The sequence below is a fragment of the Micromonospora sp. NPDC047738 genome (genome assembly GCF_040642675.1).
GTDB lineage: Bacteria > Actinomycetota > Actinomycetes > Mycobacteriales > Micromonosporaceae > Micromonospora.
This window is the reverse complement of record NZ_JBEYSO010000004.1, coordinates 399,072-449,575: the sequence shown is the minus strand read 5'-3', so window position 1 is coordinate 449,575 and position 50,504 is coordinate 399,072. Positions and strand designations below refer to the sequence as shown.

Genomic DNA, 50,504 nt, shown 5'->3' with positions numbered 1-50,504 from the left:
GGTCGCGCTGGTCGTCGGGGGCTGGTCAGGCTGCGGCGGCGAGGGCGGGACGGGAGGCGTCATCGGCGCCAGCGGCGATGGTGGCATCCCACGCCCGCCGGTGAGTGACAATGGCGTATAGCCAGCGCAGCAGGGCTGCGGCGCAGGCCACCCGGGCTTGGGCCGGCGTCAGCCGGCCGCGCTCGCGGGTGGTCAGGTGGGTGAACTTGTCGGCCAGGACCGGGTTGTGGGGCAGTGCGCCCCACATGGCGCGCCATGCTGCGGCCCGCAGCCCGGGACGGCCCCGCCGGGACACGCGGGTCAGGCCGCGGAAGGTGGCCGAGGTGTTCTCGGACGGGTTGAGCCCGGCGTGTTTGACCACGCTGCGGGCGCTGGCGAACCGGGCCGGGTCGCCGGTCTCGGCCAGGATCACCGCCGCCCCGACTGCCGACACCCCAGGAATCGATGCGGCCAGGTCGGTCAGGCCCAGGGTATCCAGGACGTCCACCATGCGCTGCTCGACATCATCCAGGCGGGCCAGGGCGGCACGCCAGTCGTCGAGCAGGAAACGCACCCGTTCCAGCCCACCACGGCGCTGGGCGCCCACCCCGCCACGATCGGCCAGGGCGTCGAAGAACCGTCCGGCCACCCGGTGACACAGCCGCTCCGCGCCGAAGCGGGGCAGCTGCCCGCGTGCGGCGGCGAAGAACCCGTCACGGCCGAGCCGCCGTAGCCGGGCCGGGTCGCCAGCGCAGCGGTCGACGGTCGCTGCCAGGCACGCCAGCCAGGTCGTGGAGTCCAAGGGCTTGGCCGCACACGCCAGCGCCGCCGGCCAACAGCACGACAGCAGATCAGCGATCTGCCGCCCACACGCGACGGTCTCGACGACCAGCCGGAACCGGCGGGCACCCAGGTGCCGCAGCCGAGCCCAGTCGGCGTCGGCGCGTTCGGGCAGGTAGCAGTCCAGCCGAGCGATCAACCTGCCGATGAGCACCGCGTCTTTATGGTCGGTCTTGTCACGGGTGTAGTCGTCAGCCTCGCGTGCCAGGTGCACCGCGAGGGACTGCACGCACACAAATCCCATCTCGGCGGCGTCGGCCAGGCCCATCACCGACCGCCAGCGGTGCCCGGTCGGCTCGCAACCGACCACGATCCCGGCATACCCGTGCCGAGCCGCCTGCCCGGCGGCCCAAGCCAACAGCCCGCCCAACGCATGAGCCTTGACCAGCATCGTCCTGCGCCCCAGCACCCGACCATCGTGGTCCATCAACGCCGCGACCTGCTTGTCCTCGCCCAGGTCGATCGCCAGGATCGCCCGGTCTTCTCGCACCAGCGCCCGCAACACGGCGATTCGGTTGTTCCGCCGCCGATCTCCTCGAGTCAACCCGCTACGCTTGGCCACGAACGTCCTCCTCGGTAGGTCTGGGACATCAAGCCCGTCTATCCCACCAGGGAGGACGTTCCTGACCTCAGCTCCCAAACGCTTCGAGGTCTTTCTACTGCCCGCAGTGCCTGGCCCCGCTGCAACATCGCAAGGCCCCCGACAAGCCGACCGCCGCGGGATGGAAATGGGCCATCTGCCCCAACACCCGGTGCGGTTGGCAGGGCGACCGCGACCACGGCGCCTGGCGCCGGATCGCCGCCCGCGGCCTCACCCACCAAGCCAAAACCGTCACCGACAAGACCAGCGGACACATGGTGATCCGCTCGGTCGTCGACGCGTTCGAAGCCGGCGCCGTCGTCACCCCCAGCACCTCCACGGCCTGCCGCCGGGACCGGTCGAAGACCGGCCCCACCCGGCACAAGCCAACATGCCCCGTGCCCAGGCGACGCGGGGCACCCTCCTCCACCCGGCCTCACGGTCGGGCGGGCAAGCGTCCGGAGGGACACGCACCAACGGACCGGCCGAGGCTGCCTCGCGCAGCCCACCGGCACCAGGGCGTGAACACGATCAGCACACCCACCGCCGGCCACCGGCCACGGGGAGCCGCACTGGGCGCAGGATTCCATCACCACGTCCATGCATCTCCACCACGGTGGGAAACGATCCCGGAAACTCAATCCGACTCAGGATCGCTAAGCTGATCAGGGACGCTTCGGCCGCGACCGGGCTGCGGCGCCGCCCCTCCGGCGTGAACCAGAACTACTCCTGAACCGCTGCCCGCCATCCCCGGACACGAGCAGCAGCGGCTCGTCGCCGGGACCGGGGGCGTGGGGTGGTCACGTCCGAGCCGCGCGCAGCGTGGCGCGCGCCTCCATCAGGGCGAAGCCGAGCAGGTTCTGGCCTCGCCACCGGGCCGGATCATCGGCGCGCGGGTCGTCGGCGGCCAGACCGATGCCCCAGATCCGGTCCACGGGGCTCGCCTCGACGAGCACCCGCTCCCCGGTGCCGAGCAGGAAGCGCCCCAGCTCGTCGTGCTGGCCGAACTTGGCCACGCTGCCGGCCACCACGATGTCGTAGCGGCGCGCCGTCCAGGTCGCCTCGTCGAAGCCGCGGACCTGCCGGCCGAGCGTCTTGGCCCGCCGCGGGTGCCCGCTGGCGAGAATGCGCTCGGCGATCTCCGCGTCGCCGAACAGCGTGGCCTTGTGCCACATCATCCAGTGCTCCGCAGTGGGGTAGGTCCGGCCGTCCACGGTGAACGGTGCCGGCCACCACTGGCTCAGGCAGCCGGTGCCGACGCTGCCGTCGCGCTGCGGGCGGTGGCCCCAGAAGTGCAGGTACTTGACACGCCGCCCGGACCGGGCGGCGGTGACGAGGTCGGCGATGGATCGGGGCGACATGATCGACAGTCTGCCCGAGGGCAATGGCCTTCCGCCGCCACGTTTGGGCGCAGCCGGAATCGGTTGGCGGGGCCGCCGCCGGTAGCCTGCGCCGACCGAGCGGAGGAGGATGCTCTGGTGGTCGCGGGGCGCCCCGGTGAGGCGCCCCGCGACGGGCGGGTCGGGCCGTCAGCCGCCGAGCAGGGCGGCCACCGCGCTGCGCAGCTCGGGCAGCCGGTCGTGCAGCAGTCCCGGGCACTGCGTGTTGTTGAAGTCCTTGTGCCCGTAGATCTCGCTGGACGGGATGCCGTACTGCTGGCAGGTGAAAGCGCAGAACCACACCAGGCTGTCCCAGAGTGCCTTCGGTGGCTGCACGTCGAGGTAGATGCCGTCGTTCTCGATGCCGATGGCCTGGCTGTTCTGCCCGACGCAGTGGGCGCCCTGGACCATGGTCTGCCCGTGCAGCAGCGCGTACAGGCTGCCGTGCCGGCCCTCGGTCAGGTAGCCGCCGCGGCTGTTGGTGAAGTGCTGCCCGGAGTCGAGCCAGCCGTTGGTGTCCATGTGCAGGTTCTGAATGTCGCGCGAGTTCCGGTAGGCCTGCGCCAGGCTGTAGTCGGTGGTGTTCGGGAACGCCGTGTGATGGATGATGATCTTGTTCGGGCGGCTCTGCACGACGCTGACGTTGGTCGCGGGCGGGCGGGCGCCCCAGGTCGCGCAGTTGGCGATATCCGGCTGGTCGACCCGGGTGGCGACGGCCCGCGCGTCGCGGTCGTCGCCGAACTGGGTGAACGCCGTGGCGCCGGCCGCAGCGCCGAGCAGGACCGCGCCGCGCAGCACGGCCCGGCGGGGGACGGGGACGGACATCGGGGCCTCCTCAGGGGTACGGACGCCGGTGGCGGGCGGCTGCTCCCGGGCCCCGGCGTGGCGTCAGACACGCCGCGCCGGAGTGGCCGAAAGGGCGCCCGCCACCGGAGCGGGTCAGCAGGGTCCGTTGCAGGCCAGCACCTTGAGCCGGTCCAGGGTGCCGTTCCAGACGTTCTGGTCGCCCGGGAAGGTGCCGGAGGAGGCCCACTGCCAGAACGAGTACGTCCCCCAGCCGGCCGGCAGGGTGCCGACGCTGCTGGAGTAGCGCGCGATCCAGAGCGGGTTGTTCGCGGCGAACTGCGAGGTGTTGCCGGTGCAGGTGGTCCACCAGTCGGTGGTGGTGTAGATGGTGGCCCACCGGCCCGTGCGGGCGTAGTACTGGTTGACGAACGAGGCGATCCAGCTGCGCATCGAGGCCTGGCTCAGTCCGTAGCAGGTCGCACCGTACGGGTTGTACTCGATGTCCAGGGCGCCCGGCAGGGTCTTGCCGTCCTTGGACCAGCCGCCGCCGTGGTCGACGAAGTAGTTGGCCTGGGTGGCGCCGCTGGAGACGTCCGGCCGGGCGAAGTGGTACGAGCCCCGGATCATGCCGACGTTGTACGAGCCGTTGTACTGCTGGGCGAAGTACGGGTTGGTGTAGCCGGTGCCCTCGGTGGCCTTCACGTACGCGAAGCGGGCGCCGTTGTTCCAGGCGGCGGACCAGTTGACGTTGCCCTGCCAGCTGGAGACGTCCATGCCGGGCAGGCCGGCCGGCGCGGCGCTGGCGGGCGTCGCGCCGAGCAGGGCCGAGGCGGCCAGGGTGACGGTGGCGAGCACGGCCGTGGCGGCCGTACGTAGCGCCGATCGCAGGGGACGGTTCATCTTTCCCTCCCGGGGGGTCTGCCGCTCGCGGCGGCGGGAGTGGGTGAAAGGAACTGTCAGTATTACGTCACAGGATGGAGACAAATTTCAATAGATACATGGAAGATCATCTTCGTGATTTTCGGACAACCCCGCACACGCCAGGTGCGTAGAACCCTTCGGTCGGCGTGTCGATCCCGGCGCCGCCCGTTCGTATGGAGGGTGAAGGGGCCGGCGGCGGGCCGGCCCGGACGGGCGAGGAGAAGCGCATGAAGCAGTACCTGATCAGCATGTACCAGCCGGCCGGCGAGGGGCTGCCGGACCCCGAGTTCCTGGCCGACGTGATGCGCAAGATCGACGCCATCCACGACGAACTGGTCGAGGCCGGGTCCTGGGTCTTCGGCAACGGCCTGCACGCCCCGGAGACCGCCACCGTGCTACGCCCGCAGGGTGACGAGGTGCTGATCACCGACGGGCCGTACGCGGAGGGCAAGGAGTACCTGGGCGGCTTCACCATCATCACCGCACCCGACCTCGACGCCGCACTGGAGTGGGGCCGCCGGTACGCCCTGGCGACCACGCTGCCGATCGAGGTGCGCCCGTTCCAGGGCGAGGTCTGAGGGGTGCCCGACCCGACCGACGTCGAACGGATCTTCCGCGCGGAGTACGGGCGCGCGGTCGCCGTGCTGGTCCGCCTCCTCGGCGACATCGACCTCGCCGAGGAGGCGGTCCAGGACGCCTTCGCCACGGCGGTCGACCGGTGGGCCGCCGCGGGGCCGCCGCCCAGCCCGGCCGGCTGGATCATCACCACCGCCCGGAACCGGGCCATCGACCGGCTGCGCCGCGAGGCGTCCCGCGCCGACCGGCAGGCGCAGGCCGCCCTGTTGTACGCCCCCGACGCACCGGCCGAGGAGGGACCCGTGCGGGACGACCGGCTCCGCCTGATCTTCACCTGCTGCCATCCGGCGCTGGGCGCCCCCGCCCGGGTCGCGCTGACCCTTCGGCTGCTCGGCGGGCTGAGCACCGCCGAGATCGCCCGGGCCTTCCTGGTGCCGGAGCCGGCCATGGCGCAACGCCTGGTCCGGGCCAAGGCCAAGATCCGGGATGCGCGGATCCCGTACCGGGTGCCGCGTGACGCGGACCTGCCGGACCGGCTGCGAGCCGTGCTGGCCGTCGTCTACCTGATCTTCAACGAGGGGCACACCGCCAGCTCGGGGGACCAGCTGGTCCGCGACGAGCTCTGCGCCGAGGCGATCCGGCTGGGCCGGCTGCTCGGCGAGCTGATGCCCGACGAGCCGGAGGTGCTCGGACTGCTGGCGTTGCTGCTGCTCACCGAGGCGCGGCGGGCCGCGCGTACCGGGCCGGGCGGGGTCCTGGTGCCGCTGGGCGAGCAGGACCGTGGGCGCTGGGACCGCGCACTGATCGCCGAGGGGCAGGGCCTGGTCCGGCGCTGCCTGCGGCGGGACCGGCCGGGCCCGTACCAGATCCAGGCGGCGATCAACGCCGTGCACAGCGACGCCCCGACGACGGCCGACACCGACTGGGCCCAGATCCTCGCCCTGTACGACCAGCTCATGCGGCACGCTCCCGGGCCGGTGGTGGCGCTGAACCGGGCGGTCGCGCTGGCCGAGGTGGCCGGGCCGGCCGCCGCGCTGGCCCAGGTGGACGGCCTGGACCTGGCCGGCTACCACGTCTTCCACGCGGTCCGCGCCGACCTGCTGCGCCGGCTCGGCCGCGCGGGGGAGGCGGCCGCGGCGTACGACGCGGCGATCGCGCGGACCGACAACCACGCCGAGCAGGCCCACCTGCGACGGGTCCGCGACCTGCTGCTTCCGTGAGCGCCCCCGGCGCCCCTCAGCCGGTCCGCCGTCCGGACAGGAGGGTGGGGCTGCGGGGAAATCCTCGGCCCCGCAGAATCGTCCGGTGCGGCGCGGCGTGTGGAAATGGAGCTTCGTCACCGTCGTGACCCTGCTGGGCGCCGGCGGCACCGCCTGGGTCTGGCTCCGGTACGACTTCGAGAAGGTCAACTGGCTCTGGGGTGTGGTCGCCGGGGTCATCGCGGTCTACGTGGTGGTGGACCAGCTCTTCGCCGGGCGGGAGGCCGCCCCGCCGACGGCCTGGGTGCACCGGCGGGCCGCCGCCGACGAGCTCGCCGAGCTGATCCGGCGGGAGCCCACCGAGCAGACGCTGCTGCGCGCGGTCGACGAGCCGTACCCGCTGCCGGTGGCCTGGCGCAACGCCCCGGAGCGGCTGATGCCGTCCTGGCGCTCGATCGGCCGGTCCGCCGACGCCGGACCCGTCGACCTCACCGGACGGGACGGCACGCTGTGGGAGTGCTACCGCTCGGTGCCCTCGGGGCGCCTGCTGGTGCTGGGACCACCCGGATCCGGCAAATCGATCATCGCGCTGCGGCTGGTCCGGGAGTTCGCCACCCGGCGCGACCCGGAGGCGCCGATCCCGGTGCTGCTGCCGGTGGACTCCTGGGACCCGGGCGCCGAGGGGTTCCACGACTGGCTGGCCGACCGGATCACCCGGCGGTACCCGTACCTCGCCACCGGCCACCCGCGCCGCGAGGCGGTGGTGCGTGACCTGCTGCTGGCCGACCTGGTGGTGCCGGTGCTGGACGGCCTGGACGAGCTGCCCGAGGACCGGCTCAGCGCCTGCCTGGCGGAACTCAACGAGCTGCCGACCCAACGGTTCGTGCTGACCTGCCGCTCCGCCGTCTACGAGACGTACCTGATTCAGGGCGAGCGGCTGCGGGCGACCGCCGTGGTGACCCTCGCGCCGCTGACCGCCGCGCAGGTCGGCCGGTACCTGCGGGACGCCGCGCCGCTGCACCAGGTGGGCAACTGGTCCACCGTGGCCGACCGGCTCGACGCCGACCCCGAGCTGGCTGCGGCGCTGTCCACCCCGCTGCTGGTGGCCCTGGCCCGGACCGCGTTCGACCAGCCCGGCACGGACCCGCGCGAACTGCTCCCGCTGGCCGCCGAGCGCGGCCGGCGCTCGGTGGAGGACGAGGTGCTGTCCCGCGCGGTCGACGTGGCCCTGCGGTCGCGGCGGGGCGGGCAGGGCCTGCGCCGCTGGGAACCGGACCGGTCCCGCCGCTACCTCGCCCAACTGGCCAGCCACCTGGAGTCCCTGGACAGTCGCGAGTTCCGCTGGTGGCAGCTCCCCGTCGCGCTCCCGCGTCCGTTGTGGGTCGCCTTCGACGGTCTGCGGGCCGCTGTCGCGGCGTGGCTCGCCCTGTCGCCGGTCGGGGAGGCGCTCGGCGCCCTCGCTGCCGTGACCGGTCACGCCCAGGTCCGGGAGCTGCTGCACGGCGTCACCGCCCGGCCGTCCCTGCTGGTGGCCCTGGCGGCCCTGGCGGCGGCCGTCCGGTCGGCACTCCGCGACGACCCGCACCACGGCGTGCCGCCGGTACGGCCGGTCTTCACCGGCGGGTTTCGGGCCCTCCTCGAGGGACTGGTGGGCGGACTGGTCGGCGGTGCCTTCTGGGGCGCCCTGACCTGGCCGCTGTTCGTGGCGATCGGGCCGCCGCCACGGCTCGGCACGCTGCTCGGCGCCGTGCCCGCCGTGGCGCACTGGTCGGTGCCGACCCAGTGCGCCCTGGCCGTCGGGGTGGGCTGGTGCGGATTCACCGTCGTCCGCTCCGCGCTGCGCGTCGACCTGTCCGCCCCGGCTGCGGAGTTGAGCGCGCTCAGTCCCGCGGGGACGCTGCGGGCGGACCGCGCGGCGACGATCGCCGCGCTGCCGCTGACCGCCGTCCGCGCCGTGGCGCTGTGGTTCCTCGGCCTCGCCGCCCTCTGGCTGGCCGGCCTGTCCGACTTCCCGCCGCCGGTGGCACAGGGGTACGCCGGGCTCGGCCTGGGCCTGGGCTGGTGGCTGTACCGGCGGGGCGGCAGCGCCTGGTTCCGCTTCGGCGTGGCCCGGTTCGTGCTCGCCGCGCGCAACCGGCTCCCGTACCACCTGCTGGCCTTCCTCGACCACGCCGACGCGGTCGGTCTGCTCCGGCACGGCGCGGGTGCCTACCGGTTCCGGCACGGCCGGCTGCAGGCCCGACTGGCCGCCGGGTCGGTGGCCGGCCGGCGCGGCAGCCGGCTGCGCGAGGACTTCGCCGTCGAACTCGCCGGGGCCGGCTACTGGCCGGAAGCGTTCCAGACGCTGGCCGCCGTCGCCGACACCCGGGCGGCCAACATCGGGCTCGACGACGATCGCACCGGGGTGGCCCTGCGCCGGGCGGTCCTGGTCGGGGCGGCAGCCGGGCACTGGAGCGGCCTGGCCGACCTGCTCGCCCAGCTCCCGGCGCCGCCGGCCACCGGGGCGGCCCGTACCCCGGTTGAGGAGCAGCGGCGGGTGATCGCCGAGCTGGTCGGCCGGGACGCCCCGGTGCGGGAACTGCTCGCCGCCGCCGACGAACTGGCCGCGCGGGAGGAGCGGAGCGGGCGGCCCGAGCCGGCCACCGCGGAACTCCAGGCGGTGCTCCGGTACGCCGCCGGCGACGTGGCGGCGCGGGATGCGTGCGAACGGTTGGTCGACGCAGTGCGGTCCGCCGGACTCGACGCCGAGTGGTCCGCGCCCCTGGCCGCCGGGCTGCTGGCCCGGCTGACCCTCGCCGAGGGGCAGCCGACCGAGGCGGTGGCGATCTGCCGGTACGACCTGTACTTCGCCGACCTGCTGCCCGCCGGGTCGGACCTGCTCCCGCTCGTCGAGACCTGGCGGTGGTCGGCGGCGGTGCTACGCCGGGTCACCGACGAGCGGGCCGAGACCTTGCGGCGGATCCGCGTCGCGGTCAGCGCCGAGCGTGAGCGCGGCAACCGCCCGGTGCTGACCCGCCGGGAGGCCGCCGAGATCGGCCTGCACGCCTGCCATCGGCTGATCGGGCATCCGATGTTCGGGCCGCTGGCGCTCGGCGTGGCGTACCGGCTCGCCAGGGTGCTCCGGGCCCCGGACATCGTGGCACTCACCCTGCGCCGCGCGGTCCCGATGTGGCACGACGGCTGACGGTCACGCGGCGGGTGCTTCGGCGGAAACCCGATGTCAAAGACGTGATTTAGACTTCCATTACGAGTACATTGGCGCGGTGCCCAACGGAGTGCAGGCCCAGGTGCCGGTGCTGTACGTCGCGGACGCCGACGCCGCGCGACGGTTCTACGAGGTCTTCGGCTATACCGAGCTGCGCACCGGGGGCGACGGTGAGTCCCGCTGGTCCTATCTGCAGTGCGGGGAGCTGACCCTGCTGCTGGCGGCGATCACACCGCGCCTGGTCACCGTCGAGCTGCCCCTGCTCATCTACCTCTACGTCGACGACCTCACCGCCACGATCGACCGGCTGACCGCTGCCGGGTACGCCGTCGAGCGGTCCGGGTATCCGGAGCACGCCCCCGGCGGTGAGTGCCGCACCACCGACCCGGACGGCAACGTGGTCCTGTTCGGGCAGCGGCGGGCGGTCCCCGAGCAGGCCCGCGGCCCCGAGGCCGACAAGGAGGTCCGGTTCTCGCTGATCCGCGAGGCCGCCGAGCGGGTCAGGCAGCACGGCACCGCGCCGGCCCGCTGCCAGATCGGCGGCCCCCGCGGCGAGGCGTGCCCGGAGCCGGCCGAGGTGAAGCTCGCCGACTCGTGGGGCGACACGGTGTGGGGCTGCCTGGCGCACGCCGACGAGACCCTGCTCAACGCCCGCGGCGCGTTCCTGGCTACCGAGGACGGGCAGGGACTGGGCGCGTTCCTGCGCAACCGGCAGGCGAGCCCGAAAGCGCGGACCGGAGCGGCTCGGCGTCAGCGCCGCCCGTCCTGACCTGGCTCCGACGCGCGCTCCGTCGAGACCGCCTTGGGGGCGGCAGACTCAGTTGACGTCGCGTTCGGGGCGGCCTCGGTTGACGCCGGCTTCGGGGCGGTGGCGTCCGTCGCTGTCGTCTTCGCGGTGGCCTCGCTGGACGTCGCCTTCGATGCCTCGCCCGAGTAGTCGCGGGCGGAGCCGGCTGTCTGGTGCGGGACGATGGGGATGGCGGTGAACGGCTCGAAGATCCGGTCGAAGTTCCGCCGGTCCCGCATGAGCCCCGCGGTCCACTCGGCGGCGGCCCGCTGCTCTGCGGCCATGTGCCGCCGCGCCCGGGACAGCTCCTCGTTGATCGCCTCCGTCTCCTCGCGTCCCGGGGGATCGTCGACCATTTCGTCGAGGATCGTCATCCACCGCCGGTTCAGCTCCTCGGCGTACCGGGCCCGAGCCAGGTACAGCTCGTACTCGCACTCCAGCTCGATCATGCGGTCCAAGTGCGGCCGCAATGTCTCCCGGACCCGCTCGTCGTGGCGAACCCACCACACCTCCGGCCGGCACTGGATCGTCACGCCACCGTGCGTGTAGCGCCATCGCTTCGGATCCTGCTCGGTCAGGGCCTTCTGCAGGGCCACCTCGAGGTCGCCCGCCCGGTGCGGGGCGAAGTCGCGCGCGCAGTCTGCGGCCGTACGTCGCAACTGCTGAATCACCTTGGGCGTGAAGTGGCGCACGTACCAGATCGGCACCTCGGGCCGCTCGCCCGTGATCGACCAGGTGAGCACGGCCCGGACGGTGAACGTGAACACGTGCCCCTTGGCCGCGACGGCGATCGGGTGGGACAGCTCTCGGTGCTCGTGCGTCTCATCGGAAGGGGGAGACGGCACGTCCCCGTCCGCCGCCGCCCACAGCCTCTGCAGCACCGGAAGCAGCCGCGCCCACGTGGTACGCACGCCCGCCTTCAGCCGGGGGCCGGCCCACCCGGCCCAGTCTCGACCCCGGTCGATCCACGGTGGCCGCCGGTCCGGCGAGGGCGCCTTCCCGCCCGACGCGTCGGTCATCACCCCTCCTGAGCACCTGTGCCACCGTCCGGCGGCTGGCGGAGGGGTGTCGCGCCAGCGGCGCGACCAGCCGGGACGTGTCGAGCGCTGGTCCGCCGACCCACGCTAACAAGGCGAACACGCCGACTGCGGCAGCCGCGCGGACGCATGGCCCACGCCCACCTCTATCGTCCGGGCGCTCGTCGACCGCCGTATCTCCAACAGACGAGTTGCTGCGGCGGTCGGCCGCACGCTGGCACGGAGGCTCCCTGTCGCCAAATGATCATGGCTCTATGACCCGGGCGCACCACACCGTCCGCCGGGACGCCTGCGTGGTTGTCCGCGGACGGTGTGTCTGGGTTGCCGTCGCATCGGTGGAATACGGCAGACTGTGCGGCGTGAGTCCAGTGAGCCGCAACCGGCGCCGCAACGGGAAGCGATCGGTTCGCAGCGGCGCGCCGCTCGCCGTGGTCGGCGCGCCAGAGGAGTGCGACTGCCCGTAATGTGCCGGTGAGCATTCCACGCCGGAGCAGCTCGGCGACCTGATCCCGCAGGCGGTCGACCTCGACGCAGTGCAGGATCCGTTGGAGGTGGAGGTCACCGCCTCGATGTTCCTGGCCGTCGGGGCCGCCGTGGGCGACGGCTTCGACCGGGCGGTACGGGACCTGTTCGTGCCGACGTTCGAGACGCAGGCCACCCCGGAGGCGCGGGCGATGCTGGCGGGAATCGCCGCGGTCTCCGACGGCGAGGTCAGCCGTGCGGCGACGGAGGCGGCGCGCCGGCTCGCCGGTGCCGGCGTCGGCGCGCCGCCCTGGCTCGCCGAACTGGACGTCCCGGTCACGATGTCGGAGTGCCGCCGCTTTGTCGACGCAGCGGGTGGGACGTTCCTACTGGCCGGCCGGTTTCAGCGGGCAGACCGGTCGCATGTTGTCGTCGTGCTCGTGGACGAACTCGACTGCGGTGCCGCCCGCGACATCCTCTTGATCGACGGGGACGAGTGGGGAGGCGCCCGCGAGGCCCTCCTGTCCGACCTGCGCGCCGGTGGCGTCGACGTCACGGAGGGTGAAGCTCCGGCCGGCGGGCTTCCGCGCAGCCGTGGAGGAGGCGCTGGACGTCCGCGCCGACCACGACCCGGACACCGAGGGGCTGGACGAACTCGTTGAGGACGACGGGCCGGCTACGCCGCGCTGGCCCTGCTGCTCCGCAGCCGGATGCGGGCGCTCCCCGTGCCCAAGCGCCGGCGAGGTCACGGGCACGACGGCGAACTCGATGTCGCCTCGATCTCCGCGCTGCTCGACCTGCTGAGCCCGCCTGGCCGGGGCGGTGCCGTACCCACACAGCGGCGCTTGGCCAGGCTGCCCGCGAAGCGGAAGAAGTCCGATGGTCCAGCACCCATCTACCAGATCAAGGTGAGCCTGCGCGGTGCCCGCCCGCCGATCTGGCGGCGTCTCGAGGTGCCCGCGGACGTCAGTCTCGCCCAGCTGCACGTGCTGATCCAGCTCGCCTTCGCCTGGACCGACAGCCACCTGCACGTCTTCGAGACCCCGTACGGCAGCTTCGGCCGCCCCGACGCCGACCTCGGCCACCGGGCCGCATCGGGGGCCACCCTGGAACAGGTCGCCCCCGCCGTTGGCGACAAGTTGCGCTACACGTACGACTTCGGCGACAACTGGGAACACGACATCCTCGTGGAGAAGGTCCTCGACCGGGCTGCGTCGGTGACGTACCCGCGCTGTGTCGCCGGGCGGCGTGCCGCGCCGCCGGAGGACTGCGGCGGCGTGTGGGGGTACGGCGAACTGGTGGAGATTCTCGCCGACCCCACCCATCCCGAGCACGGGGACCGGCTGGACTGGCTGGACCTCGATGATGCGACCGACTTCGACCCGGCCCGTTTCGACGCAAAGGCGGTGACCGCCGTCCTGCAGCAGAGACGGTAGTGCCAACCTTCGGGTGCGTCTTCTCGGGCGTTCTTGGGGCGGACGGTGCCGATCAGTCGGCCGAGCCGGGAGGAACCACCCAGGCCGTTGGTTGACCCGTGATCGCCGTGATCATGTCGAAGTCGCCGTCGTAGTGCAGCACGGTAGCGCCGTGGCGTTCGGCGGAGGCGGCGATCAGCAGGTCCGCCATCGACAGGGCGCGGTGGTTGCCCTTGTGAAGCGCCTGGACCTGGACGTCGATCGCCCGGTCCCAGATCTCGTCCGGCATGGCCAGCCAGCGGAAGCCGCCGAGCAGCCAACGCGCGCGCTGCGCCTCCTTGGCCGTACGGGCGCTGTGGATCACCTCGATCTCGACCGCGCCGCACACTGCCAGCAGCCCTCTGTCTGACAACTCATCGAGCACGGGAGCGACGGCGGGCTTGGGCCAGCGGGCGAGCGCCGACTTGTCGAGGAGGTAGAGCTCCCGGCTCACGCTGCGTCCGGCTTGGCCGAGCCCGTTCCACCGGTGAGGTCAGGAAGACCGCCGGTCTTGAGCCAGTCGGCGAACTCGCGCCGCTTCTCCCGGTTGACCACCGCCTCAAGAGCGGCGTTGACCGTCGCCTTCTTCGTCGTGGTACCGAGGATCTTCGCCGCTTCCGCGAGTAGGTCGTCGTCAACGTCCAGGATCGTTCGTGACACGGTACGGACCTCCCTGTCGGCAGCCAGTCAGCGCCGATGATATCAAAACGCCCTGTAGTTGATATCAGTGCAGCACTGATTTAGGCGAGCGCGTCGTTGTCGGGGAACTGGCCAGGGGACGGTGTAGCAGCGCTGCTCTTTGCCCGTCCGAGCAGTTTCTGGGGGTACGCCTTCACTCAATCATCGGAGGCGGACTCACCGCGTCACCGGCAGCCCGGTTCCCCGCACGTCGTGGGCCATCGGTCCCGCTGCACGTTCTTTCGCGATGACGTACTCGATCGCAGCCGTCTCAATCGCTCGATTACCGACGATCTCCATCGCTCGCCTCCGTGACTCCTGGGTGGACAGCAGCGCGTGACGACCTTTGCGCCCTGCCATCGCGAGCTGTTCTGCCGCCACCCTGGTTGTGCCGGGAAGCGGCGGGGCGGGTGGCGCGGGAGCGGCTCGTGGTCGGGATGCTGGCGAGGCGGAGGCCGGCGAACTGGACGTAGATCTCCCGCTTGGCGGTCGCGTTGCCGCGCCGGTTGATGACGTAGCCGGTCAGCCAGACCCAGCCGACGTACGCCGGGCGGTCGCAGACCGACACGATGCGGAAGGTCAGGGCGCGTTCCCCGGCGAACTGCACCGAGGCGCGCCCGTCGATCCGCAGCAGGTCGCCAGGTTCGGGTCGCACCGCTACCAGTGGCCGTCGTTGGGCCGGCACTCCCGGGCGTGCATGGTCTGCCAGTCGCGCAGCGCCCGCTTGAGCCGGTCGTTCTCCTCGCTGAGCAGGCGGATCTGCCCGTGCAGGTCGGTCAGCTCGTCGGCGAGCTGGGCCTGGAACTCGCGTACCTGATCGGGGTCGGCGCCACGGCGACGCGGGCCGAACGTGCGGGTCCGCACCTCGTGCGGGGTCAACCGGGCCGGCTGGCCGGTTCCGTAGAGCTGGCCACCTCGATACACCTGGGCCACGACGATCCTTTCCGGAACAGGCGGAAGCGCGGAGGTCCGTGCGCTGGGTCTGGAAGGGCGGGTCGTCCGCACGCCGACCGCGGGCGGCCCGCCCGGCTCCGCCGCCGCAGCTTTGATCAGCGGTACGACAGCGGAGCGGTCCGGTGGGTCGGGACGGGCACGCGCACCCGCCCCGACCAGGGGGATGAGCCGAACCCGTTGCCACGCGAGAAGCGGCTCGGCAACAACATATCTAGACATGTTAGATGAGTCAACGCTGCTTGTTAGGCGCGTCGCGGTGTGATCGAATCGGATCGCCACGCGAGGAGTGCCATGCGAGAAGTGCCGGACTACTGGCGCATCGCCGATGATGTGATCGCCGACGTCAGGTCCAAGAAGTTGAAGCCGGGCGATAAGTTGCCCTCGATCGCCGAGCTACGCGATCGATACGACGTCAGCCACGGGACCGTGCAGATGGCCTACGCCCGGTTGGAGGCGTTGCGGGTGATCCGGCGCCAGCAGGGCAAGGGCGTCTTCGTCACCGACCCGAAGACCTGGATGCGCGAACCCTGACGGTCAGAGGGCGCACTGACGGGTAGCTGACAGTATCGACGGCGGTGCCGTTGAGTGTCGGACCCGGGCGGGAGACTGGTCATCCCGCCGCGGAGGTGTCCATGCCCTACGTCAGGTCGCACAGCAGAAGGGACGGCGCCCGGGTCCGGGCGCACTACCGGAAGCGCCGCCGTGCCGGATTGGCGTCGGCTGCTCGTCGGCGTCGAGGGCCCCAATCGTCGGGCGTCAACCTGGGGGTCGGGCTCGCCGTCCTGGGGGCGGTGGCGCTGGTGGTCCTGATTGTCGACTTCGTCGGGCGGCACCCGTACTGGTCGGCGTTCGTGGTCGCCCTCGTCCTGATGGCGGTCGCGGCGGTGGTGACGCTGCTGGCGCGGGAGCGCCGCCGCCAACGGGCGGTGCAGGCGGAGCGGGACCGGCTGATCGCGGTGACCGACGTGATGAGCGGCGCGGAGTTCGAGCACTGGTTCGCCCGCCTCCTCGCCGGCTCGGGTTTCCGCCAGGTACGCGTCTGCGGCGGGTCGGGCGACCGGGGCGCGGACGTCACGGCAGTCGCCCCGGACGGCCGGCGGGTGGTGGTGCAGTGCAAGCGGCAGAGCGCCAGCAATCGGGTGGGAAGTGCGGCCATCCAGCGGTTTGCCGGCACCTGCCGGGAGATCCACGGCGGCGAACTCTGCATGATCGTGACCAATGGGTACTTCACCAACGGGGACGGCGTCCACCTTGCTCGCCGGCTCGGGATCAACCTGGTGGACCGGCAGTCTCTGGAACTGTGGGCCTGGACCGGGCGCCCGCCCCGCGCCCTGGCCTGACGGCGCCGGGGCCACCCGTCGCGAGCGTCCGGCCCGTGGTCGATCATCAATCGTTCAACCGAACGGTGGAAACGGTTTCCGTGCGGGGGCTGTACGCCGGAGCGGATCACCGCCAGACTGGGGCCCGATCGGAAACGAAGTCGATCGATGTCCAGTCGCCCCAGGACAGGGAGGATCCCTTGACCACGCTCGCGACCCCGCTGCCTTCCCCCGCTGCTCGCGTACGTCGCATCTTCGGCGCGTTCGCGTTGCTCACGGCCATGGTCGCCACCGCGCTCGTCGGCCCGTCGGTGGTGTCGCCCACCCTCGCCGACCCCGCCCAGGCGGCCGTCTACAGCTCCTGCACGATGACTCGCTGCGCGGATGCCCGCACCGCGCGCTCCGGCTGGTCCGGCAAGGGCTTCCCGACCAGCCGGGGCTGGTACTCCTGGAGCGGCGGCCAGTGCAACTTCGCCGGTGGCCAGTTCTACAACCGTGAGGGCCAGCTCCCCGCCAACGCCACCTACTACGAATACGACGTCTACCCGCGCGCCTGCGGCGCCGCGCGGGACGCGTACCGGATCGTGGTCAACAAGAGCACCGGCGTGACCTGGTTCTCGCCCGACCACTACGCGAACTTCTACCGGCTCTGATCAGGGTGTCGCGGGTCGGGCCGTCCGTCGGCCCGGCCCACACGACCGCGAAGGAGGTACGGATGGCGTCAGCGGCGGCGCACCCGCCGGCCTGGCTCACGTTCGACGCTCGGCCGGACGTCGAGCCTGCCGGGCCGGACGCCGAGACCGCTCTGTCGGACGTCGAGCGTGCCGGGGTCGTCCTCGCCGGCGGGGCCGCCCGCACCCGGGCCGGCCTCTTCGACGCGCTGGCCACGGTCTTGCCCCTGCCCGACTACTTCGGACGGAACTGGGACGCGCTCGCCGACGTGCTGGCTGATCGGCTCGACACCGGTCCGCTGACGCTGGTCGTCCGGGACGCGGGGGAGTTGCTGGCCGAGGAGCCGCCCACGCAGCTCGGCACTCTGCTCGACGTGCTCGGGGTGACCGCTGCCCGTGGGCACGCGCCGCTGCGCGTGGTGCTGCACGACCATCCGGACCGGCTGCCCGCGCTGCGGCACCGGATCACCACCGCCCTGGCCAACCGGGCTCCCACCCCGCCACCGAACACCCACTGACCGGCCGCCCCCACGCCGCACGCCGCCCCACGGCGCGCCGACGTGCGCCGGCCAGGCGGCGCCGGCAGGCCCCTGTTTCAGGGAAAGAGGGGCCTCCAGGCGCGAGTTGAGAACACTTTCCGTGAACCTGCGCGGATCTTGAACCGGCGCGCGCGGAAAGCGGCGGGGCGGGCGGACGTCAGTTGGGTTGGTCGAGGATGGCGCTGAACCGCTCCTCGGCGAGGTCGAGCTGGGCGAAGATGTGCCGCTTGACCGGCGCGGACAGCGGCGTGTCCGGCCGGGCGATGAGGTCCCGGAACACCGGCACCAGGGGTCGGTACTTGGCGGCCGACCGGGCCACCTTGGGACCCACCGTGTGGATCACCCCCACCCCGTTGTCGGTGAAGTCCGACACCTTGATCACCCGGGCCCAGGGTTCCCGGTCCAGGCTGGCCGCGACGTGTTCCCGGTACTGGACGTGCCGGTCGCGCCCCGGGTCGTACGCCGGGTTGGTGACCGCGCCGACCAGCCGGGAGACCCGCGGGCCGAACCGTTCGGCGAGCGTGGCCAGCGCCGCCGCCGTCGCGTCGCCCCCGACGGCTCCAGGTCGCTGCGCGGTGTCAGACGCGCCGAGCGAAAGTTGTCGCGGGTCCAGGCCGGCCAGCTCCGCCGGGTGGTCCTCGACCGCGTCGTGCAGCAGGCCCGCGACGATCACGTCCACGTCGCGGACCTGGTAGTGGTGCATCATCCGGATCGCCACCCGCAGCAGGTGGTTGAGGTACGGCTCGCGGACCCGCCGGTCGTCGCGGTGCAGCTCGGCGGCGAGGTCGAGGGCCTCGGTCAGCCGCGCCTGCGCGGCGTCGTCGAACGCGCGGATCTCCAGCCGGAACCGCGCCAGCAGGCCCGGCTCGCCGTGGATCTCGGTGATCGCGTGCATCGGCATGGTGGCCAGGTACGCGGGGAACTCCATGGTCCACTTATAACTGATCTTCGCTGCCACCGGGGTCGCGCCGTCGGCCACCCGACGTCCCGCACCCGCCGCCGGAATGCCGGTTGACTGTGCGTACGGCGGGGGTGGCGGCGACAATCGGCGGATGGACCGGCTGCTGAACCTGCTGGTGGCGCTGCCGCCTGCCCTGGTTCTGGCGCTGGTCTTCCTGCTGCCGGCGCTGGAGGCGTCGACCTTCCTCGGACTGCTCGTGCCGGGGGAGATCGCGGTCCTGGTCGGTGGGGTGCTCGCCCACGAGGGGCGGCTGCCGCTCTGGGTGGTGATTGTGGCCGCGATCGCCGGGGCGGCCCTCGGCGATCAGGTCGGCTACCTGGTCGGCCGCCGCTACGGCCGGCGGCTGCTGGACCGGGCGCCCCGCCGGTTCGTCCGCTCCGACGAGCTGCAACGGGCGCTGGACCTGTTACGCCGCCGGGGCGCCCTGGCGGTGGTGCTGGGCCGGTGGGCGGCCGCGCTGCGCGCGCTGGTGCCGGGGCTGGCCGGGACGAGCCACATGCCGCACCGGACGTTCACCGTGGCGAACATCGCCGGCGGGGCCCTCTGGGCGGTGACCGTGGCCGTGCTCGGCTACCTGGCCGGGGCGTCGTACCGGCTGCTGGAGCGGCGGCTCGGCTGGGGCGGCGAGGTGGTGCTGGCCGTAGTGGTGCTGCTGGTGCTGGTCCGGGTGGTCCGGTCCCGCCGGGCCGCCCGCCGCGCCCGGCAGCAGTCTTCGCCGGACACCCACGCCGGTTGATCAAGAAGTTTGCGTCGAGATCCCGGCCCTGCCTGACGCAAACTCCTTGGTCAACAAGGCTGTCCGCCGGTCAGGTCGGGGCGGGGCCGAGGCTGTCGCGGCGGACCAGCTCGGCGGGGAGGGTCTCGATCCGGTCCCCGTCGGCATCCGGGTCCAAGGCCAGGGTCATCGCCCGGGCGCCCAGCTCGGCCAGCGGCAGCCGAACCGTGGTCAGGGTGGGTGTCACGTCGGCGGCGATCGGCATGTCGTCGAAACCGACCACGGAGACCTCGTCCGGCACGCGTACGTCGCGATCCCGGAGCACGGACAGGGCGCCGACCGCCATCGAGTCGTTCAGCGCCACGACCGCGGTCAGCCCCGGTACGGCGTCCAGCAGCTCCGCCGTGGCCCGGGCCCCGGTGTCGCGGGTGAAGTCGGCGTACCGGATCCGCTCGGTGGGGAGCGCCTCGTCGAGGCCGGCGGCCAGGCCGGCGAGCCGGTCGGTGGTGGTGGTCAGCTGGTCCGGGCCGGCGATCACACCGACCACCCGGTGGCCGAGCCGGCGCAGTTCCGCCCCGACCAGGCGGGCACCCTCCTCGTTGGCCGGCAGCACGGCATCCCCCCGGTGCCGGTGCCGGCCGACCAGCGCCACTCGCCCGCCCGTGGCCACGTACGCGGTGAGCCGCTCGTCGAGCAGCGCGTTGACGCCCTCGTCGTGGTAGCCGGACCCGGCCAGCACGATCGCGGCCACCTGCTGGGCGCGGAGCAGGTCGACGTACTCCAGCTCGCGCTCCGGGTCACGGTAGCTGTTGCAGATGATGACCAGCCGGCCCTGCTCGGTGGCGACCCGTTGCAGCCCCCGGGTCACCTCGGCGAAGTACGGGTCGGAGACGTCGTGCACCACCACGCCGACCACGCTGCGCTGCGGCCGGGCCAGCAGTTGGGCGTGCGCGTTCGGGACGTACCGCAGCTCGGCGACGGCCCTGAGCACCCGCTCGCGCAGATCGTCCGCGACCGGCTTGCTGCTGCGGTTGATCACCCGCGACGCGGTCGCGGGGGAGACGCCCGCCCGGCGGGCGACGTCGGCCAGCGTCGCCATACCACCCCTTTTCCTACCCGGTCGAGAGGTTACCGCAGGATGGTCGGGAAAGCCCTTGCCTGATCGGCGGACGACACCCTCTCCCCAACCCCGCGTCATCGGGACGGGACGGTGGGTCGGGAGGTGGTGGCGGTGGTCCGCACCGCCTTGACGATGGCGGGGATGGAGCCGACCAGCAGGACCAGCGCCCAGACCGCCGCCACCACGGCGAAGACCAGCGCGCCGACGTCGTCGGTGATGCTGACCAGGATCACCGGCACCAGCCCGTGCAGGAACTCCAGCACGACCGTGCAGACCAACGTGGTCAGTGCCAGCAGCACCAGGCCCTTGTTCTGCAGGAAGCGCGGTTGGGCGAGCAGCAGCAGGCCGGCCCAGACCAGTTTGAGCAGCAGCACCAGGCCGAGCAGCACGGCCGCGTCGCCGACCGGGAAGAACCCCCACACCGCCAGGTACGCCAGCGTGCCGAACGGCGCCGCCAGGAACAGCGAGACCAGCACGGTCAGCTCGACGAAGGCCACGATCAGCAGGACCACCGAGACGATCAGCAGGCCGATCCCGAAGATCAGGGTGGCCACCCCCTGCAGCCGGCCCTGGATCCGGTCCGGCACCACCAGGCTCAGGCTGAACAGCCCGGTGGTCCAGAGCGCCACCACGTCGATCAGCGCCAGGTAGCCGGTGCCCCGGCCGGCGGGCTCGGTGACCGTCCCGACGTCGCCGAGTTCCACGCCCAACTGCCCGGCGCTGTCCCGCAGCGCGCCGCCCGCGTCCCCGCCGCCGGTGAGCAGCGCCGCCCCCAGCTCCAGCCCCACCACCAGCGCCACCGCGAGCAGCGCCAGCAGCAGGAACGGTTTGCGCAGCTCACCCATGACGTGCCTCCCTCCGGGCCGCGGGACCGAACCGGCGGCCGGGTGTCCGTCCGATCAGGACCGGGCGACGGTGACCGTGCATCCGCCACCTCCCGGGCAGCTCAGGGCGACCTCGGTGGCCCGGTCGACGGCCACCTTCGCCACCGCCGTACCGTCGTCACCCGGGCTCACCTCGTCGCGGACGGTGACCTCGGCGTCCCCCGGCGCGGGCGCCGACACCGCGAACGACGCCGGGCTGCGTAGCACCAGGGTGCGCAGGCCGCCCGGGTCGGCGACCCGCAGCAGGCAGGCCGTGCGGAAGGTGACCACGGTGCCCTCGGCCGAGGCGGTCGGCGGCGTGGCGGGCGGCGCGCACGCGACGGTGACCGTGGCCGGGTCGACCGTGGCGGTGCCGCCGCCGAGCCCGCTCAGCCAGCCCGGCCGGGCGGCCGGGTCCCCCCGGTCGTGCCGGCCCCCGCCGACCGCCAGCAGGTAGACCGCCACCAGCAGCCCGGCGAGCGCCGCCAGCAGCACCTTCTGCCGCCCGCTCATTGCCGGCCTCCCCTTCGCTCCGATCGGCCATGAGGCAGCACCGCGCTGTGCCTGACGATTCGCTCGCTCATGGCGGCACCGCGCGGTGCCAGATGATTCGCTCGCTCACGGCTGGATGAGCTGGGTGAACCGGAGCTGGTCGACGCCGGCGAAGTACCGGTCGGTGCCCTGCGTCTTGCTCACCGCCACCAGGGTGACCTGGTGGGCGCCCTTGCTCAGGGTGAGGGTGCCGACGTCGATCCAGTCGGTCTTCACCACGGTCGGGCTGAAGCCGAAGAAGGTGTCGCCGACCTGCCGGCCGTCCACCAGGAAGATGGTGTTGGCGTAGTCGAACGACGTGGTGCGCACGGTGGAGACGCGCCAGGTCCCGTCGACCGGCAGGTCCACCGTGACCGTCACCCGGTCGCCGACCGTCCGCCCCTGGAAGAACAGCTGGGCGTCGCCCGACCAGGTGACGAGGCAGCAGTTCTGCTGCTCGACCACGGTCGCCGCCGCCGGGCCGGCCGACTGGACCACCGCGCCCGGCACCAGGCTCTCCGCCTCCAGGGTCACCTCCTGTGCCCGGGGCGGCGGAGGCGGCGGGTCACCGCCGCGGGTCACCAGCCAGCCGACCACCCCGGCCACCACCAGCACCAGCGCCGCCGCGGCCGCGAGCCACGGCCACAGCGGGCGCTTCGGCGGCACGGCGGCCCGCACGTCGTAGGTCACCCGACCGCTGGCGCGGGAACTCTCCTCGGGTGCGGTGTTCGCCGAGTACGCGAAGCCGGTCATGTCGTAGCGCCGGGGCGGGGTGCCGGGCGGCACGGTGAGCCGGACCAGGAAGGAGACCGAGCCCTGCCCGGGCACCACCCGCTGCGGCTCGGCGACGGTGAACCAGGCGCGCTGGCTGCCCTCGCCGGGCGCCACGTCGAAGACCACGGTGTCCGGTGCCGTGCCCGGGTTCGAGACGGTGAAGGTGAGCTCGCCGCTGTTGCGGGCGTCCAGGGTGAACTGCTCGGCGGCGGCGACGACCGCCCATTCGGTGGTCATGACGGCTCCTCTGGGGACGGCACGGACGGCGGGGACGGGACGGCGGTGACGATCTCGGCGGTGACCGCGGCCGGTTTCTCCGCCTCGACGATGCGGGTGATCACGGCGAGCTGGTCGGCGGCGGCCGGCGGCACCCGGACCACCACGTGGAACGGCCGGTCCGCCGGCTCCTCGAGCAGGAAGCCGCTCACCCCGGTGGCCAGTTCCAGGGCGGTGCGCATCCCGTACGGGGTGCCCCGCCAGCGGGCCAGCAGCGCGCCGTGCGCGACCAGGTCCCGCAGCCGGCCCACCGGCAGCGGCAGTGGCGCGTCGGCCCGGGGCGCGGCGACGACGTGGTCCATCGCCACCCACCGGGTCAGGTACGCGACGAAGCCGTCCCCGGCCCGGTACGGCGCGAAGAGCGCGTCGACGTCGGCGAGCACCGCCTCGTCCGGGGCGTGCAACGCCTCCATCACGTCCAGCAGCGCGCCCAGCACGCTGCCCGGCCCGGCGGCCCGCTGGTACGCGGCGGGCAGCAGCCGCTCAATCGCCGCTCGGCGCATCCTGCCGCACCACCTCGATGTCGTGCTCGCCGGAGCAGAGCAGCCAGGTTCCGGGCACGGTGACCACGTCGGCGGTGGCCTGGTTGGCGCTGGCCGTCCAGTCGGCCGCGTCACCGCTGCGGTACACCCCGCGCTCCCCGCCGGCGAGGATCAGCCGGGCGGCGCCATCAGCGCCGGCGGACGGCACAGTGGCGGCGATCGCGTCGACCGGGACGAACCGGGTCCGGTCCCGCAGCGGCAGCCCGCAGTTGACCATGACCGGCTGCCACTGCGGCTGGGCGGCGAGGGTGTCCAGCCGGACCACCCCGCCGCTCTGCGTGGCGGCGACCGCCAGGGTGCCGCTGAACGCCAGGTCCCGGCAGGTGCCGCCGATCCAGCCGGCCTGCACGGCCTGCCACTTGACGTCCGACTCGAACAGCCGGGTGCGATGGCAGCCCTGGCCGGGCTTCCTCGGGTCCGGCTCGCCGGCCCCACACCACAGCAGGGTCGCCGGGCCGTCGTACTGCACCGCGAGGACCCGGTTGTCCACGTTGGCCAGGCCCACGTGGGCGAAGCTGCCGGGGCGGCCGGCCGCGGTGGACAGGTAGACGCCGAAGCCGGCCTGGGCGGCCGCCGCCACCCCCGGGACGCCCCGTTCGGAGACGAACGCGCGGACCGCGTAGAAGCCGCGGTCGGCGTCGGCGGGGTCGACCAGGATCTGCAGCGGCACCGCCCCGGGCAGCAGGGAGACCTCGTACAGGCCGGTGTCGGTGGCGAGCAGCAGCGCACCCGCGCCGTCCCGGTCGATCCAGGCCAGGTCCTGCACCCGGGAGTCCAGGTCGGTCAGCAGGGTCCAGGTCTCGCCGAGGTCGGTGCTCAGGCGGACCCGGGAACCGCCGGAGTCGCGGGCGGTGACCACGGCGACCGAGCCGGCCCGGGGCACGATGCCGGGGCGTACCGGGGCGGGGGCGGGGACCACCCGGACCACGGTCTCGGCGTCGAAGCGGCCGGCCGGCTCCCAGCCGGCGCCGGCGTTGGTGGAGCGGAACAGCACCGGGCCGCGGCCCGCGTACCAGGTGCCGGGCTGGTACTGGTCGACGGCGACGGTCCGCACCTGCGCGTCGGGCGCCTCGTCGACCACGAACCGGACCGACTCGACGTACCGCACGCCCGGCTCGGCGTGCTCCAACATCCGGTACACGTTGGACGCCCGCAGCGGCTCACCGAACACCCAGCCGGTCGGGTTGAGCGGGGTGGGCAGCGGGCTGAGCGTCTGGTGCAGCCGGTCGTGGATGCGGCGGCGCACCGCGTCGACGTCCTCCTCTCGGCGAACCACCACCCGGGCCCGGATCGACACCGCCTTGTAGCGGGCCCAGCCGGCCCGGACCGCGGTCCCCAGGGCCCGCCGCCGGTCCAGGTCGGCCTCCACCCGGCGGCGGGCCTCCTCCACCTCGTGCTCGCGCAGCACGTCCACCGGCAGCCGGCCGCCGGGGCGGGCCTGCTCCGGCACGTACGGCACCAGCACCACCTCGACCTCGCCGGGGCGGGCGAAGCTGTAGACGGCCGCCCGGGTGAACGCGCGGGCCCGGGCCACCGCCCCGGAGCCGGCGGCGAGGATCTCGTAGTCGCGGGCGGTGACCGCGCGCTGCTGGGCGAAGAACTCGTACGGCCCGCGGGTCAGCGCCGACTCCAGCGACTCCAGGTCCCGGCCCCCGCCGGCCGGCTCGGGGTTGTCCACCCGCAGCCCCGGCAGCGGGTCGCGCAGGCTGGTCAGCGTCCCCGCGGCGACGTTCCCGGCCGGCCCGCCGCCGCACCGGTACCAGAGCCGGATCTGCCGCCCCGCCGGCGGCACCGCCGCCACGGCCACCAGGCCGCGCGGGGCCCGTCCCGCCGCGCCGGGGTCGCCGCCGGCCGGGCCGCCGCCGGGCGCCGGGCCGGGCGCCCCCTCGACGCCCGGCCCGGTCTCCGGCCCGGCCGGCGGGCGCAGGTCCAACGCGGGGGCGAAGGTGACCACCCCAGAGGCGCGGTCGACCAGGTAGACCTTGGCCTGTGGGCCGGCGCCGGCGAAGCTGTCCACCGGCCGCCAGATCTCGTACGTGCGTCCCTCGTGCTCCCGGGCGGCCGCGCCCAGCTCCACCGAGCCGGTCGGCACCTCCACCCCGAGCAGCAGGTCGAGCGCCTCGGCGGTCCGGGTCAGCGGTGCCCGGGCTGCCCGGAACACCTGCCCGGCCTGGCCGGTGCCGACGCCGAGCAGTTCCGCCTCGACCGGCTCGCAGTGGTGCATGCGTACGGTCACCTCGGTCTCCCCCTCGGGGAGCAGGGCCGGCTCGGTGGTGACGAAGACGACCGGTCGGGGGTCGGCGCCGCGGGCGGCGGCGACCCGGGTGCCGGCCGGGACGCGGACCGCGCCCCGGTCCGGGCCGGTCCGGCTGAACCGGACGTCCGCCCAGGCGGCGGTGGGCGGGTGCCGGGTCACGCCGAGCAGGTTGAGGAACGCGACGTACGCCTTCTCCGGCAACTGGTTCAGCCGGTAGATCATCACCTCGGTGAGGTACGCGAACGCCTCCAGCAGCGCCATGCCCGGGTCGTGTGCGGAGAGGTCCGTCCAGTCCGGGCAGGACCGGCGGATCCGTTCCCGCGCCTCGGTGACCAGGTCGAGGAAGGCGCGGTCGTCGAGGTGCGGCACGGGCAGCGTCATGGCGTTCCCTCCTCGCCGTCGTCGGCGGGCAGCAGGTCGACGGAGAAGACGAGTTGGCCGGGGGAGAGGCTGGCCCGGACCCGGTAGTCCAGCCGGATCACCAGCCGCCACGGGGCGTCCGGGTCGGGGCCGGCGTCCACGTCGATCACCTCGACCCGCGGCTCCCAGCGCCGGATTGCCTGCCGCACGTAGTGGATGGCCAGGCCGGCGGTGGTGTCGTCGTTGGGCGCGAAGACCAGCCGGTGCAGCCGGGAGCCGTACCCGGGGCGCATCAGCCGTTCGCCCGGCGTGGTCGACAGCAGCAGGTACAGCGCCTGGCGTACCGTCTCGTCGCCCTCGGTCATGGCGAGCCCGCCGGCGGCGGTCAGCGCGAGGCCGCCGGTGCGACCCGCGTCGAAGCCGGCGCCGACGAAGCGGAAGGCCCTCATGCGTCCGCCTTCAGGAAGCTCTGCCGCGGGTCGCGGACGGTGTGATGGACCAGCCCGGGCGGCGTGCCGTCGGTCAGGCCGTCCAGGTGGGACAGCACGATCCGGTGGCCGTCGACGCGCAGCCAGGTGCTGTAGCCGACGGTCACCTGGAGGGTCTTGGCGCAGGGCTTGATCGTGGGGCCGTAGTTCGGGCAGGCGGTGATGTCCCGCCCCTCCGGGTCGGTCGCCACCAGCACCGGGACGCCGTCGACGGTGAGCCACTGCTGGGAGGCGCGGTTGGCGACCCGGCCGTCGTGGTCGCAGGTGATCAGCGAGTCGCGGTGGATCCAGCGCATCAGCCACCTCCGTGGGCGCGGGCGAGGGTGTGGGCCTGCGTGGCGGCGGTGTCCGCGTCCTCGGCCGCGTCGGCGTGCAGGAAGTCGACGGTCCGGGCGCGGACCACCATGGCCCGGCCCGGCGCGGAGAGCACCAGGTCGCCGGCCGCGTGCACGGTGGTCAGCTCGGGTCGCAGCTCCACGAAGCTGCCGGCGTCGGTGGCCAGGCGCAGGGTGCGTCCGTCGTCGTCGATGACGATCGACTGGCCGGTGCCGGTCCGCATCGACCAGCGCCGGGACCGCCCGGCCACGATCCCCGCGTCGTACGGCTCGACCGCCCCGAAGAGCGAACCGAGCACGACACCCGCGGTCGGTTCGCCGCCGGGCAGCGCCACCAGCACGGTGTCCTCCGGGTCGGGCAGCGCCACGATGCCCTTGCCCCGGCCGGCGCCCGGGCAGACCACGGCGAGCCAGCCGGCGTCCAGATCCCCGTACGCGGGCAGCGTCACCCGGGCCCGGCCGAGCCGATCGGGGTCGTCCACGTCGGTGACCGTGCCGAGGGTGACCGTGGCCGGGGCGGGCGCGGCGACCGGCGGCGGCTCCGGCGGGACGGTGGAGAACCGGGTCAGGTGGCCGTTCGCGTCGACCGTGTGCACCACCTCGGTGAGCACGTACACCCCGGCGACGGGCGCGGGCACGCCGGCCAGGGCGATCCGTCGACCGGGGCGCAGTGCCGGGTCGCCCTCGGTCGTCCCCTCCGCGGTGACCAGCGCCGCCACCCGCGCGTCCAGCCCGGCCTGGGCCAGCGCGGCCAGCTCGTCGTCGCTGCGCCCCGGCTGGTCCACGGCGGTCCGTACCCCGTCCGCGCCCACCTCACCCGGCTCGGGACGCAGCGGGATGCGCCGTCCGGAGCGGGCCGCGTCGACCTGCTGGCGCAGCGGCTCGGCGCGCTGCGGGTGCCAGCCGAGGGCCGCGCACTCCGCGCCGGCACGGTCCAGGTTCTCCGCGACGCGGAGCGCGTGGACGGTGTCGCCGAGGGCCAGCGGGACCGGCTCGCCGTAGCCGTCGAGGGTCAGCAGCCGCAGCCGGTCGCCGTCCACGGCCAGGTGCAGGCCGGCCCGGCCGGCGACCTCGCGGAGCAGCTCCAGGTCGCTGTGCCGGTGCTGGAGCAGCCGGTCCAGCCGTGGCCCGTCGGTCTCCGCGTCGACGGTGAGCCCGAGGTCGGCGCAGAGCGCCCCGGCCAGCTCCGCGACGGTCACCGCCTCGAAGACCCGTAGCTCCTGCCGTTTGCGCAGCCGGTGCAGCGGGTCGTACGCCCGGATCCACAGCAGGGCGACACCGTCGGCGGCGTACTCCACCTCGACGGCGGTGACCTCACCGGTGAACAGGGCGTCCGGCTGGCCGTCGAGGCGCAGGTCGAGGGCGGCGCCGGGGCGTACCGGGGGATCGAGGGCGGCGGTGCCCGGCCCGGTGGCGAGGGTGAGCTCGCACTGGGTCGGCTGGTCGAGGCGGGCGGCCACCCGTACGCCCCGCAGCCGCCGGGGGTCGGCCAGCGGGGTGCCGTCGATCGTCACGGTGGCGGCCCGGTTCACGCCGCACCACCCCTCGCGTCGCCGCGTTCCCTCGGGCCGTGGCGTCCGACCGGGCCGGTGAGCCGGGGTGCGGAAACGGCGCGGCGTTCGTTCGTGCCGGCGGGCTGCGGTGCGGTCACGGTGTGGTCCCTCCCGTCCCGCCGTCGGCCGGCGTCGCGACCGTCGGGGTGGCTGGCGGCACGGCCAGCGCCGTGCCGGCCGGCACGGTCAGCGGGTCGCTGATCCGGTTGTGCTCGGCGAGCAGCCGCCAGCGCAGCGGCGACCCGAGCGCGTCGTGGGCGAGCAGGTCGAAGCGCACCCCGGACCAGCCCGGCTCGGCCGCGCCGTCCGCCGCGGCGACCACCGCCGACCCGGGCGGCAACGGGGTGCTCGCCGCGGCGAGCTCCTCCTCGAAGCCCGCCTGGGCGGCCTCGGCGGACTCGGCCACCCGGACCAGCTTCAACCGCAGCCAGGAGCGGCGGGGCGTGCCGGTGAGGGCGAACGCGTCGAAGCGTTCCGCGATCGCCACGATGACTCCGGGCACGTTCCAGGTCTTGCCCCACACCAGCCGCACCAGCGGGGGGCGCAGCCAGCCGTGCTCGGTGGCCGAGTTCTCCGCCAGCATCCACAGCGGACGGGTGAGCGTGCGGACGTCCTCGGGGCGTGCCTGGGACTCGACGAGGTCGGTGTCGAAGAGCAGGTCCAGCACCAGTTCGGTGCGCCCGCCGCCGGTGAACAGCAGCGGGTCGTCGGCCAGGCCGGCCCCGGTGAGCCGGCCGTCGGCGGTGCCCCGCGGGCGTACCCCGGCCAGCCGGGTGACCTGCACGGTCTCCGGGTTGAGCAGGCAGTCCACCCGGGCGCCGGATTCGTCCACGAGGAAGGCCACACGTTCCATCAGGAACCTGCCTGTTCCCGGTCCAGCCGGCGCAGCCGCGCGGCGTCGACCGTGATGGCCGCCGGCAGCCACAGCTCCCGGTCGTCGGGCAGCGCCGGCCACGGGTCCCGCCGGCCCCGGCCATCGGGTACGGCGCCGGGGGGCCCGGCGGGGGGTGTGCTCCGGGTCTCCTCGGGCAGCGCCGGCCACGGCCCGGCGGCGGCGTGCGGCGGCCGTTGCCGGGCGGCGGACGCCGAGGCCTGCTCGCTCCACTCGGGAGCGGCCGCCGCCGGTCCGCTCGCCGCGCCGGAGCCGTCGATCCCCGCTGCCGTCCGGCCCGCGCCGCGGTTCGGGTGCATCTGTTGTCCCCCTAGCGACGACAGACGCACCCGAAGGCCCGCGACCCGAACGGGATCGGCGCGGTCCACGCCGAGCGGTCCACCGTCGCACGGTGGCGGTACGGCATCAGGCGCATTCCCGTCGGTCCCCCGGTCCGCCCCGGGCGCGGGCCCGTCGCGGTACCCGGCAACGGTCGGGCCGTCACCGTGGCCGGGCCACCCGGTGATCGTCGGGGGCCCGGCGCTCAGGCTGGGGCTCAGGCCGGGCCCGGTCGGGGTGGTGAGCTCGCTGGCCCCGGTCGGGGTGGTGAGCTCGCCGGGCCCGGTCGGGGCGGTGAGCTCGCCGGGCCCGGTCCGGGTGGTGCGCTCGCCGGGGCGGGGCCGGATCTGCCGGGCACGGCCCGGGTGGGTGCCGCCTACCGTGGCGGATTGCTCGTCCGGTCCGGCGCCACGGCTGGTCCCGGCGGTGGCGCCTGCCCCCCGCTCGCCAGTCGTCCACTCGGTGTGGTCCGGGGAGCCGGTGGGCGCCGGGTCGGACCGGTTACCCGAGGCCGTCCCGGCTGTGTCGCCGCGGTGGCCGAACGGGGACCCCTGCTGCCCGGCGGTCTCGGCGCGGAGCTGCGAGCCACCGGCAGGAGCCAGCCGTTCCCCGTCATCGTGCTGGCCGGACGCCGTGCCCAGGCCCGGCCGGACCGGCCCGGCCGTCGAGTCCGCGTCGGGACGCCTCCACCGGTGCCAGACGTCGCGCCCGGACCGCACCGGCCGCCGCCACCCGCCCCCAGTCCCGACCATCGGCCGGGCCCCCCGGCGCTCCGACCCACCGTCCCACCCGCCCTCTCCCGGCGCCCCGCCCGCACCCGCCCCGCCCTCCGGCCCGTCGATCAAGAGGTTTGCGTCGCCGGACGCTGCGGATCCGACCGAAACTCCTTGATCAACAGGGGGGAGGGGGGCAGGGGGGAGGTCGTGGAGGAGGCCGGGGGCGTGGGCGGTGACGAGGCGTAGCCAGTGCTCGGGGGGCTCGCCGGGGCGGCGGGACGCGGTGCGGGCCGCCGCCTCGGCGAGGCGGGGCGGGGCAGAGAGGCGGTCGGCCGCTACGCGCAGCGCCCGGGCCAGCCAGTCACGGGGTGGTCGGGGCGGCCGCACTGCCGGACTCCAGTTCCAGTCCCTCGTACGCCAGGGTCAGCGCCTCGATGGCGATCTCCTGGGCGAGGGTGTTCAGGTGGGCGCCCCGCCACCGGGTGGGCCACGCGTTGATCATGTTCCAGCGCAGCACCTCGGCGGTGCCGGCCGGGTCGAGCAGCACCACCGAGACGTTGCGCCGGCTCACCGTCCCCTTCGCCGCCGCGTTCACCCAGTCCCACAGCTCCCGCGACGAGGTGAGCCCGAAGCGGAGGGTGACCGGGGCGTACTCGACCTGCCCGGGGACGGCCCGGATCCGCTCGTTGCCGGCCTCCCGGTACGCCAACGACGGGATGTTCACCTCGAAGCCGCTGACCTCGGTGAAGTGCCCGTTGGTGATCCCGTTGATCAGCAGCTTGAAGTGGTACGCCCGGTAGGGGTCGACGGGGGCGCCAGGCTGCGGGGTGGCCGTGGTCGGCATGTCAGCCTCCGATCGTCTCGGTCTCGGTGCCGCCGGCCCACTGGCTCAGCTTGAACACCACGAACTCCGCGGGCTTGACCACCGCGATGCCGATGTGCGCCACGACCATGCCGGCGTCGCGGACGTCGGCCGGGTTGGTCTCCTCGTCGCACTTGACGAAGAACGCCTCCTCCGGCGTACGCCCGAGCAGTGCGCCGTCGCGCCAGACCCGGGTGAGGAACGCGCCGATGTCGCGCCGGATCGAGCGCCAGAGCGTGTAGTCGTTCGGCTCGAAGACCATCCACCGGGTGCCGTTGGCGATGGCCTGCTCGATGGCGATGGAGAGCCGCCGGACGTTGAGGTAGCGCCACTCGCTGGCCTCGGCCGCGAGCGTACGGGCGCCCCACAGCCGGATGCCCTCGCCGGCGAAGTAGCGGATCACGTTGACGCCCTTGGGGTTGAGCACGTCGTGCTCGGGGCGGGTGACCAGGCAGGCCAGGTCGACGGCGCCGCGTACCGGCTCGTTGGCCGGGGCCTTGTGCACGCCGCGCAGCGCGTCGGTGCGGGCCCAGATGCCGGCCACGTGCCCGCTGGGCGGGGTGAGCGCGAGCTCGCCGCTGAGCGGGTCGCGTACCCGGATCCACGGGAAGTAGAAGGTGGCGAAGTCCGACTGCCGGGGCCGGTACGCGCCCGGGCCGTCGTCGTTGGGTTTCGGCGGGCCGTCGGTGGGCTTGCCGGGCGGCTTGCCGGGCGTGGCGACCCGGGTCAGCGCGGACACGTCGTCCACGTCCGGCGGCGGATCGCAGATCGCCAGCATGGTGCGCAGCCGCTCCGCCATGCTGATCAGCGCCTCGTGGGACACCGGGTCGTGGTAGCCGGGGGCGGCGAGGATGGAGATCTCGTCGACGGCCTCCAGCAGTTGCAGGCCGCTGCGCCGCCCGCCGGTGCCGGTGAGCTGGCCGCCCTCGCCGACGTTGACCACCCAGCAGCGGGTGCCGCCGTTGTCGAGGAAGCCGAACACCGCCCGGGCGAGGTCCGTGCTCGCCAGGTCCTCGCCGTCGGCGTACAGCCGGAGGAACTCCGACCAGCTATTCACCGCGAGCGCCTGGTCGACATGGGCCGTGCGGTTCGGCGCGACCCCGACGAAGGCGGCGGTGCTGGTGCCGACCGGGCCGATCGGGCGGGCACCGCTGGGGACCTCCTCGACGTAGATGCCGGGGGAGAAGTAGGTGGGCATCGGGTCCTCCTTGCCAGACGGCTCAGTCGGGGGCGCAGACGATGACGAGGTCGGGGTCGCCGGGGTCGAGGTCGGCGGTGAGGGTGCGGCCCCGGCCGATCAGGCGGACCCGGACCGGCCGGCCGGGGGCGTCGGGGTCGTGCGGGACACCGACCAGCCGGAACCGGCCGGCGTGGTCGGTCTGCGTGGCGTACGGGGTGCCGACCACCTCGACCCGCATGGCGGCGAGCGGCTGCCGCTCCGGCCCGACCACCCGGCCGTCGAGGGTGAGCATGTCCAGCTGGCGCAGCCGCAGCGGGTGCCGCACGGGCGGTGCGGGCGGCCGCGGCCGGACGATCTGCGCGGGCACGTCGACCAGCAGCGCCGGCCGGGGCGCCACGCCGAAGGCCCGCCACAGGGCGGGATCGCCGGCAGTCAGCACCACCTCCGGCGTGCCGGCCGTCGCGGCGGCGGCGAGCACCCGGTCCAGCGCGGGGAGCGCGGCCGGCCCGGCGCCGCTGACCAGCAGCCGGACCACGAACCGGTACGGCTCGCGGGCCCCGCCGCTGCCCACGGTCTGCCGCGCCGGCCGCAGCTCCAGCGGCCAGACGGTCAGCCCGTCCGCCGGGTCGTCGCCGGGCGGGCCGACCGGGACGGGGTCGCCCGCCGCCCCGGTCAGCCAGGCCGCGAGGTCCGCGACGGCCGCCTCGATCACGCCGGTCATCGCGGCGGGGTCCCCTGGATCCGGTACGCGATGGCCTCGTTCCACACGTGCGGGTAGACGCCGATCTCGAAGTACCGGGTGAACCGGTTGATCGGTGCGTTGGTGTGGTCGTGCCAGAGCAGCCACACCGGGGCGATGGTGAACAGCGCGTAGTTGAGCACCACCAGCGGCAGGTAGAGCGGGCCGAGCAGCCGGGCCTGCAGGATGTGCACGTCCTCGTGCCGCTGGATGCCCGGGCTGGACCCGGCGCAGACGGTGCCGATGGTGGTGGCGTACCGGGGCGAGACCCCCTCGACCACGTTGACCCGGCCGCTGGCGGCGGAGACCACCCGGTCGAGCTGGTGCCCGAAGACCAGGTGCAGGGCCAGGTAGACCGCCCCGACCACGGTGTTGAGCAGGCTCCAGGTGTGGTCGACCACGAAGAGGAAGATCCCCTTCGGGTCCGTCCCGTAGCTGCCGGCGGCGGCGACCGCCCAGCCGAAGGGCGCGCCGACGAGCAGCCCCACCACCGCGCCGATCACCAGGCCGAGGGTGCCGCCGGCCCACTGGCCGAGCAGGGCGCCGAGGACGATGTGGACGGCGGCGCTGACGATGCCGAAGACCATCGAGGCCACCTCCTTCAGACCCACGAGCGGATGTAGCGGGGCTCGCGTCCCTGCGCGAGCTGGGTCGGCGACGCGCTGGTCGCCTGCCGGTTGCCGGGCGGCAGCTGGTTGACGCCGAGCGCGGCGGAGAAGATGACCAGCCCGTTGAAGAACGCGACGATCCACTTCTCCGGGCCGGCGTCGGCGAACGCCGCGGCGACGTACGACAGCGCGAGGGCGATGCCCAGCGCGATCCACTTGCGTGCCTTGTCGCCGCTCGGGCCGATCAGACCGCCGATGACGTTGGCGGCCAGCAGGGTGGCGGCGCTGGCACCGGTCAGGGTGCCCAGGGCGGCAAAGGTGAAGAGATCGTTCACGGCGATCTCCCTTCGGATGGTGCGGTGGTGCGGGTCGGGGTGGGTGGTGCGGCGGCCAGGTCCGTCCGGGCCGGGGCCGCCCGGGTGGCGGTGTCGCGCCGGATCAGACCGGCCCCGGATGGTCGGTCGGGGACGCCGGCGCGGGGGTGGTGGCGGTGGGGGCCGGGCCGCGGGTGCGGCGGAGCAGAAGTACGACGACCCCGGCGACCAGCAGCAGGACGACCACCCCGCCGACGAGCAGGAGCCAGGGGAAGCCGCCGCCGGAGGCCGGCTCGGCGGCGCCGGTGGCCGACGGCCTCGCGGGCGCCTCCGCCTCGGCGACCAGCTCCGCCGGCTTGGGCTGGTTGGCGTCCACCTTCCAGGTCACCGACCGGCCGGTGACCGTGCCGTTGGAGGTGAGCACCCGGCCCGGGAAGGTCACCGATATCTCGAACGACATCAACCGCACGAACAGCTGCCGATTCCGCGGATCCCGTTCGGGGATCTTCCCGGCGTATTTCTCCGGGTCCAGCGGAAACGAGAAGCGGTAGCGGTCGCCGGCGCGGACCAGTTTCACGCTGTCGCTGGTGAATTGCGACAGCGGCTTTTTCCGGTACACGACCTGCACGCCGTAGAACCGGGCGTCCTCGTAGCGGCTCTCGTCTCCGGCGGGCAGCGTGGGCAGCTGCCGGCGCATGTCGGTGAAGGCCGCCTCGACATCCGGGTTCCGGTCCCTGAGCAGGGATTTGTCGGCGGTCACCAGGAGCTGGCCGGTGACCGTGTCGTCCGCGTTCACGGTCAGCCCGAGGTTGAGCTGCATGCAGCCGCTCAACGCCGCCACGAGGGCGAGACACACCGCAAGGCGGAATGCCCGGCCGCGGTGGAGTCTCCTATTCATGAACACAGTCTGTGTGATCGCTATCACATCCAGCAGTCAGCGATCAGTCACAAGCCTGTCGCCGATCTTACCGGTCGCTGCTCCCATTCGGCCGACCCGCAAAAGTCGGGCGATCGATATTCTGGAGGTTTGACCATTGCACTGCTTTCGCAGTGATCCTTTTCCGACTGGACGGTCCGGGCGAGCGCCGGGGATGGGAGGCCTTCGAACGGTGCTCCCGGCGGAAATCGGTTGCCGCGTCCGGTGGTGGCCGTGATCATGGCCGGGATGGCGCGGCAGGACGAGACCACGGACCCGACGGCGATGCGACCCGCCGTCCCCACGATCGACGTGGCGCTGGTCCGCCGGCTGGTCGCCAGCCAGTTTCCGCGCTGGGCCGACCTTTCGGTGCGGCCGGTCGCGGTCGGTGGCTGGGACAACCGGACCTTCCACCTGGGCGATGCGATGACGGTGCGCCTGCCCAGCGCCGAGGGGTACGTGCCGCAGGTGCGGAAGGAGCAGCGGTGGCTGCCGGTCCTCGCGCGCCGGTTGCCGCTGGCGGTGCCCACCCCGCTGGCCGAGGGGAAGCCCGGCGAGGGCTACCCGTTCCCGTGGTCGGTGTGCCGCTGGATCGACGGCGAGACCGCCGCCGCCGAGCGGATCGGCGACCCGGTCCGGTTCGCCACCGACCTCGCGGGGTTCCTCGCCGCACTGCACCGCACCGAGCCGGCGGGTGGTCCGCCGGCCGGCGCGCACAGCGCGTTCCGGGGTGCCCCGCTGGCCACCTACGACGGTGAGACCCGGCGGGCGGTCGGGCTGCTCGGCGACCGGATCCCGACCGACACCGTCAACCGGATCTGGACCACCGCGCTGCGGTCCACCTGGACCGGGCCGCCGGTCTGGTTCCACGGCGACGTCGCCTGGGGCAATCTGCTGGTCCGCGCCGGCCGGCTCGCCGCGGTCATCGACTTCGGCTGCTGCGGGATGGGTGATCCCGCCTGCGACCTGGCCATCGCCTGGACGCTGCTGGAGGGCCCGAGCCGGGCGGCGTTCCGCGCGATGCTGGGCGTGGACGAGGCGACCTGGGCCCGGGGGCGCGGGTGGGTGCTCTGGAAGGCCCTCATCACCCTCGACAACCCCGATCCGGTCCGCGCCGCCGAGGCCCGGCACATGCTCGACGCCGTCCTCACCGAGTACGCCGAATCCACGGGGGAGTGAGCGGCCGGGCGCGGCGTACTAGGTTGGCCGGATGCACCCGATCGCCTGTGTCCTGCTGGTCGACCGCGCCGGCCGGCTGCTGCTGCAACTCCGCGACGCGCACGCCCCGCACCACCCGAACGTGTGGGGCCTGCCCGGCGGGCACTGGGAGCGGGGCGAGACCATCGAGGAGACGGCGCTGCGCGAGCTGTGGGAGGAGTCCGGCCTGCGGCCGGCGCGCTCGCTGCGGCCCTTCGCCACCCAGGAGTTGCCCGAGATCGGGCGGATCAAGCACTACTTCCACGGCGAGACCACCGCCGGGCAGGAGGACGTGGTGCTCGGCGAGGGCGCCGCGCTCGTCTTCACCGCCCCGGCGGAGGTCCTGGACGGCAGCCCGTACACGCCCGGCACGGCCGACGTGCTCGCTCGCTTCCTGGCCTCCCCCGAATACCCCCGCCCAACCCCCTGACCTCTCGCCTCCCGCCTCGGGCGCAGGTTCACGGAGAGCGTGGCTGCTCCGCGCGGAACCGCCACGCTGTCCGTGAAAGAGGCCACTCGCCGGCGGCGTTCAAGGGTGAGCCGGGCCGCTGCGGCCGGGGCGGTCGCGGCGCACCATAGGTGGGTCCAGGCGGCGACGGGAGGCGACGATGGTGCGGTGGGGCAGGGCCGGAGCACTCCGGCTCCGCGGGTCTGACGCCACGCCGCGACCCCGAGCAGCCGTCCGGGAGGCCGCGGGGCGGCTGCGGCGGGGCTGGCTGCCGGTGGTCGAGGCGACCCTCGCCGCCACCGTCGCCTGGATCCTTGCCACCCGGCTGGTCGGCCACCCGCAGCCGTTCTTCGCACCGGCCGCCGCCCTGATCGTGCTCGGCCAGGCCCGTGGCCAACGGCTGCGCCGGGCCGTCGAGGTGGTGCTCGGGGTGGCCGCCGGGGTGCTCGTCGCCGACCTGGTCGTGCAGGCGCTCGGCCCGCACACCAGCTGGACCGTCTTCACCGTCATCCTGCTCACCGTGGCCCTCGCGGTGGCGGTCGGCGCCAGTTCGGTCACCGTGGTGCAGGCCGCCGTCTCCGCCCTCTACCTGGTGGTCGTGGCGCCGCCCACCGAGACGCTGGTCCCGTTCCGGTTCGTCGACGCGCTGATCGGGGGTGGGGTGGCCATCGTGGCGAGCCTGCTCATCGACGCCCGACGCCCGCTCGCCCCGCTGGTCGCCGAGTTCCGGCAGACGTTCGAGGAGCTGGCCGGGGTGCTCGACGAGATCGCGACAGCGCTCGACCGGACCGACGACGAGGCGGCGCTGGCCGCGCTGGAGCGGGCCCGGCACGCCGACGCCGGGGTGGAACGGCTGCGCGGGGCGGTGCAGGCCGCCGGCGAGGCGCTCTGGCTCCACGTACGCCGCCGCCAGCACCTCGGGCGGCTGCGCTCGGTGCAGAGCTCGATCCGGCAGATCGACTACGCGGTCCGCAACGTGCGGGTGCTGGCCCGCGCCGCGGTGACCCTCACCCGGGGCCCGGCGCCGGTGCCACCCGAACTGGGCGCCGCCGTGCGGACCCTGGCCGAGGCGGTCCGCTCGGCCGGGGCCGCGCTCGCCGCCGACCTGACCGGGCAGGACGAGATCGCCGACCGGCACGCCGAGCGGGCGGACGTCGCCGCGCTGGAGGCGGTCCGGGCGGCCGGACGGCTCTTCACCCCGGGCCAGACGCTGCCCCTCGCCATGATCATCGGCCAGGTCCGGGCCACCGCGATCGACCTGTTGCGCGGGGTCGGCGCCGACGACGACGCGTCGGTGCTCACCCGGGTCGACACGGCGGTCGCCGGACCCCCGCACTGACCCCGGACCAGAGACCGTCGGGATCCTCGGAGCCGCGAGGTCTCCCGACGGGTCGTTTCAGCCGACCAGCCAGTCCACCGCCCGCTGCCGGATCTCCGCCGGCACCTCGTGGCCGCCGGAGAACTCGGCGTACTCGGCCGGGTAGCCGAGGCTGTGCAGGCGGGGGACCAGCCGTCGGCTGCACACGTCCACCGGCAGCACCCGGTCGTAGGTGCCGTGCGAGACGAACACCCGCGGCCGGCCGTGGGTGACCAGCGGCGCGGCGAACCCGGGGGAGAAGGCCACGATCGCGTCGACCAGGTCGCCGTTGGTCAGGCCCAGCGAGAGGGCGTACGACGCCCCGTCGGAGAAGCCACCCAGAGTCACCCCGGCCACCGGGTACGCCGCGAGGACCGCGCCCAGCAGCGCGTCGATCCGGCGGACGTCCGGGCCGTACCCCTCGGCGATCAGGTCCCAGCTGCTCGCGGTGGCCTGCGGCGCGACCAGCAGCAGCCGGTGCGCGTCGGCCAGCGGGAGCAGCAGGTCCAGCCCCTGCCGGGCCGACCCGCCGGCGCCGTGCAGCAGCACCATCACCCGGTACGGTCCGACGCCGTCGGCCGGGACGTACCGCAGGGCCGGCGTCCCGCCCTCCGGATCGGGGACCGAGGTCAGCCCGGTCGGCCCGGGCGCGGTCACCGCGGCCGGTCGGGCGGTCAACCGGCCGTGCCGGTGCCCCTCCTCGGGCTGCCGGTGCGGCGGCGCGGGCTCGGTCAATGCTCGCCCCTTCGTCGGTCGGTCCGGCGGCGCATACCCGGCTGGTGCCGGCTCAACCGCCGGGCCACCCGCGCCCGCCGGACCACCCCCTCCCGGCGGGCGCGTCGGCCCGGACCGGCAGCCGGGTCAGGCGCTCTCCCGGGCGACCAGCGTCGACGGAAACGCGGTGACCAGCGGCACCCGCCGGGCCTCCAGCACCGCCGCGGCCGCCGCCGTGGCGATCCCCGCGACCGGGTGGGTTGCGGTGGTCAACGCCGGGCTGCTGACCGCCGCGTACGGGATGTCGTCGAAGCCGGCCACCGCCACGTCGTGCGGCACCCGGACCCCGCGCCCGCGCAGCGCGGCGATCGCGCCCAGCGCGGTGGTGTCGCTGGCCGCGTAGATCGCGTCGGTGTCCGGCCAGCGGGTGAGCGCCTCCACCGCCGCCCGGCCGCCCCGCGCAGCGGAGAAGTCGCCGGTCACCAGGCGCACCGGCAGCCCGGCCGACCGCATCATCGCCTGGTACACGGTCACCGACCGCTCCGCACAGCTGAGCCAGCGGGGGCCGGTCACCATGACGATCCGGCGGCGACCGCTGGCGTGCAGGTGGCGCAGCACCGCGTCGGCGCCCCCGGCGTTGTCCACGTCGAAGGAGGGAACGGCCGCCGAACCGATGCCGATCGAGGCGACCCGGCCGCGGAGCGTGGCGGGCACCGCGTCGAGCATCCGCTCGGTCGTGTTGATCAGCAGCACCCCGCAGACGCTGCGGTCGTCGCCGAGCCGGCGCAGGCGGGCCGGGGCGCTCAGCGGCAGCCACTCCAGCGCCACCCCGACCCCGTGCGGGGCGCAGAGCCGGGCCGCGGCGCTCACCACCCGGTCCACGTACGGGTCGTCGAGGATCGCGGCGTCGGTGCCGGCAACGGCCACCACCAGCCGTACCCCGGCACCCCGGACCAGCGCGCGGGCCGTGGTGTTCGGCACGTAGCCGAGGCGGTCGGCGGCGGCGGTGACCCGGTCCCGGGCAGCCGGCGAGGCGAACCCGTAGCCGCCCAGCACCCGGGACGCGGTGGCCCGCGACACCCCGGCCGCCCGGGCGACGTCGTCGAGGGTGGCGGGACGTGCCGTCGGCGTGTCCATTCATCGTCCTCCCTTACCGGCCGCGCCCCCCGCGCCGGCCACTGTCGGCATCATGCCGCCTTCGGGCCACCGCCCGTAAGGGTGATAGCGCTTGCCGTGAGAGCGCTCCCAGGTATGGGATGATCGGCGGGCAGCCCTCGGGGGAGAGGAAGACATCGCGTGAGCAGCACCATCGACGCGTCGAGCGTCGACCGGCCGGTCGTGCCCCGGGCGGTCCTGGCCGCCCGGACCGGGGTGGCGGTCGTGTTCGCCCTCAACGGGCTCGCGGTGGGCACCTGGTTCTCCCGGGTGCCCGCGGTCCGCGAGTCGCTCGAGCTCAGCGCCGGGCGGCTCGGCCTGCTGCTGATGGCCTTGTCGGCCGGCGCGGTGCTGGCGATGCCGGCCGCCGGGCTGGTCACCCAACGGCTCGGACCAGCCCGCACGGTGGCGGCCTCGGTCCTGCTCGTCGCGTTCGGCACGGTCGTCGCCGGCCTCTCCGCCGGCCTGGCCGGGTCGGTGATGGGGGTTGCCGTGGGCCTCTTCGCCTTCGGCTACGGCTCCGGCACCTGGGACGTGGCGATGAACGTCGAGGGTGCGGCGGTGGAGAAGCGCCTCGGCCGGACCATCATGCCCCGGTTCCATGCCGCGTGGAGCCTCGGCTCGGTGGCCGGGGCCGGGATCGGTGCCGGGGCGGCCCGGCTGGGCGTACCGGTGGGGGTGCACCTGCCCGCGCTCGCGGTCGTGGTCCTGGTCGGCGCGCTGCTCGGCGCCCGCGCCTTCCTGCCGGCCCCCGCGGAGGCGGAGGGTACGGCGGACCCGGCGGCCCGGCGCCGGGCGCTACTGGCCACCTGGCGGGAGCCACGCACTCTGCTCATCGGCCTGCTGGTGCTGGTCATGGCATTCACCGAGGGCAGCGCCAACGACTGGCTGGCGGTGGCATTCGTTGACGGGTACGGCGTCAGCGAGGCGGTCGGCGCCGTCGTCTTCGGCGTGTTCGTGGTCGGCATGACGATCGGCCGGACCGCCGGCACGATCGCCATCGACCGGTGGGGGCGGGTGGCGGTGCTGTTCGGCACCATCGGGCTGGCCGTCGTCGGCGCCGCCCTGGCCGTGCTGGCCGGCTCCGGGCCGCTCGCCGTGGTCGGCGTGGCGCTCTGGGGGATCGGGGCGTCGCTCGGCTTCCCGGTCGGGATGAGCGCCGCCGCCGACGACGAGGACCGGGCGCCGGCCCGGGTCAGCGTGGTCGCCGTGATCGGCTACACCGCCTTCCTGGGTGGGCCGCCGCTGCTCGGCTTCCTCGGCGACCACCTGGGCATCCTGCATGCCCTCGGTGTCGTGCCACTCCTGCTGCTGCCCACCCTGGCGCTGGTCCCGGTGCTCCGCCCGCCGGCTCCGGCGACCCCGCCCGGCCAAGGCTGATCGACCCCGCCCGGCCAAGGCTGATCGACCCCGCCCGGCCAGGCTGATCGACCCGGGCCACGGCCTGTCGCGGTGCCCGGACGGGCCGGACCCGACAGGAACCGGGTGATCACGGCCGTCAGCGGACTCCCACGGCGTTCCCAGCCACCTGCCAGGTGATGTTGCTGCACTGGGAGCGACGCCGAGGAGAGGAGGCGGGCATGGGCTGGTTCAGCCGACGGGGCGCCGACCGGACGACCCCGACCAAGCTCGACCGCGAGGCCACCGCGGAGGACCTGGCCGCGCTGGAGGCCTTCGTGACCAGCCGCCGCGGGGTGGAGTTCTACCTGGAGCCCGAGACCACCGCCACCGACACCACGGTGGTCGCCATCGCGCACGACGGCGAGTGGATCCGCCGCCGCACCGGCTCGCCCCGGGCCGCCGGGAAGATCGCCCAGCGGCACGCGATCCCGCTGTACGAGGCGGCCCGCACCGGCTACCCCGAACGGATGCGGGCCTGGAACCGGGCCCATCCGGAGCGCCGGGCCCGCTGACCGGCCGCCGGCCGGAGTCAGCGGTGCGCGCGGAACGCCGCCGCCAGCTCGTCGTCGTAGGTGGCGATCGGGCGGCCGTCGGCCGCGTACGCGACCAGCCGGCCGTGCGTCATGGTCGCGGCGCGGAACGAGAAGATCCGGGACCCTGGGTAGGCGTCGAGCAATGGGATGGCCCGGGGTGCCCCGCCCGGCGCCGAGTAGTAGGCCAACCGGGCCACCTGCTCGGAGACCACCCCGTTGACCCGGACCTTCGTCGGCTCGACGGCCGTGCCGAAGGAGACCGCCGCGTCCCCGCCATACGCGGCGCACTCGGCGGGCCCGCGGCAGACGAAGAAGTAGCGGGGGTTCGCCACGTCGTCGAGGGCGTACGCCTTGAACGTGGGGTCCGCGCCGGCCGGGAGCGGCTGCACGGCGAAGAACGCCAGCGCCGCGGCGGCGGCCACGCCCACCCGCAGCCAGGCCCGGCCGGCGGTGGCCCGGCGGTGTGCCCGGGTGGCGGTGACCGCGACGCCGCCGAACCCGACGAGGCAGAGCGCGCCGACGCCGAGCGCCCGGGCGTTCTCCAGTAGGAACTGCACGCCGGGCCTGGCGGACACCGGGCCCAGCGCCGCGCCGAGGGATACCACCATGGCCACCAGCAGGGCGGCGCCGGCCACCCGGCGGGCCACCCCGGACGCGCCGACCAGCAGCATGGCGGCCAGCACCGGCCAGATCTGGTGGTGGGTCCAGGACACCGGGGAGGCGGCCACGGTGGCGCAGCCGACCAGCACGGCGGCGTGCCCCGGCCGGCCGAGCCCGGTGAGCTGCCGGGCCCGCAGCAGCGCCACCGCGCAGATGACGCCCACCAGCGCGGCCCAGAGCAGCGGCAGGGTGGCCGGGGCGACGCCGACGCGGAGCAGCGTCCCGTGCAGCGACTGGTTGCCCAGCGACGCGAGGTCGCCGATCCGGGAGGTCTGCAGCACCGTCCCGGTCCAGTAGGTCCAGCTCTCCGCCGGTAACACCGCCGCGGCGACCCCCGCCGCCACCAGGAACGCAGCCGCCGCCCGACCGGCGTCCCGGTAGCGGCCACTGACCAGGAAGTACGCCACGAAGAGCAGCGGGGTCAGCTTGATCGCCGCGGCCAACCCGACCAGCACGCCGCGCCAGCGGGGCGGAACCACCCCCATGCCGTCCAGCAGGGCCAGCAGCACGATGAAGATGCTCACCTGGCCGAAGCGCAGGTTGCTCTGCACCGGCGCGGAGAGCATCAGCGCCGTGGCGACCGCGGCCACGGCCAGCGGCCGTCGGCACCGCTCGGGCGCCAGCACCCCACCGACCGGTACGGCGATGGCGACCACGGCCACGACCGTCAGCAGCAGCCAGAGCACGCCCAGCGCGGGCTCCGGGAGCACGGTGATCGGCGCGAGCACGAGCGCCGCGAACGGGGGATAGGTGAACGGGCCCCCGTTCTCCGCGACGTACCCGTACAGCGGCCGCCCGGCCCGCAGGTCTGTCAGCGCCCCGTAGTAGATGTGCAGGTCGGAGAGGTGGTCCGGGCGTCGTGCCACCAGCCCGACGGAGACCACGGCGGCCAACGCGAACCCGGTCCACAACAGAATCACCCGGCGGTCCCGCATCGACCGAGGATAGGACGGACGGCTGCGTCGCGCGGCCCCGTGCGGCCTGGTGGCGGTCAACCGGCCAGCGCGGTTCGCGCCTCGGCCAGCCGCACCGGCTCGTCGTGCGCGGCGTGCCGCCGCGCACGTGCCGGACCACGACGCCGGTGGGCAGGGCCAACTCCTCGGTGAAGGTACGCGTCGGCGGGACGAGCGTGAAGCCGTCCCACGAGTCCATGGCCAGGGCCCGGGCCCGAAAGCTGTGCCCGAGCCAGGGGTTCTCGCCTACCTGCTCGCGCAGGTAGCGGTGGCTCCACGGCCGGGCCACCTCGGCGCGCAGCGGCGCGACGCCGCGCACCTTTGCGCGGGAGAACGGGTCGACCGCCCCGTCGGGCGAGGCGCGGCCGTGCCTCCGGTAGAGGTCAGCCGGTCAACGCGCGGGCGAGCGCGTACCCCAGGGTGGCCGCAGCCAGCCCGGCGACCACGCTGGCCAGCACGTTCGCCACGGCGTGCAGGCGGGCGCCCTTTCGGGTCAGCCGCAGTGTCTCGTAGCTGAGCGTGGACCACGTGGTCAGCGCGCCGCAGAAGCCGGTACCGATCAGCGCGGCCACCGCCGGGTCCGCCGGCACCGCCACCACCGCGCCGAGCAGCAGCGACCCGAACACATTGACGGTCAGCGTGCCCCACGGGAAGGGGGAGTCGTGCCGGGCCTGCACCGCCCGGTCGGTCAGGTAGCGTAGCGGGGCGCCGAGCGCGGCCCCGATCGCGATCAGCAGCACGGTCATCGGGACCCCCGGTCACCGGCCCGGGCCAGCACCCGGCCGGCCAGCGCGTCCCCGAGCCAGACGGCCAGGAGCGCCCCGACCAGGGTCGCCGCCAGGTACGCGAGCGCGGTGCCCGGCGCCCCGGCGGCCACCGCCCGCTGCGCGTCCACCACGTAGGTGGAGAACGTGGTGTAACCGCCGAGCACCCCGACGCCGAGGAACGGCCGGACCAGCGGGCTGGCCGGACGGGCGGAGATCACCGCCATCAGCACGCCGATCAGCAGGCAGCCGGTGACGTTGACGCCGAAGGTGGCCCACGGAAAGCCGGTGGGCGGGTGCGGGAAGGCCGTCTGGAGGCCCGCCCGGGCCAGCGCGCCGAGCACGCCCCCAGCTGCGATGACGCCGAGCACCGCGGCCGGGTGGGCGGTCAGCTCCCCCCGGTCGGCGGGTACGCGCAGGTCGACGTCCGGGTCGACGCGGCGTTCGGGTGGTCGTGTCACCGGTGCCGAGCATAACGGGGCCGGCCGCCTCCCCTGACCGGTCCTCCCGCAGGCCCTGACCTGGCAGGACCCACGGTACGGGCGTACGGTGTGCGGCATCGCCCGGCGCGCGGCGGCGTCGGGCTTGTCGCGCAGGAGGCAACCGTGCAGGACCGCACCCCTCGTCCGGAGGAGCTGGAACCCGTCGAGCGGGTGTCCGTGGACGAGCTGCGGGCGGTGCAGTTGGACCGGCTGCGCTGGTCGCTGCGGCACGCGTACGACAACGTGCCGCACTACCGCCGGGCCTTCGATGCGGCCGGGGTCCACCCGGACGACCTGCGCGAGCTGGCCGACCTGGCCCGCTTCCCGTTCACCGGGAAGGCCGAGCTGCGGGAGAACTACCCGTTCGGGATGTTCGCGGTGCCCCGGGAGCGGATCGCCCGGCTGCACGCCTCCTCCGGCACCACCGGCCGCCCCACCGTGGTCGGCTACACCCGCGACGACGTCAGCACATGGGCGAAGCTGATGGCCCGCTCCATCCGGGCCGCCGGTGGACGCCCCGGCGACCGGGTGCACGTCGCCTACGGGTACGGGCTCTTCACCGGGGGGCTCGGCGCGCACTACGGCGCCGAGGAGCTGGGCTGTACGGTCATCCCGGTCTCCGGCGGGATGACCGAGCGGCAGGTGATGCTGATCCGCGACTTCGAGCCGGAGGTCATCATGGTCACCCCCAGCTACCTGCTGGCGATCGTGGACGAGATGGAACGCCAGGGCGTCGACCCGAGGTCCACCTCGCTGCAGGTCGGCATCTTCGGCGCCGAGCCGTGGACCGAGGACATGCGCCGGGAGATGGAGCAGCGGCTCGACATGCACGCGGTCGACATCTACGGCCTGTCCGAGGTGATGGGGCCCGGGGTGGCCGTCGAGTGCGTGGAGACCAAGGACGGCCTGCACCTGTGGGAGGACCACTTCTACCCGGAGGTCATCGACCCGGTCAGCGGCGAGGTGCTGCCCGACGGCGAGCAGGGGGAGCTGGTGCTCACCTCGCTCACCAAGGAGGCCATGCCGGTGGTCCGCTACCGCACCCGCGACCTGACCCGGCTGCTGCCCGGCACCGCCCGGACGATGCGGCGGATCGAGAAGATCACCGGCCGGACCGACGACATGATGATCGTCCGCGGGGTGAACGTGTTCCCCACGCAGATCGAGGAGCTGATCCTGCGTACGCCCGCGCTGTCGCCGCACTTCCAGTGCGTGCTGGACCGGCAGGGCCGGATGGACACCCTCACCGTCAAGGTGGAGCGGCGGGCCGGGGTGCCGGCCGACGAGGCGGAGCGGGCCGGGGCGGCCCTGGTGCAGCAGGTCAAGGACACGATCGGGGTGAGCGTGGCGGTGCGGGTAGTCGAGCCCGACGGGGTGGAACGGTCGATGGGCAAGATGCGCCGGATCGTCGACCAGCGGCGGGGGCGTTGAGGTGGGGGAGCACGACGGCCGCACCGCGGCCCACGACATGTTCGACGCCGACGTGGCCTCCAAGGGGCTCGGCATCGAGCTGGTCTCGGCCGGCGACGGCGCGGCGGTGGCCCGGATGCGGGTCACCGCGGCCATGCTGAACGGCCACGCGATCGGTCACGGCGGCTTCGTCTTCCTGCTCGCCGACACCGCGTTCGCGCTGGCCTGCAACAGCCACGGCCCGGCCACGGTGGCCGCCGGCGGCGAGATCAGCTTCCTTCGGCCGGTGCGCGAGGGCGACCTGCTGGAGGCTCGGGCCACCCAGCGGGTCCGCTACGGCCGCAGCGGCATCTACGACGTCACGGTCTGGCGGGACGACGAGGTGGTCGCCGAGTTCCGCGGCCGTAGCCGCACCCTTTCCCGGGACGCGCGGGGCGGCGCGGCCGGCTGAGCCCCGCCGGTGTCCCCACCGGACGGTGGACCCGGCCTAAGATCGGGCATGCGTGTGCTGGTGGCGTCCGCGCCCCTGATCGGACACGTGTTCCCGCTGCTGCCGCTCGCCCTCGCCATGCGCGACGCCGGGCACGAGGTGCTGGTCGGCACGGCGGCCGACGGCCTTGCGGCGGCCCGGTCTGGCCTGCCGGTCCACGACGTCGCGCCGGCGTTCGACTTCGGCCGGATCGCCCGCGGCGTCCTGCTGCGGCATCCGCTGATCGCGCGGGCCGAGCTGGTCGGTACGGCCGGCACCCGCGGCGCCGCCCTCCTCTTCGGACAGGTCAACGACGAACTGGCCGACGGCCTGGTCGCCTTGGCCCGGGAATGGTCCCCGACGTGGTGATGTACGAGCCGTTCGCGGCGGCCGGCGCGCTCGCGGCCGCCCGGGTCGGCGTCCCGGCGGTACGCCACGAGAACTCGCTGTTCGACGGGCGCGAGCTGGTCCGGGTCACCGCGGAACGCCTCACCCGGGCGCTACCCCGGCACCATGTCGCCGCGATCCCGCCACCCGCCGGAGCGATCGCCGTCGCCCCACCCAGTGTGGTGACCCAGGACGGCTGGCCGATGCGGTACGAGCCGTACGGCGGCGGTGAGCTGCCGGCCTGGTTGCGGGAGCCGGGGAAGCGGCCGCGGGTGCTGGTGAGTCGGAGCACCGTGGCCGGTCCCGGCGGGCGGGCCCGATGCGCGCCGTGGTCGCCGCCGCCGACCGGGTGGACGCCGAGTTCGTCCTGGTCCGGCCGCACTGGCGGCTGGCCCGCTCGGCGTTGCCGGCCAACGTCCGTACCGTCGACTGGATCCCGCTCAACGCCGCCCTGCCGGCCAGCGCGGCGCTGGTCCACCACGGCGGCGCGGGCAGCGTGCTCGGCGCGCTGGTCGCCGGGGTGCCGCAACTCGCCACCACCGGTCCGGGCGACCGCCGGTACAACGCTACCCTGGCGGCGAACCGGGGCGCCGGCCTCGCCGCGCCGGCCGGTGGGATCAGCGCCGACGTCCTGACCCGGCTGGTCACCGACACCCAGCTCGCCGCCGCTGCCCGGCAGGTGAGCCGGGAGATCGCGGCGATGCCGCCGCCGGCCGACCTGGTGGCCCGGATCGAGTGCTGCCACCGGCGCGGCTGCCCGATCTGCCGGCGACCCGGCAGCACGATGAACCGGTGGCACACATCCTGCTGTTGCACTCCGTCTTCGGGCTGCGGCCCGCCGTGCTGGCCGCCGCCGCCCGGCTGCGCGCCGCCGGGCACGAGGTCACCACCCCCGACCTGTACGGGCTGCCGGCGGCGGACACCGTCCAGGACGGTTTCGCCCTGCTCGACAAGGTCGGCCGGGACAGCGTGCTGGAGCGAGCCCGCGCGGCGGCCCACGATCTCCCGGCCGAGGCGGTGCTGGCCGGCTTCTCGATGGGCGCCGGGGTGGCCGGGGCGCTGCTCGCCGAGCGGCCGCAGGCGGCGGCGCTGCTCCTGCTGCACGGCACCGGGGGCGCCCCGGAGTCGGTACGCCCCGGGCTGCCGGTGCAGCTGCACCTCGCCGACCCTGACGAGTACGAGCCGCCGGACGAGCTGGACGAGTGGCGGCGGGCGATGACCGGCGCCGGCGCCGAGCTGTCCGTGTACCGCTATCCGGGGCCCGGCCACCTCTACACGGATCCCGATGTGCCCGACCACGACGCTCTGGCGGCCGCGCTCACCTGGGACCGCGCCCTGGCGTTCCTCGCCGGTTGAGCGTCCCTGATCAGCTTAGCGATCCGGAGTCGGATTGAGTTTCCGGGATCGTGTTCCACCGTGGTGGGGTTGCGTGGGCGTGGAGATGGAATCCTGCGCCCAGTGCGGCTCCTCGTGGCCGGTGGCCGGCGGTGGGTGTGCTGATCGTGTTCACGCTCTGGTGTCGGTGGGCTGCGCGGGGCAGCCTCCGATCCGTTGGTGCGTGTCCCTCCGGACGCTTACCCGCCCGGCCGTGGGGCCGGGTGGGGGAGGGTGCCCTGCGTCGCCTGGGCGCGGGGCGTGGTGGTTTGTGCCGGGTGGGGCTGGTCTTCGACCGGTCCCTCCGGCTGGTCTTGATGATGGTGGGGGTGACGACGGCGTTGGCTTCGAGCCCATCGACGACCGAGCGGATCACCATCGCGCCGGTGGTGCGGTCGATGACCGTCTTGGCTTGGTGGGTGAGGCCGCGGGCGGCGATGCGCCGCCAGGCGCCGTGGTCGCGGTCTCCTTGCCAACGGCAGGACTGGTTGGGGCAGATGGCCCATTTCCAGCCTGGGGTGGTGGGCCGGTCGGGGGCTTTGCGGTGCTGTAGCGGGGTCAAACATTGGGGGCAGTGTTTGGAGGTGTTGTGGGCGGGGACGGTGACCACGGCGATACCGTGCTCGGCGGCGAGGTGCCGGATGCGGTCGGTGATCTTTCCGCGGACCTGCTGAGACAGGCGGGTATTCAGGGTGCGCCCCATGCCCTTGGCTTCCAACGACCGCAGGTCTTCCAGGTAGATGACGGACGCCCGGGCGGCGATCGCCTGGTCGACGGTCCAGCGGGCGGCAGCCCACGCGAGCGCGTCGTTCAAGTTCGCGCGGCGGGCGGACACGTGGCCGATCTCGTCCCGGATCACCGCATGCTTGCCGGCGAGGTGATGCCGCTCGTCACCGCCGGTGAGCCGCTGGTAGTGGTCGGCCTTGGCATGCAGCCGCTCACTGTGGCGGCGCAGGCGGTGCTGCTTGGCCAGGATACCGGCGGCCCGGAACTGTCCACCGGCTCCCAACGCCGTAATCCGCCCATCCTGTCCCAGTCGTAGGGCTCCGGCGCTGAGGAGGGTGTTGAGGCCCCAATCCACACCGAGCGCCACCGAGTGACCGGTGGCCCGTGCTTTCGGCACGGCATGCGTGTACGCCATGTCGGCACGCACCGTCCCGTGGGTGAGGCGGAGGGTGGGCAGGTGCAGCACCGCCGAGGCGGGAACCGTGGACGGCAGCCGGATCGGACACTCGACCCATGTCCAGTCCCGGTACGTCTGCGGATCCGGTCGTGAGGGCAACTGCAGCCGTAGCAGCGCCCTGGCCGGGTCGGTGTCGCTGCGTTCGATGGTGGCCTGCTGCCGGTCACACGCGGCCAGCAGCAACATCCGCCCGATCCTCGGGACGCCTTCGAGTTCGAACACGTCCACCGGCAGCCGGCCGCTGACCTTGGCGAACGTGACGGCCTGCCGGGTGCGGCCCTTGATGACGCTGGATGGCAGGTGCTGCCCGCCGGGGATCGAGGCTCGCACGTGATCCCACTCGGCGGGGGTGCGCTTGCGCGGATCGGCTGGCCACGTCGCCAGGACCCCGGCGGTCACCTCGGCACGCCACGCCACCGAACGCAGTGCACGTCCCGCCTGCTCCTGCGCCATCCGCACGACCCGGTCATTGACCCTCACACCCCCAGGCGGGGTGGCGGTCCAGCCCAGCCGTCGCAACGCCATCCACGCGTGCGACGGCAACCGCCGCCCGCCTGCGTCCTGCCCGCTGGCCAGCACCCCCACATCCGCCGTGTTCCAGTGCGCGCCGACCAGGACGCCCACCATGCCCGCCACCAGATCGGCACACCAACCGACCCGCTGCGCCAACACCGCCGCGGACAGGACCTCACCGGTTGCCTCGTCCACACCGGTACGCAGCAACGCGCGGGCACACGCGGTCCGGGCGGTCTCGCCTTCGCCCAGCCGCAGCTTCCCGCTCACCGACTCAACGACCCACCATCGATCGAGCAGAACCAACGCTCACAGCCGACCCGCGTCACCGGAATCCTCCCCGAACCAGCCAACCACCAAGCATCACGAGACGAGCACCGACAGACGCGCCGCGGTCTGCGAGAATCGAAGAAGACCCACACGACCAACCTACGATCACTGACGATCCATAATCAACTTGGTCAGCCTCGGCGCCGCTCCACCGATCAGCGGGCATGGTGTTCTCCGCCGTCGCGCGCGGCCGGCCGCCCGGGCCGGGTGTTCCGCCGCAGGCGCTACGGACGTGATGACGTGAATGGACCGGCCCGGCGGAGGTGGTGCTCGTCGGGCCCTTTCGAGCTGATGGCGTGCCCGACTCATCCGACGCCCGACGGGCTTGAATCGTTTGCGCCATCAGGTCTGTAGGCAGGAGGAGGACGTGGTGCGGCGCGACGGACGCGCCGGGGTCACTGCAACGGCAGGCGCGGACCGGGACGACGCCGGGGGCGGAGCAGCCCCGTGCCCGCTCCGCCCCTGGCGCCGGGCTCAGGCCACGGCGA

General features: G+C 74.1%; 55 protein-coding genes and 2 pseudogenes (1 of these 57 only partly in view). 22 read left to right on the top strand and 35 right to left on the bottom strand.

Going from position 1 to position 50,504, the window contains the following annotated elements:
* Window positions 1-25: 25 nt before the first annotated feature.
* The 4 genes from ABZ783_RS10320 to ABZ783_RS10305 form a co-directional block, all read right to left on the bottom strand.
* On the bottom strand, window positions 26-1,381 hold the full coding sequence (locus ABZ783_RS10320) for an IS110 family transposase (protein ID WP_357435964.1): 1,356 nt from the start codon (window positions 1,379-1,381) through the stop codon (window positions 26-28).
* A gap of 818 nt (window positions 1,382-2,199) precedes the next feature.
* Window positions 2,200-2,760 (bottom strand): NADAR family protein, encoded by a 561-nt coding sequence (locus ABZ783_RS10315; RefSeq protein WP_357435962.1) that lies wholly within the window; start codon window positions 2,758-2,760, stop codon window positions 2,200-2,202.
* A 168-nt stretch (window positions 2,761-2,928) separates the two neighbouring features.
* On the bottom strand, window positions 2,929-3,603 hold the full coding sequence (locus ABZ783_RS10310) for a peptidoglycan recognition family protein (protein WP_357435961.1): 675 nt from the start codon (window positions 3,601-3,603) through the stop codon (window positions 2,929-2,931).
* Between the two features lie 114 nt (window positions 3,604-3,717).
* Window positions 3,718-4,464 carry a lysozyme gene (locus ABZ783_RS10305; protein ID WP_357435959.1) on the bottom strand — a complete coding sequence of 249 codons (747 nt, stop codon included), beginning with the start codon at window positions 4,462-4,464 and terminating at the stop codon, window positions 3,718-3,720.
* 248 nt (window positions 4,465-4,712) lie between these two features.
* Here ABZ783_RS10305 and ABZ783_RS10300 point away from each other — a divergent pair, with 248 nt between their 5' ends.
* From ABZ783_RS10300 to ABZ783_RS10285, 4 genes are all read left to right on the top strand, one after another.
* On the top strand, window positions 4,713-5,063 hold the full coding sequence (locus tag ABZ783_RS10300; RefSeq protein WP_357435958.1) for a YciI family protein: 351 nt from the start codon (window positions 4,713-4,715) through the stop codon (window positions 5,061-5,063).
* Window positions 5,064-5,066: 3 nt separating this feature from the next.
* Window positions 5,067-6,281, top strand: a complete 1,215-nt coding sequence (locus tag ABZ783_RS10295; protein WP_357435956.1) for a sigma-70 family RNA polymerase sigma factor — start codon at window positions 5,067-5,069, stop codon at window positions 6,279-6,281.
* Between the two features lie 85 nt (window positions 6,282-6,366).
* A complete protein-coding gene (locus tag ABZ783_RS10290; RefSeq protein WP_357435954.1) occupies window positions 6,367-9,444 on the top strand; it encodes an NACHT domain-containing protein in 3,078 nt (1,025 codons plus the stop codon).
* Window positions 9,445-9,523: 79 nt separating this feature from the next.
* The gene (locus ABZ783_RS10285; protein WP_357435953.1) at window positions 9,524-10,234 is read left to right on the top strand and encodes a VOC family protein; all 711 of its coding nucleotides are present in this window, start codon (window positions 9,524-9,526) and stop codon (window positions 10,232-10,234) included.
* On the opposite strand, the gene ABZ783_RS10280 is transcribed toward ABZ783_RS10285, so the two are convergent.
* Window positions 10,216-11,271 carry a hypothetical protein gene (locus ABZ783_RS10280; protein ID WP_357435950.1) on the bottom strand — a complete coding sequence of 352 codons (1,056 nt, stop codon included), beginning with the start codon at window positions 11,269-11,271 and terminating at the stop codon, window positions 10,216-10,218. The two genes, ABZ783_RS10285 and ABZ783_RS10280, sit on opposite strands and share 19 nt — an antisense overlap.
* Window positions 11,272-11,822: 551 nt before the next feature.
* Between ABZ783_RS10280 and ABZ783_RS10275 the strand changes: the two genes are divergently transcribed.
* Both ABZ783_RS10275 and ABZ783_RS10270 read left to right on the top strand, forming a co-directional pair.
* Window positions 11,823-12,413 carry a hypothetical protein gene (locus tag ABZ783_RS10275; protein WP_357435948.1) on the top strand — a complete coding sequence of 197 codons (591 nt, stop codon included), beginning with the start codon at window positions 11,823-11,825 and terminating at the stop codon, window positions 12,411-12,413.
* 63 nt (window positions 12,414-12,476) lie between these two features.
* Window positions 12,477-13,187, top strand: a complete 711-nt coding sequence (locus ABZ783_RS10270) for a plasmid pRiA4b ORF-3 family protein (protein WP_357435947.1) — start codon at window positions 12,477-12,479, stop codon at window positions 13,185-13,187.
* 52 nt (window positions 13,188-13,239) lie between these two features.
* On the opposite strand, the gene ABZ783_RS10265 is transcribed toward ABZ783_RS10270, so the two are convergent.
* The 5 genes from ABZ783_RS10265 to ABZ783_RS10245 all read right to left on the bottom strand — a co-directional run bounded on the left by ABZ783_RS10265 (window position 13,240) and on the right by ABZ783_RS10245 (window position 14,816).
* A complete protein-coding gene (locus tag ABZ783_RS10265) occupies window positions 13,240-13,659 on the bottom strand; it encodes a PIN domain nuclease (RefSeq protein WP_357435946.1) in 420 nt (139 codons plus the stop codon).
* Window positions 13,656-13,865: a type II toxin-antitoxin system VapB family antitoxin gene (locus ABZ783_RS10260; protein ID WP_357435944.1), complete on the bottom strand. Its 210-nt coding sequence runs from the start codon at window positions 13,863-13,865 to the stop codon at window positions 13,656-13,658. The genes ABZ783_RS10265 and ABZ783_RS10260 overlap by 4 nt, the downstream gene beginning before the upstream one ends.
* 195 nt (window positions 13,866-14,060) lie before the next feature.
* The gene (locus tag ABZ783_RS10255) at window positions 14,061-14,183 is read right to left on the bottom strand and encodes a hypothetical protein (protein ID WP_357435943.1); all 123 of its coding nucleotides are present in this window, start codon (window positions 14,181-14,183) and stop codon (window positions 14,061-14,063) included.
* A complete protein-coding gene (locus ABZ783_RS10250) occupies window positions 14,167-14,538 on the bottom strand; it encodes a hypothetical protein (protein ID WP_357435942.1) in 372 nt (123 codons plus the stop codon). The genes ABZ783_RS10255 and ABZ783_RS10250 overlap by 17 nt, the downstream gene beginning before the upstream one ends.
* A gap of 2 nt (window positions 14,539-14,540) precedes the next feature.
* Window positions 14,541-14,816: a DivIVA domain-containing protein gene (locus tag ABZ783_RS10245; RefSeq protein WP_357435940.1), complete on the bottom strand. Its 276-nt coding sequence runs from the start codon at window positions 14,814-14,816 to the stop codon at window positions 14,541-14,543.
* Window positions 14,817-15,128: 312 nt separating this feature from the next.
* On the opposite strand from ABZ783_RS10245, the gene ABZ783_RS10240 reads away from it, so the two are divergent.
* The 4 genes from ABZ783_RS10240 to ABZ783_RS10225 all read left to right on the top strand — a co-directional run bounded on the left by ABZ783_RS10240 (window position 15,129) and on the right by ABZ783_RS10225 (window position 17,345).
* A complete protein-coding gene (locus tag ABZ783_RS10240; protein ID WP_357435938.1) occupies window positions 15,129-15,368 on the top strand; it encodes a winged helix-turn-helix domain-containing protein in 240 nt (79 codons plus the stop codon).
* A gap of 260 nt (window positions 15,369-15,628) precedes the next feature.
* Window positions 15,629-16,177, top strand: a complete 549-nt coding sequence (locus ABZ783_RS10235) for a restriction endonuclease (protein WP_357435937.1) — start codon at window positions 15,629-15,631, stop codon at window positions 16,175-16,177.
* A gap of 260 nt (window positions 16,178-16,437) precedes the next feature.
* Entirely contained in the window at window positions 16,438-16,809 is a 372-nt protein-coding gene (locus ABZ783_RS10230) for a ribonuclease domain-containing protein (RefSeq protein ID WP_357435985.1), read from the top strand.
* Window positions 16,810-16,871: 62 nt separating this feature from the next.
* Window positions 16,872-17,345, top strand: coding sequence for a barstar family protein (locus tag ABZ783_RS10225; RefSeq protein ID WP_357435935.1), 474 nt, complete (start codon window positions 16,872-16,874; stop codon window positions 17,343-17,345).
* 178 nt (window positions 17,346-17,523) lie between these two features.
* On the opposite strand, the gene ABZ783_RS10220 is transcribed toward ABZ783_RS10225, so the two are convergent.
* Window positions 17,524-18,294, bottom strand: coding sequence for an HD domain-containing protein (locus ABZ783_RS10220; RefSeq protein ID WP_357435983.1), 771 nt, complete (start codon window positions 18,292-18,294; stop codon window positions 17,524-17,526).
* A 124-nt stretch (window positions 18,295-18,418) separates the two neighbouring features.
* Between ABZ783_RS10220 and ABZ783_RS10215 the strand changes: the two genes are divergently transcribed.
* Entirely contained in the window at window positions 18,419-19,063 is a 645-nt protein-coding gene (locus ABZ783_RS10215; protein ID WP_357435933.1) for a DedA family protein, read from the top strand.
* Between the two features lie 70 nt (window positions 19,064-19,133).
* Here ABZ783_RS10215 and ABZ783_RS10210 read toward each other — a convergent pair whose 3' ends face one another.
* The 17 genes from ABZ783_RS10210 to ABZ783_RS10130 all read right to left on the bottom strand — a co-directional run bounded on the left by ABZ783_RS10210 (window position 19,134) and on the right by ABZ783_RS10130 (window position 34,668).
* Window positions 19,134-20,141 (bottom strand): LacI family DNA-binding transcriptional regulator, encoded by a 1,008-nt coding sequence (locus tag ABZ783_RS10210; RefSeq protein WP_357435931.1) that lies wholly within the window; start codon window positions 20,139-20,141, stop codon window positions 19,134-19,136.
* 95 nt (window positions 20,142-20,236) lie between these two features.
* Complete coding sequence (locus ABZ783_RS10205) at window positions 20,237-21,007, bottom strand: hypothetical protein (protein WP_357435929.1); 771 nt, start codon at window positions 21,005-21,007, stop codon at window positions 20,237-20,239.
* Window positions 21,008-21,061: 54 nt separating this feature from the next.
* Window positions 21,062-21,538: a hypothetical protein gene (locus ABZ783_RS10200; protein ID WP_357435928.1), complete on the bottom strand. Its 477-nt coding sequence runs from the start codon at window positions 21,536-21,538 to the stop codon at window positions 21,062-21,064.
* 105 nt (window positions 21,539-21,643) lie between these two features.
* Window positions 21,644-22,567 carry a hypothetical protein gene (locus ABZ783_RS10195; RefSeq protein WP_357435926.1) on the bottom strand — a complete coding sequence of 308 codons (924 nt, stop codon included), beginning with the start codon at window positions 22,565-22,567 and terminating at the stop codon, window positions 21,644-21,646.
* A complete protein-coding gene (locus ABZ783_RS10190) occupies window positions 22,564-23,109 on the bottom strand; it encodes a phage tail protein (RefSeq protein WP_357435924.1) in 546 nt (181 codons plus the stop codon). The genes ABZ783_RS10195 and ABZ783_RS10190 overlap by 4 nt, the downstream gene beginning before the upstream one ends.
* Window positions 23,090-25,786, bottom strand: coding sequence for a putative baseplate assembly protein (locus ABZ783_RS10185; RefSeq protein ID WP_357435923.1), 2,697 nt, complete (start codon window positions 25,784-25,786; stop codon window positions 23,090-23,092). Before ABZ783_RS10185 ends, ABZ783_RS10190 begins: the two co-directional genes overlap by 20 nt.
* Window positions 25,783-26,214: a GPW/gp25 family protein gene (locus tag ABZ783_RS10180; RefSeq protein WP_357435921.1), complete on the bottom strand. Its 432-nt coding sequence runs from the start codon at window positions 26,212-26,214 to the stop codon at window positions 25,783-25,785. The genes ABZ783_RS10185 and ABZ783_RS10180 overlap by 4 nt, the downstream gene beginning before the upstream one ends.
* A complete protein-coding gene (locus tag ABZ783_RS10175; RefSeq protein ID WP_357435919.1) occupies window positions 26,211-26,549 on the bottom strand; it encodes a hypothetical protein in 339 nt (112 codons plus the stop codon). The genes ABZ783_RS10180 and ABZ783_RS10175 overlap by 4 nt, the downstream gene beginning before the upstream one ends.
* On the bottom strand, window positions 26,549-28,120 hold the full coding sequence (locus tag ABZ783_RS10170) for a phage baseplate assembly protein V (protein WP_357435918.1): 1,572 nt from the start codon (window positions 28,118-28,120) through the stop codon (window positions 26,549-26,551). Before ABZ783_RS10170 ends, ABZ783_RS10175 begins: the two co-directional genes overlap by 1 nt.
* A gap of 115 nt (window positions 28,121-28,235) precedes the next feature.
* A complete protein-coding gene (locus ABZ783_RS10165; RefSeq protein ID WP_357435917.1) occupies window positions 28,236-28,994 on the bottom strand; it encodes a hypothetical protein in 759 nt (252 codons plus the stop codon).
* On the bottom strand, window positions 28,994-29,332 hold the full coding sequence (locus tag ABZ783_RS10160; RefSeq protein ID WP_357435916.1) for a hypothetical protein: 339 nt from the start codon (window positions 29,330-29,332) through the stop codon (window positions 28,994-28,996). The genes ABZ783_RS10165 and ABZ783_RS10160 overlap by 1 nt, the downstream gene beginning before the upstream one ends.
* Window positions 29,333-30,428: 1,096 nt before the next feature.
* On the bottom strand, window positions 30,429-30,911 hold the full coding sequence (locus ABZ783_RS10155; RefSeq protein WP_148801047.1) for a phage tail protein: 483 nt from the start codon (window positions 30,909-30,911) through the stop codon (window positions 30,429-30,431).
* A 1-nt stretch (window position 30,912) separates the two neighbouring features.
* Window positions 30,913-32,127 carry a phage tail sheath subtilisin-like domain-containing protein gene (locus tag ABZ783_RS10150; RefSeq protein WP_357435915.1) on the bottom strand — a complete coding sequence of 405 codons (1,215 nt, stop codon included), beginning with the start codon at window positions 32,125-32,127 and terminating at the stop codon, window positions 30,913-30,915.
* 22 nt (window positions 32,128-32,149) lie between these two features.
* On the bottom strand, window positions 32,150-32,830 hold the full coding sequence (locus ABZ783_RS10145; protein ID WP_357435914.1) for a carboxypeptidase regulatory-like domain-containing protein: 681 nt from the start codon (window positions 32,828-32,830) through the stop codon (window positions 32,150-32,152).
* Window positions 32,827-33,459 carry a glycine zipper family protein gene (locus tag ABZ783_RS10140; protein ID WP_357435912.1) on the bottom strand — a complete coding sequence of 211 codons (633 nt, stop codon included), beginning with the start codon at window positions 33,457-33,459 and terminating at the stop codon, window positions 32,827-32,829. The genes ABZ783_RS10145 and ABZ783_RS10140 overlap by 4 nt, the downstream gene beginning before the upstream one ends.
* Window positions 33,450-33,791 (bottom strand): hypothetical protein, encoded by a 342-nt coding sequence (locus tag ABZ783_RS10135; RefSeq protein WP_357435911.1) that lies wholly within the window; start codon window positions 33,789-33,791, stop codon window positions 33,450-33,452. Before ABZ783_RS10135 ends, ABZ783_RS10140 begins: the two co-directional genes overlap by 10 nt.
* Before the next feature lie 103 nt (window positions 33,792-33,894).
* Window positions 33,895-34,668, bottom strand: coding sequence for a DUF3153 domain-containing protein (locus ABZ783_RS10130; RefSeq protein WP_357435910.1), 774 nt, complete (start codon window positions 34,666-34,668; stop codon window positions 33,895-33,897).
* Window positions 34,669-34,935: 267 nt separating this feature from the next.
* Here ABZ783_RS10130 and ABZ783_RS10125 point away from each other — a divergent pair, with 267 nt between their 5' ends.
* The 3 genes from ABZ783_RS10125 (at window position 34,936) to ABZ783_RS10115 (ending at window position 37,670) form a co-directional block, all read left to right on the top strand.
* Window positions 34,936-35,865, top strand: coding sequence for an aminoglycoside phosphotransferase family protein (locus tag ABZ783_RS10125; RefSeq protein ID WP_357435909.1), 930 nt, complete (start codon window positions 34,936-34,938; stop codon window positions 35,863-35,865).
* A gap of 31 nt (window positions 35,866-35,896) precedes the next feature.
* Window positions 35,897-36,313 carry an NUDIX domain-containing protein gene (locus ABZ783_RS10120; protein ID WP_357435908.1) on the top strand — a complete coding sequence of 139 codons (417 nt, stop codon included), beginning with the start codon at window positions 35,897-35,899 and terminating at the stop codon, window positions 36,311-36,313.
* A gap of 292 nt (window positions 36,314-36,605) precedes the next feature.
* A complete protein-coding gene (locus tag ABZ783_RS10115; RefSeq protein ID WP_357435907.1) occupies window positions 36,606-37,670 on the top strand; it encodes an FUSC family protein in 1,065 nt (354 codons plus the stop codon).
* Window positions 37,671-37,727: 57 nt separating this feature from the next.
* Here the strand turns inward: ABZ783_RS10115 and ABZ783_RS10110 are convergent, their stop codons facing one another.
* Both ABZ783_RS10110 and ABZ783_RS10105 read right to left on the bottom strand, forming a co-directional pair.
* Window positions 37,728-38,423, bottom strand: coding sequence for a phospholipase (locus ABZ783_RS10110; RefSeq protein ID WP_357435906.1), 696 nt, complete (start codon window positions 38,421-38,423; stop codon window positions 37,728-37,730).
* Between the two features lie 126 nt (window positions 38,424-38,549).
* Window positions 38,550-39,539 carry a LacI family DNA-binding transcriptional regulator gene (locus ABZ783_RS10105; RefSeq protein ID WP_357435905.1) on the bottom strand — a complete coding sequence of 330 codons (990 nt, stop codon included), beginning with the start codon at window positions 39,537-39,539 and terminating at the stop codon, window positions 38,550-38,552.
* A 159-nt stretch (window positions 39,540-39,698) separates the two neighbouring features.
* On the opposite strand from ABZ783_RS10105, the gene ABZ783_RS10100 reads away from it, so the two are divergent.
* Both ABZ783_RS10100 and ABZ783_RS10095 read left to right on the top strand, forming a co-directional pair.
* Window positions 39,699-40,937, top strand: coding sequence for an MFS transporter (locus tag ABZ783_RS10100; RefSeq protein ID WP_357435904.1), 1,239 nt, complete (start codon window positions 39,699-39,701; stop codon window positions 40,935-40,937).
* Between the two features lie 200 nt (window positions 40,938-41,137).
* On the top strand, window positions 41,138-41,470 hold the full coding sequence (locus ABZ783_RS10095) for a hypothetical protein (RefSeq protein WP_357435903.1): 333 nt from the start codon (window positions 41,138-41,140) through the stop codon (window positions 41,468-41,470).
* A 17-nt stretch (window positions 41,471-41,487) separates the two neighbouring features.
* On the opposite strand, the gene ABZ783_RS10090 is transcribed toward ABZ783_RS10095, so the two are convergent.
* The 3 genes from ABZ783_RS10090 to ABZ783_RS10080 form a co-directional block, all read right to left on the bottom strand.
* A complete protein-coding gene (locus ABZ783_RS10090; RefSeq protein ID WP_357435902.1) occupies window positions 41,488-43,086 on the bottom strand; it encodes a glycosyltransferase 87 family protein in 1,599 nt (532 codons plus the stop codon).
* A gap of 401 nt (window positions 43,087-43,487) precedes the next feature.
* Window positions 43,488-43,850 carry a fluoride efflux transporter CrcB gene (gene crcB, locus ABZ783_RS10085; protein WP_357435901.1) on the bottom strand — a complete coding sequence of 121 codons (363 nt, stop codon included), beginning with the start codon at window positions 43,848-43,850 and terminating at the stop codon, window positions 43,488-43,490.
* Window positions 43,847-44,329, bottom strand: coding sequence for a CrcB family protein (locus tag ABZ783_RS10080; RefSeq protein WP_357435900.1), 483 nt, complete (start codon window positions 44,327-44,329; stop codon window positions 43,847-43,849). The genes crcB and ABZ783_RS10080 overlap by 4 nt, the downstream gene beginning before the upstream one ends.
* A 144-nt stretch (window positions 44,330-44,473) precedes the next feature.
* Between ABZ783_RS10080 and paaK the strand changes: the two genes are divergently transcribed.
* From paaK to ABZ783_RS10050, 6 genes and pseudogenes are all read left to right on the top strand, one after another.
* A complete protein-coding gene (paaK, locus tag ABZ783_RS10075) occupies window positions 44,474-45,781 on the top strand; it encodes a phenylacetate--CoA ligase PaaK (protein ID WP_357435899.1) in 1,308 nt (435 codons plus the stop codon).
* Window positions 45,782-45,818: 37 nt separating this feature from the next.
* Window positions 45,819-46,211, top strand: coding sequence for a hydroxyphenylacetyl-CoA thioesterase PaaI (paaI, locus tag ABZ783_RS10070; RefSeq protein WP_357435982.1), 393 nt, complete (start codon window positions 45,819-45,821; stop codon window positions 46,209-46,211).
* A gap of 48 nt (window positions 46,212-46,259) precedes the next feature.
* On the top strand, window positions 46,260-46,598 hold the full coding sequence (locus ABZ783_RS10065) for a hypothetical protein (protein ID WP_357435898.1): 339 nt from the start codon (window positions 46,260-46,262) through the stop codon (window positions 46,596-46,598).
* Window positions 46,580-46,840: pseudogene (locus ABZ783_RS10060) on the top strand (glycosyltransferase); the annotation flags it as partial. The gene ABZ783_RS10065 and the pseudogene ABZ783_RS10060, both read left to right, overlap by 19 nt.
* A gap of 95 nt (window positions 46,841-46,935) precedes the next feature.
* Window positions 46,936-47,292: pseudogene (locus ABZ783_RS10055) on the top strand (nucleotide disphospho-sugar-binding domain-containing protein); the annotation flags it as partial.
* A 116-nt stretch (window positions 47,293-47,408) separates the two neighbouring features.
* Window positions 47,409-47,972 carry a dienelactone hydrolase family protein gene (locus ABZ783_RS10050; RefSeq protein WP_357435897.1) on the top strand — a complete coding sequence of 188 codons (564 nt, stop codon included), beginning with the start codon at window positions 47,409-47,411 and terminating at the stop codon, window positions 47,970-47,972.
* A 10-nt stretch (window positions 47,973-47,982) separates the two neighbouring features.
* Here ABZ783_RS10050 and ABZ783_RS10045 read toward each other — a convergent pair whose 3' ends face one another.
* Both ABZ783_RS10045 and ABZ783_RS10040 read right to left on the bottom strand, forming a co-directional pair.
* Complete coding sequence (locus ABZ783_RS10045; protein ID WP_357435896.1) at window positions 47,983-49,956, bottom strand: zinc ribbon domain-containing protein; 1,974 nt, start codon at window positions 49,954-49,956, stop codon at window positions 47,983-47,985.
* Between the two features lie 534 nt (window positions 49,957-50,490).
* A protein-coding gene (locus ABZ783_RS10040; RefSeq protein ID WP_357435894.1) for an adenylate/guanylate cyclase domain-containing protein crosses the window boundary here: on the bottom strand, window positions 50,491-50,504 show its final stretch. 2,260 nt of this gene lie beyond the right edge of the window; the window shows 14 of its 2,274 coding nt (coding positions 2,261-2,274); its start codon lies beyond the right edge, outside the window; it ends in the stop codon at window positions 50,491-50,493.

What these genes read in the sequence shown, in the direction of transcription:
- ABZ783_RS10315 (WP_357435962.1), bottom strand. Translation starts at nt 2,760, where the DNA reads ATGTCGCCCCGATCCATCGCCGACCTCGTCACCGCCGCCCGGTCCGGG.
- ABZ783_RS10310 (WP_357435961.1), bottom strand. Translation starts at nt 3,603, where the DNA reads ATGTCCGTCCCCGTCCCCCGCCGGGCCGTGCTGCGCGGCGCGGTCCTG.
- ABZ783_RS10305 (WP_357435959.1), bottom strand. Translation starts at nt 4,464, where the DNA reads ATGAACCGTCCCCTGCGATCGGCGCTACGTACGGCCGCCACGGCCGTG.
- ABZ783_RS10300 (WP_357435958.1), top strand. Translation starts at nt 4,713, where the DNA reads ATGAAGCAGTACCTGATCAGCATGTACCAGCCGGCCGGCGAGGGGCTG.
- ABZ783_RS10280 (WP_357435950.1), bottom strand. Translation starts at nt 11,271, where the DNA reads ATGACCGACGCGTCGGGCGGGAAGGCGCCCTCGCCGGACCGGCGGCCA.
- ABZ783_RS10255 (WP_357435943.1), bottom strand. Translation starts at nt 14,183, where the DNA reads ATGGAGATCGTCGGTAATCGAGCGATTGAGACGGCTGCGATCGAGTAC.
- ABZ783_RS10240 (WP_357435938.1), top strand. Translation starts at nt 15,129, where the DNA reads ATGCGAGAAGTGCCGGACTACTGGCGCATCGCCGATGATGTGATCGCC.
- ABZ783_RS10230 (WP_357435985.1), top strand. Translation starts at nt 16,438, where the DNA reads ATGGTCGCCACCGCGCTCGTCGGCCCGTCGGTGGTGTCGCCCACCCTC.
- ABZ783_RS10225 (WP_357435935.1), top strand. Translation starts at nt 16,872, where the DNA reads ATGGCGTCAGCGGCGGCGCACCCGCCGGCCTGGCTCACGTTCGACGCT.
- ABZ783_RS10220 (WP_357435983.1), bottom strand. Translation starts at nt 18,294, where the DNA reads ATGGAGTTCCCCGCGTACCTGGCCACCATGCCGATGCACGCGATCACC.
- ABZ783_RS10215 (WP_357435933.1), top strand. Translation starts at nt 18,419, where the DNA reads ATGGACCGGCTGCTGAACCTGCTGGTGGCGCTGCCGCCTGCCCTGGTT.
- ABZ783_RS10210 (WP_357435931.1), bottom strand. Translation starts at nt 20,141, where the DNA reads ATGGCGACGCTGGCCGACGTCGCCCGCCGGGCGGGCGTCTCCCCCGCG.
- ABZ783_RS10205 (WP_357435929.1), bottom strand. Translation starts at nt 21,007, where the DNA reads ATGGGTGAGCTGCGCAAACCGTTCCTGCTGCTGGCGCTGCTCGCGGTG.
- ABZ783_RS10200 (WP_357435928.1), bottom strand. Translation starts at nt 21,538, where the DNA reads ATGAGCGGGCGGCAGAAGGTGCTGCTGGCGGCGCTCGCCGGGCTGCTG.
- ABZ783_RS10195 (WP_357435926.1), bottom strand. Translation starts at nt 22,567, where the DNA reads ATGACCACCGAATGGGCGGTCGTCGCCGCCGCCGAGCAGTTCACCCTG.
- ABZ783_RS10190 (WP_357435924.1), bottom strand. Translation starts at nt 23,109, where the DNA reads ATGCGCCGAGCGGCGATTGAGCGGCTGCTGCCCGCCGCGTACCAGCGG.
- ABZ783_RS10185 (WP_357435923.1), bottom strand. Translation starts at nt 25,786, where the DNA reads ATGACGCTGCCCGTGCCGCACCTCGACGACCGCGCCTTCCTCGACCTG.
- ABZ783_RS10180 (WP_357435921.1), bottom strand. Translation starts at nt 26,214, where the DNA reads ATGAGGGCCTTCCGCTTCGTCGGCGCCGGCTTCGACGCGGGTCGCACC.
- ABZ783_RS10175 (WP_357435919.1), bottom strand. Translation starts at nt 26,549, where the DNA reads ATGCGCTGGATCCACCGCGACTCGCTGATCACCTGCGACCACGACGGC.
- ABZ783_RS10165 (WP_357435917.1), bottom strand. Translation starts at nt 28,994, where the DNA reads ATGGAACGTGTGGCCTTCCTCGTGGACGAATCCGGCGCCCGGGTGGAC.
- ABZ783_RS10160 (WP_357435916.1), bottom strand. Translation starts at nt 29,332, where the DNA reads ATGCACCCGAACCGCGGCGCGGGCCGGACGGCAGCGGGGATCGACGGC.
- ABZ783_RS10155 (WP_148801047.1), bottom strand. Translation starts at nt 30,911, where the DNA reads ATGCCGACCACGGCCACCCCGCAGCCTGGCGCCCCCGTCGACCCCTAC.
- ABZ783_RS10150 (WP_357435915.1), bottom strand. Translation starts at nt 32,127, where the DNA reads ATGCCCACCTACTTCTCCCCCGGCATCTACGTCGAGGAGGTCCCCAGC.
- ABZ783_RS10145 (WP_357435914.1), bottom strand. Translation starts at nt 32,830, where the DNA reads ATGACCGGCGTGATCGAGGCGGCCGTCGCGGACCTCGCGGCCTGGCTG.
- ABZ783_RS10130 (WP_357435910.1), bottom strand. Translation starts at nt 34,668, where the DNA reads ATGAATAGGAGACTCCACCGCGGCCGGGCATTCCGCCTTGCGGTGTGT.
- ABZ783_RS10125 (WP_357435909.1), top strand. Translation starts at nt 34,936, where the DNA reads ATGGCGCGGCAGGACGAGACCACGGACCCGACGGCGATGCGACCCGCC.
- ABZ783_RS10120 (WP_357435908.1), top strand. Translation starts at nt 35,897, where the DNA reads ATGCACCCGATCGCCTGTGTCCTGCTGGTCGACCGCGCCGGCCGGCTG.
- ABZ783_RS10105 (WP_357435905.1), bottom strand. Translation starts at nt 39,539, where the DNA reads ATGGACACGCCGACGGCACGTCCCGCCACCCTCGACGACGTCGCCCGG.
- ABZ783_RS10095 (WP_357435903.1), top strand. Translation starts at nt 41,138, where the DNA reads ATGGGCTGGTTCAGCCGACGGGGCGCCGACCGGACGACCCCGACCAAG.
- ABZ783_RS10090 (WP_357435902.1), bottom strand. Translation starts at nt 43,086, where the DNA reads ATGCGGGACCGCCGGGTGATTCTGTTGTGGACCGGGTTCGCGTTGGCC.
- crcB (WP_357435901.1), bottom strand. Translation starts at nt 43,850, where the DNA reads ATGACCGTGCTGCTGATCGCGATCGGGGCCGCGCTCGGCGCCCCGCTA.
- paaI (WP_357435982.1), top strand. Translation starts at nt 45,819, where the DNA reads ATGTTCGACGCCGACGTGGCCTCCAAGGGGCTCGGCATCGAGCTGGTC.
- ABZ783_RS10065 (WP_357435898.1), top strand. Translation starts at nt 46,260, where the DNA reads ATGCGTGTGCTGGTGGCGTCCGCGCCCCTGATCGGACACGTGTTCCCG.